The sequence below is a fragment of the Cellulomonas sp. ES6 genome, from assembly GCF_030053835.1.
Lineage (GTDB): Bacteria > Actinomycetota > Actinomycetes > Actinomycetales > Cellulomonadaceae > Cellulomonas.
In genome coordinates this window covers 680,539-735,892 of record NZ_CP125655.1, presented here as the reverse complement: position 1 = coordinate 735,892, position 55,354 = coordinate 680,539, and the positions used below count along the sequence as shown (strand labels likewise).

The window sequence follows — 55,354 nt, the reverse complement described above, 5'->3', positions numbered from 1 at the left end:
CGGGACCACGACGCCACCCAGCTCGTCATCGGTCTCAGCCGCCGCAGCTGGCTCAAGGCGGCGCTCACCGGACCCGGCACCGGGTCGACGGTCATCCGGAGAGCCGGTGCGATCGACGTGCACCTGGTCAACCACGCCGCCGCCGGGCGCCGGCTGCCGCTGCCGCGCGTCGCGGGGGCGTTCTCGGGGGCGCTGACCGCGCGACGCCGGGTGCTCGGCTTCGCGCTCTCGGTGGTGCTCGGGCCGCTGCTCACGGCCGTCCTGGTGGCGGGCCGCAGCGACGCGTCGCTGGCGAGCGACGTCCTGGCCTACCAGCTGCTCGTCGTGGTGACGGCACTGGTCGGTGGGCTGTGGCCCGCCCTGCTGACCGCGCTGCTGTCCGGGCTGACGCTGAACTACCTGTTCGTCGAGCCGACGCACACGGTGACGGTCAGCGAGCCGGTGCACGCGCTCGCGCTGGCGCTCTACGTCGCGAACGGCCTCCTGGTCAGCTCGGTCGTGGACCTCGCCGCGCGCCGCACCCGTGCCGCGCAGCGCGCCCGCGCGGAGTCCGAGCTCATCGCGACGGTCGCCGGGGGCGTGCTGCGCGGGCAGGACACCCTGCGGGCCCTGGTCGAGCGCGCGCAGGAGGCTTTCGGGCTGGCCGGGGTGCGCCTCCGGTCCGGGGACGACGTGCTCGCGCAGTCCGGCACGGTGCGTCCCGGGTCGCCGCACCTCCCCGTGGACGAGCACACCGTCCTGGACCTCGACCCCGGCGAGCCGCGCGACCCGCGCGGAGGGTCCACCCCCGGCGAGGTCCCGTCCGCGCCCGCCCCCGCCGCGGGCGGCTCCGCGGCCCCGGCCCGGACCCCAGCAGCCGTCCCCGACGTCGACGGCTCCGGCAACCGCCTGCTGGGCGTCGTCGTCACGCAGATCGCGGCGGCCCTCGAGCACCAGCGGCTCAGCCGCACGGCCGACGCGATCGGCCCGCTGCGCGAGACGGACCAGGTGCGCAGCGCCCTGCTCTCGGCCGTGAGCCACGACCTGCGCCGCCCCCTCACGGCCGCCACGACCGCCGTGAGCAGCCTGCGCGCGCGGGACGTCGACTGGTCGCCGGCCGACCGGGAGGAGCTGCTCGCGACCGCGGAGGAGAGCCTGGCGACGCTGACCGGGCTGGTGACCGACCTGCTGGACGCGAGCCGGCTGCAGGCGGGCGCGCTGGGCGTCGAGTGCCGGCCGACTGACGTGGACGACGTGGTGCTGGCCGCCCTGGACGAGCTCGCGCTGGGCCCGGACGTCGTGCACCTCGAGCTCGACCCCGCGCTGCCCGCCGTGTCGGCGGACCCGGCGCTGCTGCGGCGGGTGCTGGTGAACGTGCTGGCGAACGCGGTGCACGCCAGCCCGCCGCGCACGCCGGTCCGCGTGCAGACGAGCGCGTTCGCCGACCGGGTCGAGGTCCGGGTCGTCGACCACGGCCCGGGTGTGCCGCCCGACCGGCGGGCCGACCTGTTCGTGCCCTTCCAGCGCCTGGGGGACACCGACAACACGACCGGCCTGGGCCTGGGCCTCGCGCTGTCGCGGGGCTTCGCCGAGGGGATGGGCGGCACGCTCGTCCCGGAGGACACACCGGGCGGCGGTCTCACCATGGTGGTCGCGCTGCGGCAGGTCGCCGCGTCCGACGCCCGCACCGCGCAGGAGGGCACCGCGTGAAGATCCTCATCGCCGACGACGACCCGCAGATCCTGCGCGCACTGCGCATCACGTTGCGCGCCCGGGGCTACGAGATCCTCACGGCCACGGACGGCACGAGCGCCCTGAACCAGGCGATCGAGCACAAGCCGGACCTGTACCTGCTGGACCTGGGCATGCCGCGCCTGGACGGCGTGGAGGTGATCGCGGGGCTGCGGGGCTGGACGAGCGCGCCGATCCTGGTGCTCTCCGGGCGCACCGGGTCGGCCGACAAGGTCGAGGCGCTGGACGCGGGCGCCGACGACTACGTGACCAAGCCCTTCGGCGTCGACGAGCTGCTGGCGCGCATCCGCGCCCTGACGCGGCGCGCCACGGCCCCGGCGGGAGGCGACGCGGAGCCGCTCGTGCGCCTCGGTGCGGTGACGATCGACCTGACGGCCACGACGGCCACCCGGGACGGCAGCCCGCCGGAGCCGGTGCGGCTGACGCCGACGGAGTGGCGGATCCTGGAGATCCTCGTGCGCCACGCGGGTCGCCTGGTGACGCGGCAGACCCTGCTGCGGGAGATCTGGGGCTCGGAGCACGTCACGGACACCGGGTACCTGCGCCTGTACCTGTCGCAGCTGCGCAAGAAGCTGGAGCCGGACCCCTCGGCGCCGCGGTACCTGCTCACGGAGCCGGGGATGGGCTACCGGTTCGACCCATCCGGCGGGGCCGCCTGACCGGTGAGGTGTCCAGCATGTGAGCGTGCACACGCGTGACCTGCTGCGACTGTCCGAACTCGGGCGGTACTTGCCGTTCTGTCCGGTTTCTGTATAGTTCTCCCCGTTGAGCGACAACGGCAAACCTGCTGCGAGGCAGGGACGCAAAGCCACGGGACCCCTGGGGTCAGCCGGGCTACCGAACCGACAAGGAGTCATCATGACGTACCCCCTCGAGGCCCAGCTCCCCACGCAGGCGACGTCCTCCCTGCTCACGCCGGGCGAGGTCGCGGTGATGTTCCGCGTGGACCCGAAGACGGTCACGCGCTGGGCGCAGGCGGGCAAGCTGTCCGCCGTCCGCACCCTCGGCGGCCACCGCCGGTTCCTCGAGTCCGAGGTGATGGAGCTGCTGGGCGCGGTCCCGCAGCAGGCCGGCCGCTTCTGAGCCGCCACCCCTGACACCGACGGGCCCCCGAGCAGCAGCTCGGGGGCCCGTCGCCGTTCGTGGCCCGCACGCCAGGCGAGCCGGGCGGCCGCGGCTACAGCGGGTCGAGCAGCGTGGCCAGCACGGCCCGCCGGACGTCCGCGACGGTGCGCTCGGGCTGGAACGCCAGCCACTCCAGCCCCGCGACGAGCGTCGCGCCGAACATGGCCGCCGCGGTCATCGAGGGGTCACGGTGCGGCCAGGACGCGGCCACGACCTCCGCGAACACCGCGAACGACTGGTCACGCACCTGCCGGACGGCGTCCTGCCAGTCGCGGCCGGTGCGGAACACCTCGGCCACCAGCAGCTTCGCGAAGTCGGGGTGGGCCTGGATCTGCGCGAGCAGCTCGTGCACGAGCGCGCCGACGGCGTCCCGGCCGGTGCGGCCATCCGCGGCGCCGCGCAGGTCGGCGGTCAGGCGCTCGACGCCCTCGACGATGACCGCCTCGAACAGCGCGGCCTTGGACCCGAAGTTGTAGTACACGCTGCCCTTGGCGACGCCGGCGTGAGCCGCGATGTCGTCGACCGACGTGGCGGAGAACCCGCGGTCGGCGATGAGGGCGACCGTCGAGTCGATGATGGCGTCGCGGGTGCCGCGGCGCGGGTCGTCGACGCGCCGCGGCCCGGCCGACGCTCGCGGGTCGGCCGGGCCGGGCGTGGTGCTCATGGTGCCCAGCCTGTCAGATCGACAGTGCGGGGTGCAGGCGGGAGAGCGTCCACGTCCGCAGCCGCCCGGCGCGCCACGAGGTGATCGCGAGCGACCCGACGAGCACGGCCCCCAGCACCGCGACGGACAGCCACAGCCGCCCGTCGGCGCCGCCGGTGATCGTCTGGCGCAGGCCGGTCACCGCGTAGCTCATGGGCAGCAGCGGGTGGATGGCCCGGAAGAACGCCGGCGTGGTCTCCACCGGGTACGTGCCGCCGGACGACGCGAGCTGCAGCATGAGCAGGGCCAGCACCGCGACCTTGCCGGCGGCCGGGCCGAGCACCGCCATGAGCATCTGCTGCAGGGCGAGGAACGTCGCGGCGACGAGCACGGTGAACCCGATCGTGCCGACCGCGGTGTCGAGCTGGAGGCCGACGCCCCAGTGGATGACGCCGAGCATGACGGCGACCTGGGCGACGCCGATGGCGAGCGCCGGCAGGAACCCGGCGGCCGCGGTGCGCCACCCGGCGACGGGCGTCCCGAGGGCGCGCGTGGGCACGGGCCGCAGCAGCAGCCACGTGATGAGCGCGCCGACGAACAGGGCGAGCGGGATGAAGAACGGCGCGAAGCCCTCGCCGAAGCCCTCCGCGCGGGCCACGTCCGAGGAGTCCAGCGCGACCGGGGCGGCCAGCACCTCGGCCCGGTCGGTGCGGGTGGCGTCGGAGTCGTCGGGGATCTGCGAGGCCCCGTCCTCCAGTCCGTCGGCGAGCTGCTGCGCGCCGTCGCCGACCTGGTCGGTGCCGTCGGCGACCTGCCCGGCGCCCTGGGCGAGCGTGCTGGTCCCGCCGGCGAGCTCCGCGGCGCCGTCCGCGAGGTCGTGCGACCCGCTCTGCAGCTGCGTGGCGCCCCCGGCCAGCGTGCCCGCGCCGGCCGCGAGCTGGGACGCCCCGGCGGAGACCTGCTGCGTGCCGTCGGCCACCTGGGAGGCGCCCGACGCGAGCTCGCCCGCCTTGCCGGCGAGCGTGCCGAGGCCCGCGTGCAGGTCGGAGGCGCCGGCGCTGAGGTCGTGCGCGCCCTGCTCGAGCGGCGCGAGGCGGGCGAGGGCGGCCTGCTGCTCCGCGGCCGTGGGGAGGTCGAGCCCCTCCGCGGTGGTGCCCAGCGCGGTCAGTGCCTGCTGGATCCCTCCGGCGGTGGCCATGTCGCCGTCAGCCACGTTCTGCTGGGCGACGGCGGTGAGTGACTCCTGGAGGGTCTTGATCGCGGCCGTCAGCGTCTGCGACGCGGCGGCGCTCGTCCGGGTCGACGCGGCGAGCTCGTCGACGCCGTCGCTGACGGCCTTCGCCCCGTCCACGAGCGGGACGGTCGAGGTGACCGCGTCCTGCGCGCCCTGCGCGAGCCGCCCGGCGCCGTCCGCGAGCGAGGCCGCCCCGGTGGCGGCCTGACCCGCGCCGTCCGACAGCGTGGCCGCCCCGGAGGCGAGCTGCGTGGCGCCGCCGGCCAGCGAGTCCGTCCCGGCGGCGAGGGTCTGCGAGCCGTCCGCGAGGCGGGAGGCGCCGTCGGCGGCGGAGACCGCGCCGTCGGCCACCTGGTGGGCGCCGCTGGACAGGTCGCCGCTGGCCGCGCGCAGCGTCAGGGCGCCGTCCGCGGCGGTGGCGAACCCGTCGCGGGCGGACCCCAGCCCGACGAGCACCCGGTCGACGGCCTGCTCCCCGATGGAGGTCGACACCGCGGACTGCACCTGCGCCATGGCGGTGCGGCCGAGCGTCGAGGCGAGGAACGAGTTCGCGTCGTTGTAGGTGACCTCGATGCGCGCGTCGGTCGGGTCGTCGCCCCCGGCGGACGCGATGTCCGCGGAGAAGTCCGACGGGATCGTCACGGCGAAGTAGTAGGTGCCGTCGGCGACCCCGGCGGCGGCCGCGTCGGCGTCGGTGACCCGCCAGTCCAGGTCGTCCGAGTCGAGCAGCTCGTCGGTGACCTGCGCACCGGCGTGCAGCGGCTCGTCCCCGAGGGTCGACCCCTCGTCGGCGTCGACCAGCGCGACCGGCAGGCGGTCGAGGTTGCCGGTCGGGTCCCAGAACGCCCAGAGGTAGAGGGCGCCGTAGAGCAGCGGCACGAGGACCATCGCGCCGACGGCGAGGCGGGGCAGCAGCCCGCGGCGGAACCGGCGCAGCTCGGTGCCGGTGGAGGTGAACGAGAGCATGGGGTGACGTCCTGCTTCAGGCGGCGGGCACCGCGTGGGGCCCGGTGGCGAGGGTGATCTGCTGGGGGAGGGTGGCCCACTGCATGCGGGCGACCTCGTCGAGGGAGGCGACCGAGGCCACGACGGTGGTGCCGGCGGCGGCGAGCGCCTCGAGCCGGGTCCACACGGTCTGCCGGCGCCGGGAGTCGTGCACCTGGTCCACGTCGTCCACGACGAGCAGGTCCGGGTGCTGGGCGGTCGCGAGGGTGACCCGCAGCAGCATCGCGTCGACCTCGTCGAGGTCCCAGACGAGCGTGCCGGTGCGCGGCAGCGGCCGCTCGCCGAACACCGGGCCGGCGAGGCGCGCGAACGTCCGCTGGTCGACGCGCGGCGTCCGGCGGTACCACGGGCTCAGCCACGCGAGGCGCTCGCGCACGACGTCGCCGACGGTGACGGACTCGTCGAGGTCGTCGATGCCCGCGAACCCGGCCAGCGCGGCGCGCCGCTGCACGGCCGTCCGGCGGCGGGGGAGCGGCTCGCCGAGCACGGTCAGGCGGGAGCCCTCGTCGGGCACCATCCGGCCGGCCAGCGTGAGCAGCAGGCTGGAGCGGCCGCCGCCCTGCGGGCCCTGCACGACCGCGAGCGTGCCGGTCGGCACCTCGAGGTCGACCGGCCCGTAGACGACGCCGCGCCGCCCGTGCAGCCGCAGCTGCTCGGCGTGCACCGCCAGGACGGTGGTCGCGTGGTCCGCGCCGGGGGCGCCGGCGGGGGTCGCGTCCACGGCGGTGGCCGTCGCGGCGGGCGCGGGCGCCGGACCGGGCGCCGGGGTGGGCGCGGTGGTCGGCGACGGCGGCGTCGTGCGGTGGCGCCGCGGTGCGCCGGCTGCGCGCTGCGGGTGGTCGTGCGGGGTGGTCACGGGTCCTCCGGTCGGTCGTGCCGCGCGGTCGGTGTCGTTTGCACTGACCGGTCAGTGCAAAGATAGGACGACAGGGTGGCCCGTGTCACGGCGGCCGCCTGTTCCGCGGATCACAGCGCGGGCATGGAAGAATCGCGGCATGGCGATGAGAGAGATCCGCGTGGTGGGCGACCCGGTGCTGCGCACCCCGTGCGAGCCGGTGACCACGATCGACGCCCGGGTGAAGGGCCTGGTCGAGGACCTCCTCGAGACCGTCGACCACGACGGCCGCGCCGGGCTCGCCGCCAACCAGATCGGCGTCGGCCTGCGCGCGTTCTCCTGGAACATCGACGACGAGCTCGGCTACGTGCTCAACCCGACGATCGTCGAGCTCTCCGAGGACTACCAGGACGGCGACGAGGGCTGCCTGTCCGTGCCGGACCTGTGGTTCCCGACGCGCCGCGCCTGGTACGCCCGCGTCGTCGGCACCGACCTGGACGGCAAGGAGGTCGTCGTCGAGGGCGTCGAGCTCATGGCCCGCTGCCTGCAGCACGAGGTCGACCACCTGGACGGGCACCTCTACATCGACCGGCTCGACCGGTCCGTCCGCAAGAAGGCCATGCGGGCCATCCGCGAGACGCTCTGACACTCCCGGGGCGGGGCGGATGCTGGTGCGGGCGCCCCGCATCGGGCATGCTGGGCACTGCACGCCGCGAGAGCCGTGCACCGAACCGTGCGTCACCGGGCGGGACGAGGTCGTTGGGGAAGGCGAACCTCGAGCCGATCCGGGAGGGATGACATGGCAGGTGCGATCACCCGCGGTGTTCTTTTCGTGCACTCAGCGCCGCGCGCGCTCTGCCCGCACCTCGAGTGGGCGGCGGGCAACGTGCTGGGCTCGCGCGTGTCCATGGACTGGACGGAGCAGCCGGCTGCTCCGGGCATGTTCCGCGCCGAGCACTCGTGGCAGGGCGCCCAGGGCACGGGCGCGCGCCTCGCCTCGGCGCTGCGCGGCTGGACGCACCTGCGCTACGAGGTGACCGAGGACGCCAGCCACGGCAGCGACGGCGCCCGCTGGAGCCACACGCCGGAGCTCGGCATCTTCCACGCGCAGACCGACGTGCACGGCAACGTCGTCGTCCCGGAGGACCGGATCCGCGCCGCGCTCGACCAGGGCGACGCCCGGCTGCTGCGCGAGGAGCTCGCGCTCGCCCTCGGGCAGTCGTGGGACGACGAGCTGGAGCCGTTCCGGTACGCCGGGGCCGGCGCGCCCGTGCGCTGGCTGCACCGCGTCGGCTGAGACCTGCTCGGTTCGGGGCCGACGGCGTGGCGCGTCCTCCCGTCGAACGCCGTGCCCGTTCCCAGGCGGTTCGCAGGAACCGTGCCTAGCGTCGGACGTCCTCGCCGATCCGTTCGGTTTCAACCAGCCCGGGGGACCGGGCCCGCTCCAGGAGGTCACGACCATGGCGCCTTCCGTCCGACGCCGCACGCTCGGCCTGCTGTCCGGACTCTCCGTCGTCGTGGCGCTCGCCGCGTGCGGTGACGCCGACGCCGCCACCGAGGACGACGCCCCCGCCGCCGACGCGAGCGCGGGCACGGGAGCGGGCGGCTCGTCCACCGCCTCCGGCGACCTCGCCGACGGCACCTACGACGCCGAGGGCTCGTACAGCACCCCCGGCGGTCAGGAGTCGATCCAGGTCGAGCTCACCGTCGCGGACGGCGTCGTCACCGACGTCAGCGTCACGCCGGAGGCCACCGGCGGCAACGCCGCGCGGTTCCAGGAGGAGTTCGCCTCGGGGATCGCGGACGTCGTCGTCGGCCAGGAGCTCGCCGGCCTGTCGGTCGACAAGGTCTCGGGCTCGTCGCTGACCGGCGACGGCTTCAACGCGGCGCTCGACGAGATCCGCGCCGATGCCGCGGCCTAGCGTCGCCTTCCAGGCGATCGGGACGCACTGGCAGCTCGACACCCCGGAGCCGCTCGGGGCGGACGTCCTCGCGGCGGTGCACGCGCGGATCGCGCGGTTCGACTGCGACTGGTCCCGGTTCCGCGACGACTCCTGGGTCAGCGAGGTCGCGCGGGGCGGCGCGGGGACGTACCGGCTGCCCGACGACGCGGGTCCGCTGCTCGACGCGTACGACGTCGCCGAGCGCTGCACCGCCGGGGCCGTCGACCCGCTGGTCGGCCGCTCGCTCGAGGAGCTCGGCTACGACGCGTCGTACTCGCTGCGGCCGCGCCGGGACGCCGAGGGCGCGCTGCTCACCACGCCCGCCCCGCCGTGGCGGAGCACCGCCCGCCGCGACGGCAGCACCCTCACGCTCGGGGCGCCCGCGCTGATCGACGTGGGCGCGGGCGGCAAGGGCTACCTCGTCGACCTCGTCGCCGGCGTGCTCGCCGAGCACGGAGTCACCGAGCACGTCGTCGACGCCGGCGGTGACCTGCGGGCGGCCGTCCCCGAGGCGCTGACCGTCGCGCTGGAGGACCCCCGCGACCCGACGCGGGCGATCGGGGTGGTGCGGCTCGCCGACGGCGCGCTGTGCGGTTCCGCCACCAACCGCCGGGCGTGGGGCGAGGGCGTGCACCACGTCGTCGACGCCCGGACCGGCGCCCCGACCTCGGACGTCCGCGCCACGTGGGCGCTCGGACCGACCGCGCTGGCCGCCGACCTGGCCGCCACCGCGCTGTTCTTCGCCGAGCCCGACCTGGTCGCCTCGCGCTTCGGCGTGCGCTACGTCGTGCTGCGCGGCGACGGGAGCGTGCGGTGGTCGCTCGACCTGGACGGGGAGGTGTTCGCGTGATCGGCGTCGTGGAGGAGCGGCTCGGCCGCGTGACGATGTACCGGCTCCTGACGCTCGGCCTGACGGCGCTGGCCGTCTGCGCGCTCGTGCTCTCCCTCACCGGCCGGCTGTTCGTCGAGCCGCTGCCGATCCTCGTCAGCGCCGTCGTCGCCGTCGCGGTGTCCGTGGCGAGCGCCTGGGGGCTGGCGGCGGCGTTCCGGACCCGCCCGCACACCGAGTCGGCGGTCATCACCGGGCTGATCCTGCTGTTCCTGTTCTGGCCGGCGCTCGAGGCCCGCTCGCTCGGGACGCTCGCGCTCGCAGCCCTGCTGGCGAACGCCTCCAAGTACCTGCTCGCCTGGCGCGGCCGGCACGTGCTGAACCCCGCCGCCGCGGGCGCGCTGCTCGCCGGGCTCACCGGCTGGGACGCGACGACGTGGTGGGTCGCGGACCGGTGGCTGCTGGTGCCCGTCCTGCTGCTGACGCTCGTCGTCGTCGTGCGGACGCGTCGCTACGCCCTCGTCGGGACCTTCGTGGTCGTCGCCGTCCTCGCCGTCACCCTGCGCCAGGTCGTGGAGGGCGCCGCGGTCACCGACGCGCTGAGCACCGCGTTCGTGTCCTACCCGATCCTGTTCCTCGGCGGCGTGATGCTGACCGAGCCGCTCACGCTGCCGCCGCGGCGCTGGCAGCAGCTCGTGGAGGCCGGCGTCGTCGGGGCGCTGCTGGCGGTGTCGTACCACGTCGGGCCGCTGTACTCGACGCCCGAGGCCGCCCTCGTGGTCGGCAACCTGCTGGCGTTCGCGTGGGGGCAGCGCGGCGCCGTGCGGCTCACGCTGACCCGGCAGACACGGCTGACCCCGCGCACCGTCGAGCTCGCGTTCCGCGCGGACCGGCCGGTGCGGTACGTGCCGGGCCAGTACGTGGAGCTGACCGTCCCGCACCCCCGCCCGGACGCCCGCGGCAGCCGCCGGGTGTTCAGCGTGTCGTCCGCGCCGGCCGCCGGCGAGCTGACCGTGGCCCTCACCGTCCCCGAGCGCGCCAGCACGTTCAAGCGCGCGCTCGTCGCCCTCCCCGTCGGTTCCCGGGTCCGCGCGACCGGCCTGGGGGGCGACTTCGTCCTGCCGGCCGACCCGACGCGGCCGCTGCTGCTCGTCGCCGGGGGCATCGGCATCACCCCGTTCGCCGCGCAGCTCGCCGCTGCCGCCGCCGCGGGCGAGCGCCGCGACGTCGTGCTGCTCTACTCCGTGTCCGACCACGCCGACCTCGCGTACGCGGACGCCGCCCGCGCCGCCGGTGCGCGCGTCCTCGTGCTGTCCCCGACGCCGGAGCTCGACGGGCTGCCCGACGGCTGGCGGCACCTCGGAGAGCGCCGGCTCTCGGCCGACGTGCTCACCGAGGCGGTACCCGACCTCGACCAGCGCGACGCCTACGTCTCCGGCCCGCCGGCGATGGTCGACGACACCCGCGCGCTGCTGCGCCGGGCCGGGGTGCGGCGCGTGCGGACGGACGCGTTCAGCGGGTACTGACGGCCGACGGCGGCACCCGGCCGCGTCATCTCCCGCGAGCGTCCCACCGCGAGTACGCGGCGACGCCGGCGAGCCACAGGGCAAGGGCGAGGCCGGCGGCCGGGGTGCTGCCCGGGTGGTGGCTCAGCACCGCCCACCACCGCGCGGTCCCGGCCAGGTCACGGGAGCCCGCGAGCCAGCTCACCATCGCGAACAGGGCGAGCGGCAGCCACGCGGCGGCCGGGGGGAGCAGCACGGCGCTGACGAGCATCGCCCCGAGCCCGAGCAGGCCACTGCGCAGCACGAGGACGGTGCTGTCGGGGTCCAGACCCCGGACCGCGCCCACCGCGGCTCCGGTGCCGAGGACGGCGACCGTCAGCGCGAGTGCCCACGATGCGCGGAGCCCGGCGAGCCGGCCGCGCGGCAGCGTCGCCTCCACGCCGCGTCCCGGTGGGACGAGCGAGCCGAGGCAGCAGAGGGCGGGAAGGACGGAGCAGACCCCGAGCGTCACGAGGGCGACGCCGTCGGCCAGCGGGACGTCCCGCAGGCCGAGCGGCACCCAGCCCACCACGAGCGCGGCGGTGGCGACCGCGGCGACGACCGGGCGCGCGCCGCCGCGGGACACCACGAACAGCGCCGGCAGCGACCTCTGCCGGGCGGTCACCAGGCGCCCCGGCACGACCTCAGCACGACGAGGGCGGCGCGGGCCTCCTCGAGGCCGGGCGACGTCCCGACGGGCGCCGCTCCGGCCCGGGCCGACGCGCCGACGAGGCCGGAGACGTCGACCGACGGCGAGAGCCACCGCGCGACGGTCACCTCGGCCTGCACCCGGACGGTCAGGTCGCCGTCCGTCCACGCGCGCCCGCCCTCGTCCGCGCAGCCCGATGCCCCGAGCACGACGTCCCACGTGAGGCCGTCGGGGCGGGCGGCGCCGCCGATCGGAGGACCGACCACGACGGCGCCGGGCCGGGGCGCGCCCGGGTCGCCCGGCTGGTACCGGAGCGCGCCGGTCGTCGGGTCCAGCTCGCGCAACCGGGCGTCGAGCAGGGCTACCTCGGCGGCGAGCCGGCGGAGGTCGCGCGACTGGTCCGGCGGCAGGCAGACGCGGGCGTCATCACCCGCCTCCGCGCACGGCCACCCGGCCGCGTCCGACCAGGCGTGGACACCGGCGTCGACCTGGTCGCGCCAGGCGCTCGCCGCGGGGACCGCCAGGAGCACGGCCGCCAGGGCCGCCGCCACCGCGGGGACCCCGCCGCCGCAGGACGCGACCACGGCGGCGATCGCGACGACGGCGCCGACGAGCAGCACGACCAGCTGGGCGACGAGCACGCTCGTGCGGACCTCGATCGCCGTGACCGACGCGTCCGTCGCCCCCGTGAACGCGACGAGGCGCGACGCGCCGCCGAGGTCGAGCGCGAGCGCGGCGTAGCCGATCGCGGCGACGAGCGGGGGTACCACCCACTGACCCCGCAGGCCCGGCGCGGAGCCCAGCGCGGTCCCGACCGCCGCCGCGGCTCCGACCCCCGCCAGGGCGAGGAGCACATCGCGCCACGCCGACCAGGGCGGCGGGGACCCGGCAGCCGCCAGCGAGGCCGCTCCCAGCACGCTCAGCAGCAGCCCGAGGCACGCCCACGCAGCGACCCCGGCGCTGCGTCCCAGCAGCAGCCGCGCGCGGGCGGCGACGGGTGCCGACCTCAGCAGCTCCTCGGCGCCGCTGCGGCGGAGCCGGATCGCGTCCGCCGCCGCGAGCCCGGCGACCACCGGCCACAGCACGATGACCTGCGTCAGGGCGGCGTCGACGGCCCACAGGGCGCTGTCGCGCACGGGGAAGCGGGAGGACAGGACGAGGACACCGGCCAGGCTGACCGGGAGGAGCGCGACCGCCCACCCGCGTCTCACGGCACCGCCCCGGCGTCGGGGTCGCCGGTCACCGGAGCGCCGTCGAGCAGCGCGAGCAGCGCGGCCTCCGCTGCTGACAGGATGCCGGTGGCACCACGGGCTCCGTCGCCTGCCACGCCTGCCGAGGAGCGCCCGACGAGGTCGTCCGGGGTGCCGGACCACACCCGACGGCCGGCGTCCAGCACCAGGACGGAGCCCGCGCACCGGACCACGTCCTCCACCAGGTGCGTCGACAGCAGCACCGTGCGGTGCTGCGCCAGCCTGACCACGAGCTGCCGCACGCGCAGCCGCTGCACGGGATCGAGGCCGGACGTCGGCTCGTCGAGGATCACCAGACCGGGGTCGTGCACGACGGCCTGGGCGAGGAATGCCCGGCGCCGCTCGCCCCCGGACAGCCGCCCGATCGGGACGCCGGCCTTCGCCGCCAGCCCCACCTCGTCGAGCACCTCGGCGGTGCGTTCCGCGGCTCGCCGACGCCCCAGGCCGCGCAGCCGGGCCACGTAGGACACGAGCTCGGAGGCCGTGAACTCTCCGGGCCATCCGGGCTCCTGCGGCAGGAGGCCCACGTCGCGCCGCAGCGCGGCTCTCAGCCGGGTCGTGCTCAGCTCCACGCCTCCGCGCGCCACGTATCCCGTGCTGGGTCGGACCGTGCCGGCGAGCATGCCGAGCAGCGTGCTCTTCCCGGCACCGTTCGGCCCGAGGACGCCATGCACGCCCGGTCCCCACTCGTGGTCGAGGGGCGCGAGCGCCGTCACCCCGCGGTACTCGCGCCCGAGGCCGCGGGCGGCGAGGGGCTGGCCGCCGGACATCAGAACGTCGTGCCCGTGCAGGCGTCCGGAGCCCATGCGATGTCGACGCAGATCTTCGCGTGCGTGGACCAGATGCCCGTGTTGTTCGCCGACGCCCGGACCGACACGCCCCCGGTCAGTGTCGACGTGGTCCGCGATGTCTGCGCGGACCCGTCCGCGACCGTCGTCATCACCAGGAGCGACTTCCCACCCGGGTAGGCCCGCCAGACCTGCTGCTGGTGCGACCCCGTGATCTGCCCGTACGCGGCCCGACCGTCCGACGCCGACCGGTCCCGCACGGTGAAGGACGCCGAGTGCAGGTTGCTTCCCGCCGCGGCGGACCAGCCCCGGAACACGGTCGCGCTCCCCGAGGCCACGACCGAGCTCCCGGACCGCACCTCCAGCGTCCCCGTGCTCAGCGCCGCCGCGCCCGCGGCCGAGCCGAGGACGAGCGCGATGACCCCCGTCGCCACGGCCGACGCCGCGCGGTACCGGGCGACTCGTGCGAGTGAGCGGTGTGCCATGGTGACCTCCCCGTCCGTCCCGGGCCGGTCGCCGTCAACCGGCCGTGCCGCAGTGCGGGCACTGACCCCACGCTGTGGTGCGTGGCTGGGCGGGGCAACGACCGACGGCAGGTCAGGGTGGTCGCCGGGCAGGATCAGGGGCGGCGACGGCCCGGATCGAGGGTCCGCGGCCACGGACGGGGTGCCGGAGGGTCGGTCGGTGAGTACCGGGCCGCCGCGTCCGTGGCGCGGCGGCCCGGCGGGAGCCTGCCGGGCTCAGGCGTTCGTGACCACCAGGGCCACGTTGTGGCCCCCGAAGCCGAACGAGTTGTTCACCACCGCGATGTCGCCGGCGGGCAGGGCCCGGGGGGTGTCGCGCACCAGGTCGAGCACGAGCTCCGGGTCGGGCTGCTCGACGTTGATCGTCGGGGGCGCCTGGCGGTCGCGCACGGCCAGCACGGAGAACACCGTCTCCAGGGCGCCGGCGCCGCCGAGCAGGTGGCCGGTCATCGACTTCGTCGCCGACAGGGCGACGGCGTCCGCGTCCGCGCCGAGCGTCTCGCGGACGCCGCGGGCCTCGATGAGGTCGCCGACGACGGTCGAGGTCGCGTGGGCGTTGACGTGCTTGACGTCGGACGTCGCGACGCCGGCGTCCGACAGCGCCATCCGCATGGCGGCGATCTGGCCGCGGCCGGTCGGCTCGGGGGAGGTGATGTGGTAGCCGTCGGAGGACAGGCCGACGCCCGCGACCTCCGCGTAGACGGTGGCGCCGCGGGCGGCCGCGTGCTCCGCGGACTCCAGCACGACGATGCCGGAGCCCTCGCCGATGACGAAGCCGTCGCGGTCCACGTCGTACGGGCGCGAGGCGCGGGCCGGGTCGTCGGTGCGGGTCGACAGGGTGCGCGACGCGGCGAACGCCGCCATCGGCATCGGGTGGATCGTCGCCTCGGTGCCGCCGGCGATCACGACGTCGGCGCGGCCGCTGCGGATCATCTCGACGCCGTAGCCGATCGCCTCCGCGCCGGACGCGCAGGCCGACACCAGCGCGTGCGCGCCGGCGCGGGCACCGAACTCCAGCTCGACGTACGCGGACGGCGAGTTCGGCATGAGCATAGGGACGGTCATCGGCAGGACGCGGCGGGCGCCCTTCTCGCGCAGCGTGTCCCACGCGTCGAGGGTCGTCCAGATGCCGCCGATGCCGGACGACACCACGACGCCGAGGCGCTCGGGCTCGACCTCCGGGGCGCCGGCGTCGGCCCACGCCTCACGCGACGCGATGATCGCGTACTGCGCGGACGGGTCCATCTTCTTGATCTCGGGCCGAGGGAGGACCTCCTCCGGGCGCACCGCGAGGGTCGCGGCGAAGTCGACCGGCAGCCCGTACGTCTCGGCCCAGTCGTTGTCGAGGGTCCGCGCGCCCGACGTGCCCGCCAGGGCGGCCTGCCAGGTGCTCGGGACGTCCCCGCCGAGCGGGGTCGTGGCGCCGAGTCCGGTGACGACGACTCGCGTGCTGCTCGGAGAGCTCATCGGGTGCTCCTGTGGGTGTCGGGTGACGGGGGTGACGGGTGTGCCGGGACGCGACCGGGGTCCGCGCCGCGGGTGCCTGGACGGCTCCCACGACGCCGGCGCGTGGCCGGCGCGCGGCGCGGACCCCGGTCGGTGAGCCTCAGGCCTGGGCGTTCGAGATGAACGACACCGCGTCGCCGACGGTCGCGAGGTTCTTGACCTCGTCGTCGGGGATGCGGACCTCGAACTTCTCCTCGGCCAGCGTGACGATCGTCATCATCGACAGCGAGTCGATGTCGAGGTCGTCCGTGAACGACTTCTCGGGCAGGACCGAGTCGGTCGGCAGGCCGGTCTCCTCGCTGACGATCTCGGCCAGACCGGCCAGGATCTCCTGCTCGCTGTGCGCCATCGGTGTCTCCTTGGGTGTGTGCTGCGCCGCACCGGGGGTGCGGCGACGGTCGTGCGGTCGATGAACGGTACTGCGGCCGGGCGCCCGCTCAGGGCAGCACGACCACCTGGGCGGCGTAGACGAGGCCCGCGCCGAAGCCGATCTGCAGGGCGAGCGCGCCGCTCGACACCTGGCCCTCGCGCAGGAGGCGCTCCGTCGCGAGGGGGATCGACGCCGCCGAGGTGTTGCCGGTGTCCGCGATGTCGCGGGCCACGGCCACGGTCTCGGGGAGCTTGAGCTGCTTGATCATCTGGTCGATGATCCGCATGTTCGCCTGGTGCGGGATGAACGCGTCGATCTGGTCGGCGGTCACGCCGGCGGCGTCCAGGGCCTTCTGCGCGACGGGGGCCATCTGCCACACCGCCCACTTGAAGACGCTCGGGCCCTCCTGGCGCAGCGTCGGCCAGCCGGCGCCGTTGTCCCGGACGTCGATCCAGGAGTGCGTCTGGCGGATGGCCTGCGCCTGCGCGCCGTCGGAGCCCCACACGGTCGGGCCGATGCCGGGGGTGTCGGACGGGCCGATCACGACCGCGCCGGCGCCGTCGCCCAGCAGGAACGAGATGCTGCGGTCGGTCGGGTCGATGAAGTCGCTCATCTTCTCCGCGCCGATGACGAGCACGTGGCGGGCCGCGCCCGCGCGCACGAGGGCGTCAGCCTGGCCGATGCCGTAGCAGTAGCCGGCGCAGGCGGCCGAGACGTCGAACGCCGCGGCGGGCGTCGCGCCCAGCCGGTCCGCGAGGATCGCGGCGCCCGACGGGGTCTGGTGGAAGTACGTGACCGTCGCCAGGATGACGGCGTCGATGTCGGAGCCCTGCAGGCCGGCGTTCTCGATGGCCTGCCGGCCGGCGCGCTCCGCGAGGTCCAGCACGTCGGTGTCGGCGCCCGCGCGGGTCCGCGTGACGATGCCGGTGCGCTGCCGGATCCACTCGTCGGAGGAGTCGATCGGGCCGACGAGGTCGTCGTTCGGCACGACGTTCTCGCCGCGCGCGGCGCCCAGGCCGAGGATCCGCGTGTGGGCGGGGCCGGTGGCCTGGGTCAGGGTGGGGCGGGTCACTGGGCGTTCTCCCGGGAGTCGTCGGACGGTGCGGGCTGGTCGGGCACCGGGCCACCGGCGGCCGTCAGGTGGCGGGCCACGAGGTCGCGGGCGGCGGGCAGGTCGGCCGGCGACGTGATCGCGACCGTCTCCACCCCGGGCAGGCTACGCCGGGCCAGGCCCTTGAGCACACCTCCCGGGGCGAGCTCCAGCAGGCCGGTGACCCCGAGCTCCGCGAGCGTCGCCTGGCACAGGTCCCAGCGGACCGGCGAGGCGATCTGCGACACCAGGCGCGCCACGACGTCGGCGCCCGTGGCGTCCGGGCCGTACGCCGTGCCGTCGGCGTTGCTCAGCAGGGCGGTGCGGGGCGCCGCGCTCGTCCAGCCGGCGGCGACCGCGCCGAACGCGTCGAGCGCGCTCTGCATGTAGGGGGTGTGGAACGCGCCGGCGACCTGCAGCGGCACGACGCGTGCCCGGGCCGGCGGGTTCTCCTGGAACCGGGCGATGGCCTCGAGCGACCCCGCGGCGACCGTCTGGCCGCCGCCGTTGACGTTCGCCGGCCACAGGCCCGCGGCCTCGATCGCCGCGGCGACCTCGTCCGGGTCGCCGCCCAGCACCGCGGTCATGCCCGTCCGCTCGGCGGCCGCGGCCTCCGCCATGAACCGCGCGCGGTGCGACACCAGGCCCACGGCGCCGGCGTCGTCGAACACGCCCGCCACGGCCGCGGCGGCGAACTCGCCGACGGAGTGGCCGGCGGTCGCGTCCGGCAGCACCGGGGCGCCCGCCTCGTCCTCCAGCGCCCGCAGCGCGAGCAGCGAGGCGGAGACGATCAGCGGCTGGGCGACCGCCGTGTCCCGGATGGTGTCGGCGTCCGACGTCGTGCCGTGGGACGCCAGGTCGACGTCGGCGGCCTCCGACAGGACCGCGAGGCGGTCGGCGGTGCCGGGCAGCTCGAGCCAGGGGGCGAGCATGCCGGGGGTCTGGGCGCCCTGTCCGGGGCAGACGATCGCGAGCACCCGACCACTCTGCCGGGTGCGGCCGGGCCTGCCCGCCCACGACCCGCACCAGGATGCCGACCCGGGCTTGTACCCCTCCCACAACTCCGCGGCGCCGCCCCCCGGCGCCGAGTTCGGCACTTCCTGTGCGAGTTCGGCAGCTGGGACTGCCGAGCTCGCCTGGGACTGCCGAACTCGGCGGGCGCCGGGGTGGGGGTGGGTCAGGGGTGGTCGAGGCGGCCGACCGCCAGGGCCTGCTGCAGGACGTACGCCTCGCGGGGGTCGAGCGGGTCCCATCCGGTGACCTCCGCGACGCGACGGAGGCGGTACCGGACCGTGTTGGGGTGCACGTAGAGGGTGCGCGCGGCGGCCTCCAGCGACCGGCCGGCCGCCAGGTACGCCGTCAGCGTCTCCAGCAGCGACCCGGTGCTGGCGAGCAGCGGGACGTACGCCTGCCGCACCAGCACCTCCCGCGCGGACGCGTCCCCGACGAGCACCCGCTCCGGCAGCAGGTCGTCGGCGAGCACCGGACGCGGCGCCTGCGGCCAGGCGGCGACCGCGGCGAGGCCGGCGAGCGCGGCCCGGGCGGAGCGCGCGGCGTCGGCCAGGTCGTCGCCCGTGGGCCCGAGCACCACGGGACCGGGGCCGAACCGCGGGATGAGCGACGTCGCGGCCTCCCGCAGGTCGCCCGTGCCGCCGAGGAACACCACGAGCCGGTCGCCCTGGATGCCGACCAGCGCGTCGTCGGCGGCCCGCCGGGTGGCGCGCCGCAGGTCCGAGGTCCGGACGTCGTCCAGCGGGGACGCCGTGGTCCCGACGACGACCAGGGTGCGACCGCGGCCGCTCCAGCCGAGCGCCGCGACGCGGGAGCGCAGCGAGTCGTCCACGTCCCCGCGCAGCAGCGCGTCCACGACCAGCGCCTCGAGCCGGGCGTCCCACGCCCCGCGCATCTCGGCGGCCCGGGCGTAGACCTCCGCCGCGGAGAACGCGACCTCGCGGGAGTACCGCAGCACCGCCTCCAGCAGGTCGCGCTCGCCGCCGGGTGCCGCCAGCCGGTTCGCGTGCTCCTCGACGACGTCCACGACGACGCGCACGAGCTGGAGGGTGTGCTGCAGGGAGATGGAGCGGGTCAGCTCCGGCGGGGCGGTCGCGAAGATCTCGCCGACGCCGTGCGGCGGCTTGGAGGGATCGGCGAACCACGTCACGAACGCCGTGATGCCGGCCTGCGCGACGAGCCCGACCCACGACCGGTCGTCGGCCGGCAGCGCCCGGTACCAGTCCAGGTCCTCGTCGAGCCGCCGCATCGCCGCCGCCGCGAGCACGCCGCCGCCCTCGCGCACGCGACGCAGCGTCTCGCCGTTGGTGGCGTCGGGCGCCGTGGCGATGCGGCCGGCGCGCGTGCGGGTGCGGGCGGGGGAGAGCCCCTCCGGCGCGGGTGCCGGCGCGGGCGCCGGCGCGGGTGCGGCGTCGGCGGGGGCGCCCTTGCCGGCTGGTGCGTCCTGCGGTCGTGTCGCGGTCGTCGTCGAGGAGGTCGTCGCGGGTGCCGCGGACGTCCGGCGGGGCTCGGCCATCCCCCGAGCATACGGGGACGGCTTGTGGGGACCCGACAAAGCGTGCGCACGCGTCGCAGCCGCCGGCCGACCGTTCGACCAGTGCGTCGCGGGCCTAGCGGATAGTGTCGCGTCATGGCTCTGCTGTCCCGACTGCGCCGCCTGCTGGGCCGGCCCGCGCCCGCATCCCGTGTCGGCGCCCGTCGTCCGTCCACCACCCAGCGGCACGGCGACGTGCCCCAGGAGGACGCCCTGCGCTCGCGCCTGGGGGACGACCCCAACGACGAGCGCGCGTTCGCCGCGCTGGCCGAGATCGTCCGCCGCCACGCGGTGACGGGCTCCGACGACGACCCCCTGACGGCCGAGGCCGACGACGCCGAGAAGCAGCGTGCGGCCGACCTGGCCGTCTGGTCCCTCGGCGAGGAGCTCGCCGGCAACCCGCGCGCCTGGTACCCGCTGGTCGAGGTCGCCCGGCTGTCCGTGCGCGACGACCTGGAGGGCACGATCCGCCGGCTCACGACCGCCGCGGAGCGCGACCCCTCCGGTCAGGCGCTCGTGGCCGGCCTGCGGCTCCTGCGCGAGGCGGGGCTGCCGGTCGACGCCCTCTCGCTCGGGACGGGCCACTGGCACCCGCGCGAGCACGACCCCGAGGTGGGTCGCGAGCTGGTGCTCGCCGCCGTCGAGGCCGGTCGTCCGATGGACGCCAAGCAGCACCTGGCCTCGCTGGACCTCTACCCGAAGCAGGACGAGATCGCGCACCTGCGGCGCGAGCTGACGCGGCTGGTGGAGCAGGCGGAGCGCAGCGCTGGCGCCTGACCCGCGCGGCGGCGTCCGCCCGACCGCAGCGCCGGCGCCCGACCCGCGCGGCGGCGTCGGCCCGGCCGGAGTGCCGGCGCCCGAACCGCGCGGCGGCGTCGACCCCGGACCTGCCGGGGCACCGCACCTCACCGGTCCCGCACGCACGAGGGGCCCCGCACCGGATCCGGTGCGGGGCCCCTCGTGCGTGTGCCGGGCGGCTCGGTCAGGACTCGCCGCCCGCGTTGCCGGACGTGCCGGCGGTGACGTCGTACAGCCGGTACCGCTCGATGGCCTGCGCCGGGGCCTCCGGCGCGACCTTCCCCTCGCGGACGAGCTGCTGCAGGACGCGGACCACGGTCGACGGGCCGTCGATCTTGAAGTGCCGGCGGGCGGCAGCGCGGGTGTCGGAGAACCCGAACCCGTCGGCGCCGAGCGTGGCGTACCGGCCCGGGACCCACTGCCGCACCTGGTCGGCCACGAGGTGGTCGTAGTCCGTGGTCGCGACGAACGGGCCCTCGGCGCCCTGGAGCTTCGCCGTGAGGTACGGCACCGGCTCCTCCTCGCCCGGGTGCAGGAACGCGTGCTCCTCGGCAGCGAGCGCGTCGCGACGCAGCTCGTTCCAGGAGGTCACGGACCACACCGCGGCCTGGACGCCCCAGTCCTCCGCGAGCAGCTTCTTCGCCTCGAGTGCCCACGGCACCGCCACGCCGGACGCGAGGATCTGGGCGCGCGGCCCGTCGCCCTCCGCCGGGGACAGCAGGTAGATGCCCTTGAGGATCCCCTCGACGTCGACGTCCTCCGGCTCGGCCGGCTGGACGATCGGCTCGTTGTAGACCGTCAGGTAGTAGATGACGTCGGGGTCGCGGCCGTCCTCGCCGTACATCCGCTGGATGCCGTCCTTGACGATGTGCCGGATCTCGTACCCGTACGCCGGGTCGTAGTGCACGACGTGCGGCATGGTCCCGGCGAGCAGCGGGGAGTGGCCGTCGGCGTGCTGCAGGCCCTCGCCGGTCAGCGTCGTGCGACCGGCGGTGGCGCCGACCAGGAACCCGCGGGTCATCTGGTCGCCGGCCGCCCAGAACTGGTCGCCCGTCCGCTGGAACCCGAACATCGAGTAGTAGAAGTAGAACGGGATCAGCGGCTCGCCGTGCGTGGCGTAGGACGTGCCGACCGCCTGGAACGCGGACGCCGACCCGGCCTCGTTGATGCCGGTGTGCATGATCTGGCCGGCCTCGGACTCCTTGTAGGAGAGCATGAGGTCGCGGTCGACGGCGAGGTAGTTCTGCCCGTTGGTGTTGAAGATCTTCGCGCTCGGGAAGATCGAGTCCAGGCCGAACGTGCGGGCCTCGTCGGGGATGATCGGGACCAGGCGCGGCCCGATCTCCTTGTCCTTGATGAGGTCCTTGAACAGCCGCACGAGGGCCATCGTCGTGGCGACCTCCTGGTGCCCCGAGCCCTTCTTCAGCAGCTCGTAGGACTTCTCACCGGGGAGGGTCAGCGGCTTGTGCGTGGTGCGGCGCTCCGGCACGTACCCGCCGAGCGCTCGGCGGCGCTCCTGCAGGTACTGGATCGCCGGGTCGTCCTGGCCGGGGTGGTAGTACGGCGGCAGGTACGGGTTCGCGTCGATCTGCTCGTCCGTGATCGGGATGTGCAGCGAGTCGCGCAGCGTCTTGAGCTCGTCGGCCTTGAGCTTCTTCATCTGGTGCGTGGCGTTGCGCCCGGCGAAGCCCGAGCCCAGGCCGTAGCCCTTGATGGTGTGCGCGAGGATGACGGTCGGCTGGCCGGTGTGCTCCCGCGCCGCCTTGTAGGCCGCGAAGATCTTGCGGTAGTCGTGGCCGCCGCGCTTGAGCGCCCAGATCTCGTCGTCCGTCATGCGCTCGACGAGGGCCTTGGTGCGCGGGTCGCGCCCGAAGAAGTTCTCCCGGATGAACGCGCCGTTCTCGGCCCGGTACGTCTGGAAGTCGCCGTCCGGCGTCGTGTTCATCAGGTGCACCAGGGCGCGGTCCTTGTCCGCGTTGAGCAGGGCGTCCCACTCGCGGCCCCAGATGACCTTGATGACGTTCCAGCCGGCGCCGCGGAACTGCGCCTCGAGCTCCTGGATGATCTTGCCGTTGCCGCGCACCGGGCCGTCGAGCCGCTGCAGGTTGCAGTTGACGACGAACGTCAGGTTGTCGAGGCCCTGCTGCGCCGCGTGCTGCAGCATGCCGCGGGACTCCGGCTCGTCCATCTCGCCGTCGCCGAGGAACGCCCAGACGTCCTGCTGGCTGGTGTCCTTGATGCCCCGCAGGTGCAGGTACTTGTTGGTCCACGCCTGGTAGATCGCCGAGGACGGGCCGAGGCCCATCGACACGGTCGGGAACTCCCAGAAGTCCGGCATCAGCCGCGGGTGCGGGTACGACGGCAGGCCGCCACCCGGGTGCGACACCTCCTGGCGGAAGCCGTCGAGCTGGTGCTCGGTCAGCCGGCCCTCGAGGAACGCGCGGGAGTAGACGCCGGGGGAGGCGTGACCCTGGAAGTAGACCTGGTCGCCGCCGCCCGGGTGGTCCTTGCCGCGGAAGAAGTGGTTGAGGCCCACCTCGTACAGCGTCGCCACCGACGCGTAGGAGGAGATGTGCCCGCCGACCGCCACGCCCGGCCGCTGCGCGCGCGTCACCATGACGGCGGCGTTCCAGCGGTTCCAGGACCGGAACTTGCGCTCCAGCACCTCGTCACCGGGGAAGTACGGCTCCTCGTGCACGCCGATGGTGTTGACGTACGGGGTGTTGAGGTCGGCCGGGATGGCCACGTTCCGCTCGCGCGCCCGCTTCAGCATGCTGAGCAGGACGTACCGCGCCCGGGGACCGCCCTTGTCGTCGATGAGCCCGTCGATGGACTCGACCCACTCGGAGGTCTCCTCGGGGTCCACGTCCGGTACCTGGCTCAGCAGGCCGTTGATGAGCGGCCCGCGCTCGTCCTTCGAAGCCACCAGTGCTCCTCGCCTCTCCACGCGGGGGCCGGTCGGCCCCGGTGCGCATCTCGGCCCGCCGGTGTGCGCGCGACGTTCGGTGCGCCTCGCCACCGGGCGGGTAGTAGGACCATTGTCCGCCCCCCGGGAGGTGAAAGTCTCCCCGTCCACACCCCGGGTTGCGTGACGTCCGTGACAATCGTGCCTGACCAGGCCCGCCGACGTGGCGCCGGTCACCTCACGTCGTCCCCAGGGCGGCGCGCCGGGGTTGCCAGGCGCGGCGGCGGTGCGGTGGGCTACCGTTCGGTGATCGAACGGCAGGCCGCCGCTCCCACGGGACGGCGGCCCGGACGGAAGGAACGGGTCGGGACGTGGCATCCAGCACGGACGACGCCTCCCAGGGGGCGGGTCGTCTCGGGTTCACCTCGGGGCAGGTGGTCCAGGAGTTCGGGTACGACGACGACGTCGACGAGGACCTGCGCTCCGGACTGGAGGACATCACCGGCGCCGAGCTGGTCGACGAGGACTACGACGACGTGGTCGACGGCGTGGTCATCTGGTTCCGCGACGAGGACGGCGACCTGGCCGACACCCTCATGGACGCCATGACCGTCCTGGACGACGGCGGCGTCATGTGGGTGCTCACGCCGAAGCCCGGGCGCGGCGGCCACGTCGGCCACGACGACATCGAGGAGGCCGCCACCACGGCCGGCCTGCACGCGACCAGCACGTTCTCCATCGCGGGGGACTGGTCCGCCACCCGGCTGGGCAGCCGCGGCCGCGGTCGCTGACGTCGTGACCGGCGGTCCGCTCCCCGAGGGCGCGGTCGCGCCGGTCGTCACGCTGCCCGACACCCACGGCGCGTCCGTGACCGTGGGCGGGCCGGCTGCGTCGGCGACTCTGCTGGTCTTCGTGCCGTTCGCGTTCTCGCGCACCTGCACGGCGGAGCTGACGGAGCTGCAGGACGGGCTCGAGGAACTGCGCGGCGCGGGCGTGCGCGTGCTCGCGGCGTCCTGCGACCCGGTGTTCGCGCTGCGCGCCTGGGCCGAGCAGGACGGGTACCGGTTCGACCTGCTGTCGGACTTCTGGCCGCACGGCGCCGCCGCCCGCGCGTACGGGGTGTTCGACGACGCGCAGGGCTTCGCGCGGCGCGGGTCGTTCCTGCTCGACGCCGACGGGGTGGTGCGGTGGACGCTCGTGCACCCCGGGGGGCAGGCGCGGCCGTTCGCGGCGTACCGCGAGGCGGTCGCGGGGCTCTGACCCGCGCCGGGGGCGTGCGGCGGGCGGGCGCGCCGGAGGCGCGCGGCGAGAGGCCACCTCCCGGGGTGCCCGGTCGCGCGCGACGCCCGGCTGCTGGCCTCTCGGCGCCGTCGGCCGCTGGGGCGGCCGCCGGGGAGGGTCGTCGAGGACGGCACCGGTAGGCTGACGCACCGCACACGAGGGGCCTGTAGCTCAGTTGGTCAGAGCGCCGCGCTTACACCGCGGAGGTCGCCGGTTCGAGACCGGCCGGGCCCACCGACCGACCGACCTACCGCCCGCCCCCTCCCACCCGATCCCGGACGGCTCGCTCGTCACGACCCGGCGTCGGCTCACTCGTGCACGTCGATCCCCCAGGTCAGGGCAAGGGACGCACGTCCCGGTTCGGGATCGTCCCGTCTTGTCCCGAATTGCCCCGGCGGGTCGCGTGGCAATCGGGTGATGTCCCAGGGCGTTGCCTGGTTTGTCCCTGAAGTGTGCCTGTGGCAACCCTGTACGACGCTAGCGTCTGAGCCGCCCGCAGCGCCGTGACCTGCGCGGGCGTCCCTCCGCGCTTCCTCAGGAGCCTCTCCATGTCCTCCTCCGGACCCCAGTACCCCGTCGTCGAGCCCGCCCCCGACCCGGCCGCACCTGCGGCACCGGCGGCGCAACCCGTTCCCGGCCCCACCGCCCCGGGACCCCTGCCCACCGCCCTCCGCGCGCTGCGCGCCGTCCTCGCCGGCATCTGGCAGGGCGACCCGGTCACCTCGCTGCGGATCGCCGCGCACCACAGCGCCCGCAGCCTCCTGCTGTGGTGGCTGGTCCTGCTCGCCAACGGGGTCCTCGCGGGGATGCTCGTCGCGTCGTTCGTCGCGAAGTCCGCCCAGGGCGCCGCGTCGGTGACGAACAGCCTGCTCGACCCCTTCACCGGCGGGTACACCTCGTCGTACGTCGACGACGCGTTCTCCGTCCCGGTCTCCACGCTGCTCGGCGTGATCGTGACGGTCGCGCTCCTGGTCGTCGCGGTCCTCGTGCTGCGGACGGTGACGGTGTTCTGGACGTTCGGGGTGCGCGGTGCCCGGGGCCGCTTCCGGGACGCGGCGGCCGTGGTCGCGACCTCCGCGTCGGCCACGCCCGTGCTCCTGGCCGTCGCCTGGGTGCTCTCGCTGATCCCCGGGGCCGGTGGCGCCCTGCTCGCGCTGGCCGTGCTCGCGGTCGGCGGACTGGGGCTGGCCGTGGTCTCCGAGGCCCTCGTGTACGTCGGGCTGAACCGCACGGTGCGGTTCACGAAGAGCCCGCTCGTCCCGCACGCGTCGCTGACCGTCGCCCACGTGGCGCTGTGCATGACGCTGTTCGGGATCGCCAACGTCGTCGCGCTCGCGTCGCTGCTCGGATGAGCGCCCTCCCGGCGACGGCGCGCGCCCGTTCGCGCCGCAGGACGCCTGTGCTGGCGGTGCTGGTCGTCGCGCTGGTCGCGGTCCTGTCCGCGTGCGGCGCACGGGTCGACACCGTGTTCACGCTCGACGACGGCCCGTCGGGGTCGCGCGTGATGACCCTGACGCTGTCGCGGTCCGACCTGGACCAGTACGTCAGCGGCGGGGTGGCGGCGCTCGAGGCCAGCATCCAGAACCACAAGCCGGCGGAGCTCGACTACGCGGGCACCACCGTGACCGAGGAGGCCGCGACCGCGACGTTCACCCTGACCTTCGACTCGGCGGACGCCTACCGTGAGAAGGTCGCCGCGGTGCTCGCGGCCGGCGGGCGGACCGAGCCGCCGACCATCGGCCTGACCACCGAGGACTCGCTGTTCCTGCGGGGTGCGGCGATCGAGGAGGACTTCACGTCGCTCGAGCTGCTGCAGTGGCTGGCCGACGGGTTGGTCGCGGACGGGACCGTGTCCGCGGACAACGAGGGCAACATCCTGGAGTCCGGCGACACCCAGGTCGTGTACCGCGGCGAGACCACGTCCGCCTACCAGCCGATCTCGTTCGCGGACATCACCGACAACGGCGTGACGCAGGTGCAGCTCACCACGTGGCTCGGCGGTGACGGCGGGTACCGGCGGGCGGTGGACATCCGGATGCCGGAAGCCGCGTACGCGTCGGACCCCGAGGCGTTCGACGCGTACGTCGCCGGGGTCGTCCCGGACGGCGGGGAGCTGACTGTCGCCGACTCCGACGGCTCGTCGTACGGCTGGGTCGTGACGTTCGCCGCGGACGACGCCGCCACGCTCGCGACCATGACCGACCAGGTGCTCGGGTCGGACGGGACCGAGTTCTCGGTCACCGAGGAGCAGGACGCCCAGAACCCCACCCGGCGGCACACCGAGGTCGTCGACGTCGTCAGCTGCGACGCGATCTGCTCGCCCGAGGCGGCCCCGGTGGTGAGCACCCTCGTCGCCCCGTCCGGGTGGGAGGTCGGCAGCACCTCCGCGGACGCGACGGTCGAGGTGACCGACGAGGGCGTGGCGGTCACGCACCGGCCGACGTCGACGCCGGTGGCGTTCGACCACGCGATCCCGTTCGAGTCGATCCACGTCTCGACCACGATCGGGTTCGACCGGTCCGTCGAGCAGACGCTCACGTTCGACGTCTCCGACGAGGACGTCGCGGCGGCGGGCGACGGGTTCGAGCGTCTGCTCACCCCCGCGGACGGCGCCGGCGAGCTCACGACCAGCAGCGCGGACGGCACGACGAGCTACGTGCTGGTGTTCAGCGCGCAGGACGTGGACGACTACAACACCCAGATCGCGTCGCTCTCGCCAGGGGCCTCTCTCGACCTGTCCCCGGCCGAGGGCGACGGGTTCTGGTGGTCGCGGTACCGGGTGCACCTCGACCTGGATCTCGCGGGGTCGGTGGCCTCCGGAGGGGTCGCGAGCCCGATCAGCTACGAGACCCGGGTGCCGTTCGGCTACACGATCTCCGAGCAGGACTCCGCGGTCGGGGACGCGGGCACCGTCGACGGCCGCGTCGCGACCGCCGTCGGGCTGGGCGCCTCGGACCCGGTCTCCTCGATCGCCGTCTCCGGTCCGACGCTCGCGGTGCTGATCCTGGTCGGCGTGCTGCTGGTGCTGGGGCTCGTGGTCGTGGTGGCGCTCGTGGTCTTCCGGCAGCGCGTCGGTGCGTGGATCGACGTGCGGGTCGCGCGGCGTGCGGAGAAGGCCGCCGCACGCGCGGCCGCCGCACCGGCGGCGGAGCTGCCGGTCCTCGGCGGTGGTCCGCGCGGCGACACTGCGGGGCAGCCCGGCACGGGCGAGCAGCACGCGGGGCCGCCGGTGCTGGTGGGCCCGGCGGCGGAGCAGTTCAGCGAGGCCGACCTGGTGTAGGGCGCCCGAGCGCGCGTGCGGCGGGTCCCGGTGCATGGCCGGGGCCCGCCGCACGGACGTCCGGCGCCCGACCGGCGGGAGCCGGTGCGAGACTCTCCGGGCCACCGTCACCGGCGGGGCACCCCGTCACCCCGGGTGCTCGCCGCGGGCGCGGGCGTCCACGCCTGTCGCGGTCCCGTGGTGGGCGTGCTGCTGCTCGCACGGCGGGCGTGGCGCTCCCGGTCCTGACGCGTTCGCCACGGCCGATCCCCACCGGGGCCGGGTGCGTGTCATGACGTCGTGACGCGCACCTCCGCCCAGGTCCGGCCGAGCAGCCGCGCGAGACGCCCGGCCTCCGCGGTCAGCTCGTCGTGCGGCGGCGACCCCGCCTCCGCGAACCACGTCACGTCGAGCACGTCCGGCCGGGCGGCCCAGGTGCCGGTGACGACGCCGCCGCGGAGCACCAGCGCCGCCCCGCGGGTCACGCCCGCCCGGCGCTCCGGCGGGACGACCCGGGTGTCCGAGGTCCCGGGGCCCAGCACCCACTGGTCGTGCCCCGCCAGCAGCGTCACGGTGTCCGACGGCTCGGCCGCCTCGACCTCGGCGACGTGCTCGCGCAGCAGCAGCGCGGGCCCGCCGTCCAGGTCGACCTCCGTGGCGGCGTCGCGCAGCACGTCGTCCGTCCAGCGCTCCACCCGAGCGCGTCCCGCGCTGAGACCGTCCGCGAGCCAGTAGCGCAGGTTCGCCCGCGTGGCCGGGCCGTACGCCCCGAGGTACGCGACCACCGCGCGGCGGCCGGCGTCGTCCAGCTCGGGCAGCCCGCCCCACGCCGGGCTCGCCGACGGGGACGCGATCGTCGGTGTCCCGTCCACGACCGGCCCGAAGCACAGCTCGCCGTGCCACGCGATCGGCTTGAGCAGGGTCATGCTCGGGTGCAGCAGCGGCCCCCGCAGGTGTGCGAACCGCGGGGCGGCGGCGACGGCGTCCGCGAACGCCTCCCGGGTGAGGGGGCCGTCGACGAGCGCCGCGTGCACGGCGTCGAGCAGCGCCGGCCAGTCCTCCGGTGCGAGGTCGTAGTGCTCCTGCCAGGACCGCAGCGCCCACTGCCGGCTCGCGGTGCGCACGCGCAGGGACACGCCGGCGTCGGCGGCCGCGAGCAGGTGCGACGAGCCCCGGAAGGCGAACGTGCGCAGGAGGTCGCCGTCGCGCACCGCGTCCGCGACGGCGCCGGGCACCGGGTCGGCGAGCCGCCGACGGACGGCGAGCTCGGCGTCGCCGGACCACGCAGGGACGGCGCCCAGCCGGCGCACGACGTCCACGGCGGACGCCGCACCGGACACCAGGTGCTGCCGGTGCAGGCGCCACGCCAGCGCCTGCGCGGACGTGATCGTCATGCGCAGCACCGTAGGCGCGGGGTCCGACACCGCGAGGACCGTGAGCGCACGCCCGGGGCGACGCGGGAACGCGACGACACAGGCCCCGGAACCGCCGGACCCGCCACCCCCTGCGTCGCTACGGTGGGGCCATGTCGCGACGTTCCGGTGGTCAGGTCCTCGTCGGTGCCCTGCTCGTGCTCGCCGGCGCGGTGCTGCTGCTCGACCGGCTCGACGTCCTGCGGGCGTCGAACGTGTGGTCGGTGCTCGTGCCGACGGCCGTGGTCGCGGTCGGCGCCGCCGCCCTGGCGCTCGTGCCGCGGGCGTGGTTCGGGCCGGTGATCGTCATCGCCGCCGGTGGGCTCTGGCTGCTCGACGCCCTGGACGTCGTGCAGGAGAGCCCGTGGACCTTCGCGCTCCCGGTGGCGGTCGCCGTCCTGGGGCTGTCGATCCTGCTGGCGTCGACCGCCGGGGGCGACGACGCGGACCGGGTGCGGCTGTTCGTGTTCTTCTGGGGCGGGGACCGTCGGTCGCTGTCCCAGCAGTTCCGGTCGGCGTCGCTCACGGCGGTGTTCGGCGGCATCGACCTCGACCTGCGGGCCGCGGCCGTCCAGGGCCGGGCGCGCGTCGACATCTTCACCATGTTCGGCGGCGTCGAGATCAAGGTGCCGCCGACCTGGCGGGTGCAGATGGTGACGCTGCCCGTCTTCGGCGGCACGGACGACAAGACCGTGGCGCCGCTCGCGCCCGACGCGCCGGTGCTGGAGGTGCACGCGGTCACGATCTTCGGCGGCGCGACCCTCAAGCACGGCAAGCCGCTCGCGCAGCAGCCGTTCGACGCCGCGACGCAGCCGCCGTACGGCACCCCGGGGGTGCCGCCCTCGGACCGGCCGGGCCAGCCGTACGCCTGACGCGCGCCGCGGGGGCACCGGGCGGTCCGACACGTGCCCGGCGGCGTGGCCGACCACGATCCTGGCGGCGCCACGGCCGGGCGCCCGCCGGGCTCAGCTCGGCCCGCGCATCATCCCCGTGGCCATCCACGTCCCGGACGTCGGCTCGTACACCCGCCGGTCCGCGCCGCAGCGCGCGCACACCTCGGTGACCGCCTCCGGCCCGCCCTGGTCGGGGTTGCGCTCGACGAGCCACGCATGCCGTCCGAACCGGCACCTCAGAGATCGCATGGCTGCCCCCTTCACGTCGTCGTGGTCCGGCCAGCGTCCCGCGTGGCGTCGGCGCCGGTCAAGGGCCCGTCACCCGGCCGCGCGGGCCGGGACCGAGGCGGCGATCCCGGCGGCCCAGCCCGGGGCGCGCCGTCCGCGCGGCGGGACGAGCGGGGCGGGGTCCACGCCGGCGGCCGCGAGCAGCCACGCGACGACGGAGTTCGAGTTCCACATGTCGCCGCAGCGCAGGGCGTCGCGACCCCACACGTGCCGCGGCACCGCCGGGGCGGCGGCGAGCAGGGCGCGGACGGGCACCTCCCCGGACGCGACGGTGCGGCGCTCCACGGCCCACGCGAGGTCGGGCACCGTGCCGCCGCGCCAGCACCGGACCTCGTAGCGGAACCACCTGCTGCGGCCCAGGACCCGCGCGCCGACCGGCCCCTGCGCCACGACACCGCGGTCGCCGGGCGGCTGGCCCCAGACGGGGGTCACCTCCACGACGGTGGTGCCGCCGTCGTGCGTCAGCAGCAGCGCTGCGTGCACCAGCGCGCACGGCGCCCGGTGGTCCCGGCGCGCGAGCAGCGCCTCGTACGCGCGACCGCTCGCGCGGACGACGGGGGAGCCGCCCGCGCCGAGCGGGATCCACGCGAGCTCGATGGCGAGGTCGTCCACCCGTCCATCCCGCCACACGCCGCCCTGCGCGCGCCACGGACCCAGGGCCCAGGGTGCCGCCGGCGGCCCGGGTGCCCCGGGCGACCAGGCGCTGCCGGCGGCCCGGTGCGCTCACTCCCCGGGGTGCACGGGCTCCACCAGCTCCGGGCCGTCGTTCGCGACGTTCCCCACCGCGCGCCCGACCTCGCGCGGCGTCAGGTGCGGCTCGGGGACGTGGACGAGCATCGCGCCGACCTCGTCCGCCGCGGTGGTCGACGGGTCCAGCCAGTCGTCCCACAGCGGGCGGGGGAGCAGCACGGGGCAGCGGTCGTGGATGTGCCCGAGGGTGTCGGCCGCGGGCCGCGTGATGATGGTGACGGACCACAGCCAGCGGTCGGGGTCGTCGTCCGCCTTGGTGTGGTCCCGCCACAGCTCGTACAGCCCGGCGGCCGCGAGCGGCTCGGCCCCGTGCAGGAAGTACGGCGTCTTCGGGCCGCGCTCATGCGCCTGCCACTCGTAGTACCCGTCCATCGGCACGAGCGCCCGCCGGCGCGCGGCGGCCTTCCGGAACGCCGGCTTCTCCAGGACCGTCTCGGAGCGCGCGTTGATCATGCGGGAGCCGATCGACACGTCCTTCGCCCACGACGGCACCAGGCCCCAGCGGGCGGTGCGCAGCTGGCGCTGCGGCCGGTCGTCCTCGACGCGCTCGAGCACCACGGGGACGTCCTGCGTCGGCGCGACGTTCCAGGACGGGCCGCGGTGCTCGCCGAGGATCCTGTCGACGGCGAGGTCGCGCTCGAGCTGGTCGGCGGCGCGGGTCTGCGCGTAGCGGCCACACATGGGGCCAGTGTGCGGCCCGCCACCGACACGCGGCCACCGCACCGGTCGTAGGCTGCGCTCGTGCGCGCGACCCTCATCCACGGCCCCCACGACGTCCGCCTCGAGCAGGTCCCCGACCCGACGCTGCAGCGCCCCACCGACGCCCTCGTGCGCGTCGTCGCGGCCTGCGTGTGCGGCTCCGACCTGTGGCCCTACCGGGGCGTCCGCCCGACGCGCGAGCCGCGCCGCATCGGGCACGAGTTCGTCGGCGTGGTCGAGGAGGTCGGCGCGGACGTCCGGACCCTGCGGCCCGGGCAGTTCGTGGTCGCGCCGTTCATGGTCTCGGACAACACCTGCGTGCACTGCCGCAACGGCGTGCACACGTCGTGCGAGCGGTCGAGCGGCTGGGGCGGGCCGGACGCCGAGGGCGTGTTCACGGACGCGGGCCAGGGCGAGTACGTCCGCGTGCCGCTCGCCGACGGCACCCTCGTCGCGATGCCCGACCACCCGGACGACGACCTGCTGCCCAGCGTCCTGGCGCTGACCGACGTGATGGGCACGGGGCACCACGCGGCCCTGTCGGCGGGCGTGCGGCCGGGCTCGACGGTCGCGGTGGTCGGGGACGGCGCGGTCGGTCTGTGCGCCGTGCTCGCGGCGCGCCGGCTCGGTGCGGAGCGGGTGGTCGCGATGTCCCGGCACGCCCCGCGGCAGGCGCTGGCGCGCGAGTTCGGCGCGACCGACGTGGTCGCGGAGCGCGGCGACGAGGGCGCGGCGGCGGTCCTGGACCTGCTCGGCGGCGTGGGCCCGGACCAGGTGCTCGAGTGCGTCGGGACCAAGGAGTCCATGCAGCAGGCGCTCGACACGGCGCGGCCGGGCGGGCGAGTCGGGTTCGTCGGCGTCCCCGCCGGCGGACCGGAGCTGCCCGTGCAGCAGATGTTCGGGACCAACGTCGGCGTCTGCGGCGGTGTCGCCCCGGTGCGTGCGCACCTGGAGGAGCTCGCGCGCGACGTCTGGTCCGGGGCGATCACGCCGGGGAGGGTCTTCGACCTGGTGCTCCCGCTGGACCAGGTGGCCGAGGGCTACGCGGCGATGGACGAGCGGCGCGCGATCAAGTCGATGCTGCTGCCCTGACCCGCCCTGGGGACCACGCGCCGCGGGCCCGCGTCCGCGGGTAGGTTCGGCGACGTGGACCAGCCCGAGCACGACAGCCCTCCCACCCCGACCTCCGGCGCCGCGAGCGCGCCCGTCGCGACGCTCGCCGACGTCGTGCGGCTGCTGGAGCGCCGGTACCCGCCGGGCTCCGCCGAGTCCTGGGACCGCGTCGGCCTCGTCACCGGCGACCCCGACCAGCCGGTGCGCAAGGTGCTGCTGGCGGTCGACCCGGTCGCGGCGGTCGTCGACGAGGCCGTCGCGTGGGGTGCGGACCTCGTCGTCGTGCACCACCCGCTGCTGCTGCGCGGCGTGCACTCCGTCGCGGCGACCACCGCGAAGGGCGCGCTGCTGCACCGGCTGATCCGCGCCGGCATCGCGCTGTACGCCGCGCACACCAACGCGGACGCGGCGGTCGGCGGGGTCGCGGACGAGCTCGCCCGGCTGCTGGGCCTCCAGGACGCGCGCCCGCTGGTCCCCGCGCCGGCGCAGGCGCTGGACAAGCACGTCGTCTTCGTCCCCGCGGCCGACGCGGAGCGGCTCGTGGACGCGCTGGCCGCCGCGGGCGCCGGCGCGCTGGGGGAGTACCGCCGGTGCGCGTGGACCGCCACCGGCGAGGGGACGTTCACGCCGACCGAGGGGGCGTCGCCCGCGATCGGCCGGGCGGGCGAGGTCGCGCACGTCGTCGAGGCGCGCGTCGAGATGGTCGCCCCGCGCCGGTCGCGGGCGGCCGTCGTGGCGGCGATGCGGGCCGCCCACCCGTACGAGGAGCCGGCGTTCGACGTGCTGGAGCTCGCGCGCCGGGACGGTGCCACCGGCACGGGGCGCGTCGGGCACCTCCCCGAGCCGCTCACGCTGCACCGGTTCGCCGAGCGCGTCGCCGCGGCGCTGCCCGCCACCGTCCAGGGCATCCGGTACGCCGGGCCGCGCGACGCGACGGTCCGCACGGTCGCCGTCGTCGGCGGCGCGGGCGACTCGCTGTTCGACGCGGTGCGCGCGTCCGGCGCCGACGTCTACGTCACCGCCGACCTGCGCCACCACCCCGCGTCCGAGCTGCGCGAGCAGGCCGAGTTCGCCGCCCGCGGCGCCGCCGCCAGCCCGCCGTACCTCGTCGACGCCGCGCACTTCGCGTCGGAGTGGCCGTGGCTGCCCGGGGCGGAGCGTGACCTGCGCGCCGACCTGGCCGCGCACGGCACTACGGTGGACACGCGCGTCAGCACCGTGCGCACCGACCCGTGGACCGGCCGCGTCCCGGCGGACCCCCGCAGCACCGACCCGTCGGAAGGACACCACCCGTGACCAAGGCGACCCCGCAGGACCAGAAGCGGCTGCTCGACCTCCAGGCGCTCGACACCCGGCTCGACCAGATCGCGCACAAGCGGGCCGCGCTGATGAAGCACGCGAGGATCGCCGAGCTCGACGCCCAGCTCGCCGACCTGGACACCGCCATCGCCGCCTCCCGCACCGCCGTCGGCGACATCCGCCGCGAGGTCACCAAGGCCGAGGCGGACGTCCAGCAGGTGCGCGACCGCGCCGCACGGGACCAGGCCCGGCTCGACTCCGGCGCGGGCTCCGCGAAGGACCTCCAGGCGCTGCAGAGCGAGCTGGCGTCGCTGGCCCGCCGTCAGGGCGACCTGGAGGACGTCGAGCTGGAGGCGATGGAGCGGCTCGAGGCCCACGAGGCGGCGCTCGGCGAGCTCACCACCGCCCACGCCGCGCTGCTCAACGAGCGGGCCGGGGTCGCCGCCGAGCGGGACGCCGAGGTCGAGGTGCTCGACCAGCAGGCCGTGCAGGTGCGGGCCGAGCGCGACGCGATGGCCGCGCCCCTGGAGGAGCGGCTGATCCAGCTGTACGACCGGCTGCGCTCGCGGCTCGGCGGGGTCGCCGTGGCCGCGCTGCGCCGGGGCCGGTCCGAGGGCAGCGGCCTGCCGGTCCCCGCCACCGAGCTGGCCAAGATCAAGGCCACCCCCGAGGACGAGATCGTGTACTGCGAGGACTCCGGCCGCATCCTCGTGCGCGGCGAGGACGCGTACTGATGGCGGCCGACGGACCGGGCCCGGGCAGCACGTCCGCGCCGCTGGAGCCCGGGGCCGGCAGCCCCGCGCCGTCGCGGCGGCCCGTCCGGCCGTCCGGCGCCGGCGTGCGGTTCGACGACGCGCTGCCGACGACGGTCATCCTCGTCCGGCACGGCGAGACCGAGATGACGGTCTCGCGCGGGTACTCCGGCTCGTCGGAGCCCGGCCCGTCGCTGACGGACCGCGGCCGGGAGCAGGCTGCGGCGGCGGGGGAGCTGGTCTGCCGCGTCGGTCACGACCTGTGGGGCGACATCCCGTTCCCCACCGAGCTGATCGCCTCGCCGATGGTCCGGACGCAGGAGACGGCGGCCGTGATCGGGCAGAAGCTCGGCCTCACGCCGCGGGTCGACGCCGCGTTCCAGGAGGCCGACTTCGGCGCCTGGCAGGGGCTCACCGCCGAGCAGATCGAGGAGCGCTGGCCCGGGCAGCTCGAGCCGTGGCACACCCGCGCGGACGTGCGGCCCGAGGGCGGCGAGTCCATCGCGGACGTCGGGCGGCGCATCGGCGCGGGGCTCGACGGGCTGCTCGCCGCGGGCACCGACCGGACCGTCGTGGTCGTCTCGCACGCCGTGGCGATCCGCGCGGCGCTCGGTCGCACCATGGGCGCGCAGCCCGGCTCGTGGAGCCAGCTCCGCGTCGCCCCGGCGTCGGTCAGCATCATCCGGCTGTTCGAGGACAAGCGGGACGAGGTCGCCGTGGCCGGTGCGCCGAGCGAGGGGTGGACCGGGCGGGGCTGAGCCGGGCGCTCCCTGCGCGCCGCGTCAGGCGACGACGAGCGACAGCGTCGCCGCGCCCGTCGCCGGCGCGTCCAGCTCCACCGCGAGCAGCTCGGTCCCGACCAGCTCGGACGCCGCCCGGGCGAGCTCCTGGGCCGTCCGTGGCTCGCGCCCGCGGCGCGTCACCAGGTGGCGGGTCAGCACCCCGCGGGTGTGCTTCGCGTGGTGCGACACCACCGAGCGGTGCCCCGCGACCTCACGCAGCACCCGCACCTGCACCCACGTCCGGTGCACGTCCCGTGCCGGCCGCCATGCCGCGAGGTAGGTCGCCGACCGGCAGTCCACGACCAGCTCCCCGGACGCCGCGCGCGGGTCCAGCACCCCCCGAAGCGGCTCCCGCCAGGTCGCCGCGAGCGGCCCGGCACCGGGCAGGTCGACGCCCATCGACAACCGGTACGCCGGGATCGGGTCCTCCGGGCCGACCAGCCCCCACAGCCCCGACACCACCCCGACCGACGCGGCCGCGCGCCGCCGCGCCGCCGGCGTCAGCCGGTCCAGCCCCGCCGCCGCGTACAGCACGCCGGTGTACACCCGCTTCGCCGCCGCCGTCGGAGCCTCCCGCAGGGCGGTGTTGCGGGCGACCTCGTCCGCGATCCCCGCACCCACGCCCAGCACCTCCGCCGCGTCCGGCCGCGCGCTCACCGCGACCAGCGCGTCCAGCACCCGCTCCCGCACCGGCGTGAGCACCGGCTCCGACAGGGCGGACAGGTCCAGGCGGTCGCCCCGCACGGGAGCGGTCTTGCCCTCGGAGGGCGGCAGGAGGATCAGCACGCCCCGCACTGTAGGCGGCGCTCGGCGGGTCCGCGGACCGGGTAGGCTGGGGCCGCGGATGAGCTGGCCAGGCGGCCGCGTCGAGCCGGAAGGCTCGCCGAGGAACGTCCGGGCTCCACAGGGCAGGGTGGTGGGTAACACCCACCCGGGGTGACCCGCGGGACAGTGCCACAGAGAACAGACCGCCCCCGCACGACCTCCGGGCCGTGAGGGGGTAAGGGTGAAACGGTGGTGTAAGAGACCACCAGCGTGCCGGGTGACCGGCACGGCTCGGTAAACCCCACCCGGAGCAAGGCCAGACAGGGAGCGTTCGAGGGCTGCCCGCCCGAGCTCCCGGGTAGGCCGCTGGAGGCGCACGGCGACGTGCGTCGTAGATGGATGGCCGCCACCCGTGCGGGGGCAACCGCGCACGGGGACAGAACCCGGCGTACCGGCCAGCTCATCCGCACCGTCCGGTCGCCGACCCGCGCGGCGACCGTGGCAGCCGTCGGGTCGGCGCTCAACCCGACCGGACGCGCCGGAACACGCACGCCCACGTGACGACTCTGCGACGATGGCGGGATGGAGCGGCGAGGCACGGGACGACCGTGGGCGATCACCCTCGTGGTCGTGCTGCTGCTCGCGATCGGGTGGGCGGTGGCCCCGACGATCACGCTCGTCGTCGGCCTTGTGGCAGCGGCGCTCGCGGTTCCCGTCGGCATCGTCCTGGTCGCGACGGCGGCGTTGTCGCGGCGCTGACCGGCCGACCGTCCGCGGCGCTGCGCGGGCGGCCCCCCGTCCCAGGGAGCGCCGTCGTCGCCTCGCACGTCCGCCCGCGCCCGGGCGCGGGCGCGGGCGGCGACGGCGCGGGAGGGCGTGGTGTCGCCGCGTCGCCGCCGACCGTGTCATCCGGCCCTCCGCAGCCGTGGGAGACTCCTCTCCCCGACTGGAGGTGCCCCGTGCCCGAGATGGACGACCGCGACGAGACGTTCGCGTTCCTGGACGCGTTCGCCCGCCAGGCCGCGGAGCGTGTCGGGGTGCCGACCGAGTGCAGCATCATCCTGCGCCAGCGCGACCTGCTGCAGTACGTCGCGAGCAGCGGCGAGCGGGCCGCGGAGTGTGACCGGGTGGAGGTCGAGGAGGCCGACGGGCCCTGCGTGTCGGCCCTGCAGCAGCTGCGCGGGGAGCTGGTGCTGGACATCGCCGCGGACGAGCGCTGGCCGGCGTGGCGGACGGTCGCGCTCGAGCGGGGCTTCCGGTCGGCGGCGGCGCTGCCGGCGCAGGTCGACGCCGACTCGACGCTCGCGCTGAACCTGTACGCGGACGTCGTCGACCCGTGGGACCGGGACACGCTGGTCGCGATGGACCGGTTCGCCCAGGAGATCGCGGAGGCCGTGCGGACCCGGGGCCTCGTGCTCCCGGTGCAGGAGCCCGACCGCCTGCCCTGACCGGGACGCCCGGGGACGCCCGGTGCGGCGTCCCGGACGGCGGCGACGTCAGTACGCCCCGAACACCTGCACGCCGTAGTACCGGTTGCCGACCTTCACCGCGCCGATGCCGATGCGGTTGTACGACGCGTTGAGCATGTTCGCGCGGTGCGGTGCGGAGTTCTTCCACTGCGTGTAGAGGGTGACGCCGCTCGTGGAGTTCATCGCGATGTTCTCGCCCGCCATGCGCCAGCCGGACGGGATCTGCCGGGAGAAGCTCGGGTTGTGGCGGAAGTCGCCCGTGGTCGCCATGCGGGTGGCCCACGCGGCGGCCACGGCGTCCATCTTCGCGCTGCGGACCAGCGGGCGCTTGCCGGCTCCGGAGCGCAGCGCGTTGGTGCGCTGGAGGATGGTCTTCTCGGACGCGTCGGCGTTGGTGACGGGGGGCTTCGTCGCGGCGGGCACGGCCGTCACCGCCGGGGCCGTGGCGGCGACCGCGGGCAGGGCGGCCGCGGGGCCGGTGGCCGCGAGCAGGCCCGCGAGGGCGAGGGTGCTGGTGAGCCGCAGGCGCTGGCGCAACGGGGGTCCTCCCGGGACGGCGGTCGCACGACCGGGCGGTCGCCGGCGGTCGGGGTCTGCTGGGGCGGTGCGGTGGGACGTGCCGGTGTGGTGCGCCCGGCGGGGGCTGCCACCGAGCGGCCGGCCCGCCCGGATCGTAGCCTGGGCTGACCGGCCCGACGAAGGAGCTGTGATGACCGACACACTCTTCCGGATGACCCGGATCGCGGCGGACGAGGCGGCGGACGCCCGTGGCGTCGCGGAGCTCGCGGAGCGGCTCGCCCACGACCCGAGCGCGCGCTACGAGGGCGCCGTGCCGGACACCGTGGGAGCCGTCGAGCGCGGGGTGCTGTCGTGGGGCGCCCGTCCGGGCTCGCCGCGCGAGCACCACGCGGCCGTGACGCTGGAACGCCTGTCCTGAGCGGGGCCGACGCCCGGCCGGCGCGCTGAGCAGTGGCCGCGGCCGGCCCGCGCGTGAGCCGCACCCATGCGCCTCGGCCGGTGCGTGAGCCGCGCCCGCCGGCCTGGGCCCGCGCGTGAGCCGCACCCGCCGGCCTCAGCCCGCGCGTGAGCCGCGCCCTCCCGCGCACGCCCGCCGCCGCACGTCCGAGGCCGGCACCCACACCGCCCCCGTCATCACGCGCAGGTCGGCGATCCGCACCCGCACCAGCGTCCGCGTCCACTCCACGGCGACCGTGTCGAGCCGCTCTGCCCCGGTCGCCCAGCGCAGCGTCACGGTCACGGGGACGGGCCGGTCGACGTCGTGGTGCTCGCCGGGAGGCACGGGCAGCGCGTTCAGCAGGGGGACGGCGGCGCGGAGCAGGGACAGCCCGCCCGGCACGGTCTGCGCGAGGTCCACGGCGGCAGTGTCCGGCACGCGGTCCGGGGCGGCACGGCGGGGCGCCGTCGGCGTGCGGGTGAACTCCGGTGGCACCATGGGGACGCGCCACGACCACGACCGGAGGACCGCATGGGCAACGCCACCCACCTCGCTGCGACCGTGCACGTCGAGCCGATGACCGGCGACCACGCCGACGCCGTGCTGGCGGTGTTCGCCGAGGGGATTGCGACGGGTCACGCGACGTTCCAGGCGGAGCCCCCGACGTGGGAGGAGTTCGACACGGGCCACCGGGAGGACCTCCGCCTGGTCGCCGTCGACGACTCCGGGTCCGTCCTGGGCTGGGTGGCCGCGAGCCCCGTGTCCGGGCGGTGCGTCTACGCGGGAGTCGTGGAGGTCTCGCTGTACGTCGCGTCGGCGGCCCGCGGGCGCGGCGTCGGGAGGCTGCTGATGGACGCGCTGCTGCAGGCCGCGGCGGCGGCCGGGGTCTGGACCGCGCAGTCCGGCGTGTTCCCCGAGAACGCCGCGAGCCTCGCTCTCCACGAGGCCGCCGGGTTCCGCGTCGTCGGGCGGCGCGAGCGGCTCGGGCTGATGTCCCACGGGCCGCTGGCGGGGCAGTGGCGGGACGTGCTGCTGCTCGAGAAGCGGCTGTAGCGCGAGGTCGGCGCCCGCCCACCCACCCGTCCGGCGGGTGCACCAGGGACGGAGGTCCCGGCGGCGCGCCGCAGCGGGACCCACCCTGGACCGGGCTGGAGAATCCCGGGCCTCGAGCGAGCAGGGGGCACCGATGACGACCGGACGGCGGCTGCCGCGCATCGCGGCACTGAGCGGACCCGAGGCGGGCCGCGCACGGCACCTGCTGGTGCACTCGCCCGTGCACGCCGGCGCGGACGCCGTGACGTGGACCCTGACGCTGCTCGCGGAGGACGACGTGCCGCTCGCGGAGAGCCGCACCTCGGCGCCGAACTACCCGCTCCCGCTGGAGGACATCGCCCAGGTGCACCTCGACGTCGTCGGGCTCAGCGCGACGGGGCGGTGGACGCCGGAGCCGAGCGAGGACGGCGCCCCGCGGTTCCGCACGCCGGTGCGCCCCGCCGCTCTGCGCGACGACCCGGTCTGAGTCCCGGGCCGCGGGCCGGGTACGACGGTGCCCCGCGCCCGGGGACCGGGGCGGGGCACCTGTCACGGCGCGGGGGTCAGTGCTTGAAGGCGTCCTTGACCTTCTCGCCGGCGTCCTTGAGGTCCGCCTTCGACTGGTCGGTCCGGCCCTCGGCCTCGAGACGCTCGTCGTCGCTCGCGCGGCCGGCGGCCTCCTTGGCCTTGCCGGACACCTTCTCCGCGGCGTTCGCGATCTTGTCGTCGAGTCCCATGAGATCCTCCTTGCGCTGCGGTGACCTGGCCCTTCGACGTTAAGCCGGGTCCGCTCCGCCCGCATCCCGAGCGGCGTCCTCCGCGGCGAGCAGCGCGGCGAGCTGTGACGGCGTGCTGCGCAGCAGGCAGAACTCGTTGCCCTCCGGGTCGGCGAGCACGTGCCAGGTGACGTCGGGGCCCTGACCGACGTCGACCGGGACGGCACCGAGGCGCAGCAGGCGGTCCAGCTCGGTGGCCTGGTCGGAGCCGTCCGGCGGCCGCAGGTCGACGTGCAGCCGGTTCTTGACCTGCTTGTCCTCGGGGACGCGGAGGAACAGCCACGCCGGGGTGGCGGCGTCCGGCGGCTCCAGCGCCACCTCGTCCTCGTCCTCGTCGACGCGCCAGCCCAGCACCTGCTGCCACCAGCGGGCGAGGGCGACCGGGTCGCGCGCGTCGATGCAGAGCTGGCTCACCACGAGTCCCATGCGGGGACGGTACGGCCGGGCCCCGGCCCGCGCACGTGGTGCGGGGGCCGGGGCGGGTGGCTCAGGAGGCGGCGGCGCCGGCCGCGGCCCGGGCGGCGCGGGAGGCGAGCGCCGCGGCACCGACGATGCCGGCGGCGTTGCGCAGCTGCGCGGGCACGATCGGGGCGCGCAGGTGCAGCAGCGGCAGGAACTTCTCGTGGTGCTTGCTGACGCCGCCGCCGACGACGATGAGGTCCGGCCAGAACAGGTCCTCGATGACGCCGAAGTAGCGCTGCAGCCGCTCGGCCCACTGCTCGAAGTCGAGGCCCTCGCGGTCGCGCGCCGCGTCCGAGGCGCGGGTCTCGGCGTCGTGCCCGTCGATCTCGAGGTGCCCCAGCTCGAGGTTCGGCACGAGCACCCCGTCCACGACCATCGCGGTCCCGATGCCGGTGCCGAGCGTGCAGATGAACGTCACGCCGGACGTGGACCGCGCGGCGCCGTACAGCGTCTCGGCGTACCCGGCGGCGTCGGCGTCGTTCACGGCGAGCACCGGGCGGCCGACGGCCTCGCCGAGCACGTGCTCGATGTTCGTGCCGATCCACGAGACGTCGACGTTGGCGGCGGACCGCGCGACGCCGTGCTGCACGACGGCCGGGAACGTCACGCCGACCGGGGTGTCGTCCGGCAGGTCGAACCGGCCGACCAGCTCGGCGACCGTCTCCGCCACGGCGGCGGGGGTCGCGGGCTGCGGGGTGGGGATGCGGACCCGGTCGGCGGCGAACTCGCCGGTCGTCAGGTCGACGGGGGCGCCCTTGATCCCCGAGCCGCCGATGTCGATGCCGAACGCCCTCGGGGCGTGGGAGGAGGTGTGCGCGCTCATGGGAGTGTGAGGATCTCCGCTCCGGTGTCGGTGACCAGCAGGGTGTGCTCGAACTGGGCGCTGCGGCGCAGGTCGGCGGTGACCACCGTCCACCCGTCGTCCCACGTCGTCCAGTCGGGGGTGCCGAGGTTGAGCATCGGCTCGATGGTGAAGACCATCCCGGGCTCGATGACCCGGTCGTACTGCGGGGCGGCGTCGTAGTGCGGGATGACCAGCCCGGAGTGGAACGCCTCGCCGACGCCGTGCCCGGTGTAGTCGCGCACCACCCCGTACCCGAAGCGGGCCGCGTACTTCTCGATGACGCGGCCGATGACGTTGACCTCGCGCCCGGGGCGGACGGCCTTGATCGCCCGGGCCAGGGCCTCCTGCGTGCGCTCGACCAGCAGCCGCGACTCCTCGTCGACGTCCCCGACCAGGAACGTCGCGTTGTTGTCCCCGTGCACCCCGCCGGTGTACGCGGTGATGTCGACGTTGACGATGTCGCCGTCCTCGAGGACGGTCGAGTCGGGGATGCCGTGGCAGATGACCTCGTTCACCGAGGTGCACAGCGACTTCGGGAAGCCGCGGTAGCCGAGCGTCGACGGGTAGGCGTGGTGGTCGAGCAGGAACTCGTGCCCGACGCGGTCGAGCTCGTCCGTCGTGACGCCGGGGGCGACGTGCCGGCCGACCTCGGCGAGCGCCTGCGCCGCGATGCGGGCGGCCACCCGGATCCTCTCGACGACCTCCGGGGCGACGACGTCGCTGCCCGTGTAGGGCTCGGGGGCCGGGCGGTCGACGTACTCGGGGCGCGGGAGGGACGCGGGGACCGGGCGCCGCGGGCCGACGCGGCCCGGGACGAGCGCCGGCCTCGGCGCGTGGACGGACGTCATGCCTGGCAGTCTACGAAGCGACGGCCCGCACGCCGACCGCGGGCCCGCGCACCGAGGGAGGCCGCCGTGGCCGACGAGTTCTACTACAACACCCAGACCGGCCAGGTCGAGCAGGGCAAGCAGTCGACGTGGGCGCACCTCATGGGCCCCTACCCGACGCGCGACGCCGCGCAGCACGCGCTCGAGAAGGCGCGCGCCCGCTCCGAGGCGTGGGACGAGGAGGACCGCCGCGAGCGGTCCTGACCCGGCAGCGGGGACGCCGACGGGTCGCGCGCGTCCCGCCGGCGGCTCAGCCCTCCGGGGCCGCGCCGGTCAGCCGCGCGGCCACCTCGGCGACCGCCTCGGCGTCGCCCACGATCTCGAAGTGCATCTCGTCGACCCGCCCGTCGAAGTCCCCGCCCCACGCGACGACGGGCGCGACCTCCGCGAGGATCGACCGGATCGCCTCGACCTGCTCCGCGGTGAACGTGCCGGTGGCGCCGAGCGGGTGCTCCGTGGCGTTCAGGTCGATGGACGTCCCGGAGGCGTGGTTCGACAGCCGGTCCTCCTCGCCGTCCTCGCCCCGCACGGGCCGGTAGGCCCAGCCCCACGAGCTCGCCACGTCGACGGGTTCCACCTCGGCGTCGAACCGCTGCGCGACGTGGTCCAGGACGGTCCGCACGTCGCCCGCCAGCAGGCGGCCGGTCACCCAGGGCGAGACCTCCAGGCTCGGGTCGTCGCCCTCGTCGACGGCCGGCCAGCAGTTGAGCGACTCGGTCTGGTCCGGCACGCACGACGGCGCGACCACCGCGGCCGGCGGGGCGGGCTCGCTGCCGCCCGCGATCCGCACGACCGCGACCACGAGGGCGACCACCAGGCCGACGACCGCCAGCGCCAGCACGCCCAGCACGACGAGGCCGCGGCGCGTGAGGCGCAGCGGCGGCGGCCCCGGGGGCCGGCGGCCCGGGGCGGGTGCGCCGGGCCCCCGCTGGGCCGAGGGTGCGCCCGGGCGGTCGGCGGTCCGTGCGCCCGCGGGGGAGCGAGCCGCCCCCGAGGGGTCGACGGCGGTGTCGCGGCGCATGCGGACGAGGCTAGAGGGCGGGACGCGTCCCCGGCGTGAACCCCGGGGCCCCGGTGCGGCGTGCCGCGGCGTCCGACGCCCCCGGGGGCCCGCGCCCGGGACCTCCGACCTGGTACCCCGGCGCCCCGCGGCGGGTGCCGGGCTCAGCGCCGCGCGAGGTGCGCGACGACCGGGCGGTGGTCGCTCGTGCCGGTGCGCGGCAGCACGCCGAACCCGGTGACGCGCCAGACGCGGGCGTCGACGAGCACGTGGTCGATCGGCGCGCCGAGCACCCGGGGCACGTCGGCGGGCCAGGTGCCGAGCCCGGCGGCGCCCGTCGCCGCGGCCGCGTCCACGCACGGGCCCAGGTCGGCCAGGCCGGGGTGGTCGAGCGTGGCGTTGAGGTCGCCCGCGACGACCGCGCCGGGGGTGCTGCGGCAGACGTCGGCGACTCCCTGGACGTGCGCGACCCACTGCGGCATCGAGCCCCGGGCCGACGGTGCGCGGGTGTGGACGGCCACGACGACCCCGGGTGCGGGCGGGACGCGGCGAGCCTCGGTGCCTGTGCCCGCGTCGGCACCGGAGCCCGTGCCGGAGCCCGCGCCCGCTCCGGAGCCCGCGCCCGTGCCCGTCGCGACGGCCGCGAACGTGCCGAGGTCCGTCGCGGCAGCCCCTGCGTCGCGCTGCGGTACCCGCCCAGCGCGTCCCGCAGCAGCACGGCGACCCCGTCGGCCCGCGAGCCCACCGCGTCCTCGGCGAGGGCGGTGGTGGGCCGCCCCGCGTCGGTGAGCAGGCGCGCGGCCTCACGCGCGGTCCGCCCGGACGTCTCGGCGAGCACGGCCACGTCGGCGTCCTGCTCCTGCACCAGGGCGGCCAGCTCGTCGGCCGTCACAGTGCCGAACGTGTTGAACGACAGCACGACCAGCTCGTCCGCACGCGCGGTGCCGGGCCCGCCGCCCTCGAGGCCGCGTCCGGCCAGCACCGCGCCCTGACCCACGGCGCCCGCGACCATCAGGGCGGCCAGCACGAGCGGCAGCCGCCTGCCGGGCGGGCGCAGCCCCGTCCTCTCGGCGACCCGGGCCCAGCCCGCGACCGCGGCGAGCAGCACCGCCGCGGCCAGCACGAGCGCGACCGCGACCAGCCCGCGCAGGGCCACGAGCTGCACCCACGGCGACCGGCCGGCGATCCCGAGCCGGTCCGGGGCGAGGAGCGCGACGACGAGGCCCGCGACCAGGACGCAGGCCACCGCACCGAGCACCCGCCGGAGCGCCCGCGGGGCGCCTGCCGGGTCCGGGCGCCCGCCCGCCGCCGGGGCGTCCGACGCGTCGACGTCGTCCCGCGGTCGCCGGGGTGCGCTTCCGGGCGCGGTCCCGCTCAGCTGAGGAACGAGTGGTCGGCGTCGGGGAACTGCCCGCCGCGCACCTCGGCGGCGTACGCGCGGGCCGCCTGCCCGAGCAGCTCGCCGACCGGCGCGAACACCTTCGCGAACCGGGGCGACCAGTCGGACATGCCGGCCATGTCGGTCCAGACCAGGACCTGCCCGTCGCAGTCCGGCCCGGCGCCGATGCCGATGGTCGGGATCGTGAGCACCTCGGTGATCCGGGCGGCGACCGGCGCGGGCACCATCTCGAGCACCACGGCGACGGCCCCGGCCTCCTGCACGGCGACGGCGTCCTCGGCGAGCCGCTCGGCCGCCTCGTCGCCGCGGCCCTGCACCCGGTGCCCGCCGAGGGTGTTCTCGGACTGCGGGGTGAAGCCGAGGTGCGCGACCACCGGGACGCCCGCCTCGGTGAGCGCGCGGATCTGCGGCGCGACGCGCGTGCCGCCCTCGAACTTCACCGCGTGCGCGCCGGCCTCCTTGAGGTACCGGGTGGCCGTGGCGAGCGCCTGGGCCGGGCCGGACTCGTAGGACCCGAACGGCAGGTCGGCGACCACGAGGGCGCGCTGCGTGGCCCGCACGACGGCACGCGTCGGCGGGATCATCTCGTCGACGGTCACCGGGATGGGCGAGGCGTGCCCGAGCATCGTGTTGCCGATGGAGTCGCCCACCAGCAGCACGTCGATGCCGGCGTCGTCGAAGATCCGCGCGGTCGCGAAGTCGTAGGCCGTCAGCATCGTCAGCTTCTCGCCGCGCTGCTTGGCCTCCGCGAGGTGGTGCACCCGCACGCGGCGGACCGGTGAGGGGGCGGGGTGCTGGGACATCAGTGCTGCTCCACGGGGTCGCTGGTGGTGCCGGTGGTGCGCGCGGCGGCCTCCGGGGAGGCGGTCTCGTCGACCGGCTCGCGCCAGCGCGTCGTGATCGGCAGCCTACGGTCCCGCCCGAACGCCAGGGCCGTGACCTTCGGTCCGAGCGGGTACTGCCGCCGCTTCCACTCGGCCCGGTCCACCAGCGAGAGCACCTTGTCGACGATCGCCGGGTCGAACCCGCGTTCCAGCAGCTCGGCGCGGCCCTCGGCGTGCTCCACGTACGCGTCGAGCACCTGGTCCAGGAGGTCGTACGGCGGCAGCGAGTCCTGGTCGACCTGGCCGGGCCGCAGCTCCGCGGACGGCGGCTTGGTGATGGAGCTCTCCGGGATCGGGGGGAGCTCGCCGCGGTCGACGGCGTGGTGGTTGCGCCACCTGGCCAGCGCCCAGACGCGCGACTTGTCGACGTCCTTCAGCGGGGCGTAGCCGCCGACGGCGTCGCCGTAGATGGTCGAGTAGCCGACCGCCAGCTCCGTCTTGTTGCCGGTCGCCAGCACCAGGTGGCCCTCCGCGTTCGACAGGGCCATGAGGATCACGCCGCGGACCCGGGCCTGGAGGTTCTCGGCCGCGACGCCGTCCAGGGCCATCTCGCCCTCGAACGCGTCGACCATCGGCTTGATGGGCTGCACGCGGTAGTCCGCGCCGATCCGCTGCGCCAGGTCGGCGGCGTCGTCCTTCGAGTGGTCCGAGGACCAGCGCGACGGCATCGACACGCCCACCACCCGGTCGCCGCCCAGCGCGTCCGCGGCGACGGCCGCCACGAGCGCCGAGTCGATACCGCCGGACATGCCGAGCACGACGGACCGGAAGCCGTTCTTGCGGACGTAGCCGGCCAGCCCGGTCTCCAGGGCGCGGTAGATCTCCTCGTCCGGGTGCAGCGGGGCAGCGACCTCGCCCCGCGACGGCGCGGTGCCGGGCGCCGGGACGTCCCACACCAGCAGGTGCTCGACGAACTGCGGCGCCGACGCCAGCAGCTGCCCGTCGGGCGCGACGACGAACGAGCCGCCGTCGAACACCAGGTCGTCCTGCCCGCCCACCATGTTGACGTAGGCGACCGGCGCGGCGACCTCGGCGGCGCGGCGGGCGGCGAGCTCGGCGCGGATGTGGCCCTTGCCCTCCTCGAACGGCGAGCCGTTGATGACGACGAGCAGGTCCAGGTCGTCGTCGGACAGCTCCGCGACCGGCCCGTCCTGCCAGATGTCCTCGCAGATCAGCAGGCCCACGCGGCGCCCCGCGACGTCCACGACGGACGGCTCGCCGCCCGGCGCGAAGATGCGGAACTCGTCGAACACGCCGTAGTTCGGGAGGTGGTGCTTGTCGTAGCGCTGCAGCACGGCCCCGCCGCGCAGGACGACGGCCTGGTTGGTCGGGCGGGCCGGGGCGCCGTCGTGCTCGCGCGTCGTGCGCTCGCCGACCGTGCCCACGACCACCGTCAGCTCGCCCAGGCCGGCGTCCGCGAGGGACGCCGCGAGCCCGGCCAGCGCCCGCTCCGCGCCCCGCCGGAACGACGCGCGCAGCGCCAGGTCCTCGATGGGGTAGCCCGTCACGGTCATCTCCGGGAACGCGACGAGGTCGGCCCCGGCGTCGGCCGCGCGGCGCGCCCACGTGAGGACCGCGTCGACGTTGCCGGCGAGGTCGCCGACGCAGGTGTCGATCTGGGCGAGGGCGACGCGCAGCGCGCGGGTGTCGTGCTGGTCGGGCATGCCGCGAGCCTATTCGGGTGGACCGGGCGCAGCCAGCGGCCCCCGGCGGCGTGGTGCGGCGGCCACGGCGGCCCCGGATCAGGCAGGATGTACCGCATGGACAGGCAGCAGGAGTTCGTCCTCCGCACGGTGGAGGAGCGCGACATCCGATTCATCCGGCTCTGGTTCACCGACGTGCTCGGGACCCTCAAGTCGGTGGCCGTCGCGCCCGCGGAGCTGGAGGCGGCGTTCTCGGAGGGCATCGGGTTCGACGGCTCCTCGATCGAGGGCCTGACCCGGGTGTACGAGGCGGACATGATCGCCAAGCCCGACCCGACGACGTTCCAGGTGCTGCCCTGGCGCGGGGAGCGGCACGGCACCGCGCGGATGTTCTGCGACATCCTCACGCCCGAGGGCGAGCCGTCGCTGGCCGACTCCCGTAACGTGCTCAAGCGCGCGCTGGCCCGGGCGAGCGAGAAGGGCTTCACCTTCTACACGCACCCCGAGGTCGAGTTCTACCTGTTCGAGGCGCCCGCCGACCCGGCGCAGCCGCTGGTCCCCGTCGACCAGGGCGGCTACTTCGACCACGTGCCGCGCGGCACCGCGCACGACTTCCGGCGCGCCGCGATCACGATGCTCGAGTCGATGGGCATCTCGGTGGAGTTCTCCCACCACGAGGCCGGCCCGGGCCAGAACGAGATCGACCTGCGGTACGCCGACGCGCTGACCACGGCCGACAACATCATGACGTTCCGGACGGTCGTGAAGGAGGTCGCCCTGGAGCAGGGCGTCTTCGCGTCCTTCATGCCGAAGCCGCTGGCCGACCAGCCGGGCTCCGGGATGCACACGCACCTGTCGCTCTTCGAGGGCGACCGCAACGCGTTCCACGAGCCCGGCGCGCACCTGGACCTGTCCAAGACGGCCCGCTCGTTCATCGCGGGCCTGCTGCGGCACGCCGCCGAGATCACGGCCGTGACGAACCAGTTCACGAACTCCTACAAGCGGCTGTGGGGCGGCTCCGAGGCGCCGTCGTACATCTGCTGGGGCCACAACAACCGGTCCGCGCTGGTGCGGGTGCCGATGTACAAGCCCGGCAAGTCCAACTCCTCGCGCATCGAGTACCGCGGCGTGGACTCGGCGACCAACCCGTACCTGGCGTTCGCGCTGCTGCTCGCCGCCGGCCTCAAGGGCGTCGAGGAGGGCTACGAGCTGCCCGAGGGCGCCGACGACGACGTGTGGGAGCTGACCGACTCCGAGCGCCGCGCGCTGGGCATCGAGCCCCTGCCCGCCTCGCTCGAGGCCGCGATCGCCGTGATGGAGAAGTCCGAGCTGGTGGCCGAGGCGCTGGGCGAGCACGTCTTCGACTACGTCCTGCGCAACAAGCGCCAGGAGTGGGAGGAGTACCGCGCGCAGGTCACGCCGTACGAGCTGCGCCGCTTCCTGCCGATGCTCTGACCCGCGGGTACGCGGGCGGGCCGTGGACGGTCGGCGCGCGGGGGCGCTGCCGCTGGGTAGCGTGAGCGCGTGAGCAGCACGTCGGTCGGTCGGGGCAGCACGCTGGCGGGTCGCCTGACCCGCGCCGGGTTCGCGGACGCCGCGCGCGCGGAGCGGCTGCTCGCCGACGCCGCGCTCGTGCGGCTGCTGGGCGGCGACCCGGACGCCGGCGCGGACGACCCCGCGCGGGACGCGGACGCCGGGGAGGCCGGCGCGCGGGAGACGTCCCCGTCGGCGTCGTCCGGCCCGGGTGCCGCGCCCGACGGCCCGGTCGAGCCCGCCGCGCTGGTGCCGGCGCTCGCCGAGGCCGCGGACCCCGACCAGGCGCTGCTGTCGCTGGCGAAGATCGCGGGCGCCGTGCTCGACGACGCCGCGCGCCGCGAGCGGCTCCGTGCCGTGCTCACCGAGGACGGCGCGCCGCGAGCCCGCCTGCTCGCCGTGCTCGGCGCCTCGGTGGCGCTCGGGGACGACCTGTGCGCGCACCCCGAGCACCTGGACGTGGTGCTGGACGAGGAGCCCGGGACCGGCGTCCCGGCGGCCGAGGTGCGCGCGGAGCTGCTGCTCGCCGTCGGCGCGGACCCCGACGCGGACGTCCCGGTCGCGGACCCGGGCGGCCCCGGGGGCGTCGACGCGATGCGCCGGGCGTACCGGGCGCGGCTGCAGCGCATCGCCGCGACCGACCTGACGAGCGGGGAGCCGCTCACCCGGCTGCCGGGCGTCGCGGCCGCGCTCGCGGACCTGGCGGCGGCCGCGCTCGAGGCCGCCCTGGCGCTGGCGCGCGCCGAGCTCGACGACCACGGCCGGTCGGTCCGGCTCGCGGTGATCGGCATGGGCAAGACGGGCGGCCGGGAGCTCAACTACGTCAGCGACGTGGACGTCGTATACGTCGCGGAGCCCGTCGCGGGGGTCGACGAGGCCGAGGCCCTGGCCGCCGGCACCCGCCTGGCGACCGCGCTGGCGCGCGCGTGCGCCGGGCCGTCGGGGGAGCCGGAGCTGTGGCCGGTGGACGCGGCGCTGCGGCCGGAGGGCAAGGACGGGCCGCTGGTCCGCACGCTCGACTCCCACGTGTCCTACTACGGGCGCTGGGCGAAGACCTGGGAGTTCCAGGCGCTGCTCAAGGCGCGCCCCCTCGCGGGGGACCGGGAGCTGGGGGACGCCTACGTCGCGGCGCTGAACCCGCTGGTCTGGCAGGCGGTGCGGCGGGAGAACTTCGTCGAGGACTCGCAGGCCATGCGGCGGCGCGTCGAGCGGCACGTGCCCGCGGCGGAGGCGGACCGGCAGATCAAGCTCGGCGTCGGCGGCCTGCGGGACGTGGAGTTCACGGTGCAGCTGCTGCAGCTCGTCCACGGGCGGTCCGACCCGGAGATCCGCAGCGGCAACACGCTCACCGCCCTCGCCGCCCTGTCCGCCGGTGGCTACGTCGGCCGGGAGCACGCCGCGCAGCTCGCGGTCTGCTACCGGTTCCTGCGCGCGGTCGAGCACCGCATCCAGCTGCACCGGCTGCGGCGCACCCACCTGATGCCGACCGCGGAGGCGGACCTGCGCCGCCTCGCCCGGTCGGTGGGGATGCGCACGGAGGGGGCCGCGGGCCTGCTCGAGCGGTGGCGGCAGGTGCGCCGCGACGTGCGGCACCTGCACGAGGCGCTGTTCTACCGCCCGCTGCTGCCGGCCACCGCGCAGCTCTCGACGGAGGAGGCCGCGCTCGCCCCGGAGGCCGCGCGGGAGCGGCTCGCGGCGATCGGCTACCGCGACCCGGCGGGCGCCCTGCGGCACATCGCGGCGCTCACGGAGGGGGTGTCCCGGCGGGCGGCGATCCAGCGCCAGCTGCTGCCGGTGATGATCGGCTGGTTCGCCGACGGGCCGGACCCCGACGGCGGGCTGCTGGCGTTCCGCCGCCTCTCCGAGACGCTCGGCGGCACGCACTGGTACCTCAAGCTGCTGCGCGACTCCGGCACGGCCGCCGAGCGGCTCGCGCGGGCGCTCTCGACGTCGCGCTACGTGGCCGACGCGCTCGGCCGGTCGCCCGAGTCCGTCGTGTGGCTGGACGAGGACGCCGAGCTGGAGCCGCGCAGCCACGAGCGCCTCGTGGCGGAGGCGGACGCGATCCTCACCCGCGCGGACGAGCCGGTGCAGGCCGTCGGCGCGCTGCGGGCGATGCGGCGCCGCGAGCTGGCGCGCACCGCGGTCGCCGACGTGCTCGGCGTCGTGACGGGCACGCGCGCCTCGCGCAGCCTGACCGTCACGGCGGAGGTGCTGCTCGCCGGCGCGCTGCGGGTGGCGGCGTGGGAGGAGCGCGCCGCGCGGCACCTGGACGCGGACCCGACGGCGCTGCTGGTGGTCGCGATGGGGCGGCTCGGCGGGCGCGAGATGGGCTACACGTCCGACGCGGACGTGCTGTTCGTGCACGACCCCGTGCCGGACGCGGACCCGCAGCTCGCGCAGGCGTTCGCGACCGGGGTGGCGACGCGGCTGCGGGCGCTGCTCGGGGCGGTCGGCCCGGAGCCGGCGCTCGAGGTCGACGCGGACCTGCGGCCCGAGGGGCGCAACGGTCCGCTGGTGCGCTCGTTCGACGCCTACGCCGAGTACTACGCGCGCTGGTCGCTGGTCTGGGAGAGCCAGGCGCTGCTGCGCGCGCGGCCGGTGGCGGGCGACGCGGCGCTCGGGGAGCGCTTCGTGGCCCTCGTCGACCCGCTGCGGTACCCCGAGGGCGGGCTGGACCCGGCCGGCGTCCGCGAGGTGCGGCGCATCAAGGCCCGCGTCGAGTCCGAGCGGCTGCCGCGCGGCGTCGACCCCACGCGGCACCTCAAGCTCGGGCGGGGCGGCATCGCGGACGTCGAGTGGACGGCACAGCTGCTGCAGCTCCGCCACGCGCACGAGCACCCCGCCCTGCGCACGCCGTCGACGCTCGAGGCGCTGGCGGCCGCGCGCGACGCGGGGCTGCTCGGCGAGGACGACACCGCGGTGCTCGTCGAGGCGTGGGAGCTGGCGTCCCGGCTGCGGGACGCGCTGGTGCTGTGGACCGGGCGGACGGGCGGCGCGCACGCCGACGTGCTGCCGCACGACCGGCGCGTGATGACGGGGCTCGCGGCGGTGGTCGGCTACCCGTCGGGCTCCGCGCAGGAGCTGGAGGACGCGTGGCTGCGGGCGTCGCGCCGCGCCCGGGCGGTGGTCGAGGCCGTGTTCTACGCCTGACGGCCTGGGGGCGTCGGGTCGCGCCCGAGGGGGCCCGGCCCCGTCAGCCCGTCAGTCCGGGGGCTCGACCGGGTCCGGGACCGGGCTGCGGCCGAGCGCGCCGTCCTCGAGGTTCTCCTGGAGGTCCTGCGCGACGTCGTCGCCGCGGTCCACCCCGCCGAGGTCGGGGGCGTCGGGGCCGTCGACCGCGTCCGGGTCGTCGGCGGGGGAGTCGGGGATCCAGTCGTCGGTGCCGTCGGTCATGCCTCGACGCTAGGCCGGGTCGGAGGGCGGCGCGACCGGGGGCCGCAGCTCCGCCTCCGGGGCCCGGGTGCGGCCGGGCTGCTCGTCCTGGAGCAGCGCGGAGTCCACGAGCTCGTGCCGACGCACGTACGTCGAGGCGACGGCCTGCACGGTCGCGACCACCGGCAGCGACAGGAACGCCCCGAGCGGCCCGAAGACCGCCCCGAACGCGATCACCGACAGGAACGCCACGGCGGGGTTCAGCGCGAGCGAGCGCTGCGAGACCTTCGGGGTGAGGAACAGGTTCTCGACCTGCTGGTAGGCGATGATGAACGCCAGCACGGCGAGCGACCGCAGCGGGGACACCGACAGCGCCACGAGCACCGGCAGGGCGCCGCCGATGTACGTGCCGACCGTCGGGACGAACTGCGAGACGAGCCCGGTGAACGTCGCCAGGGGCAGCGCGTACGGGATGCCGAGCACGGCGAGGAACACCCAGGTCGCGGCGGTCGAGATGGCCGCGAGGGCGATCCGCGAGGTGATGAAGCCGGCGACCTTGTCCTGCGAGACCTCCCAGAGCCGCAGCACCTCGCGCTGCCGGTCGGGCGCCAGGTAGCGGCACACGGACGCGCGGAACCGGGGGCCGGCGCTGGCCATGTAGTACACGACGAGCAGCACGGCGGTGGCGGTGAACAGGCCGCCGGCGATGGACGTGCCGACGCCGATGACGCCCGGGGCGATGTCGTCCACGTAGTCGCCGGCGTTGGTGAGCAGCTCGTCGGTGCGCGGCAGCGTGACCTCGAACCGGTCGTCGAGGAACCCGCGCAGGTCGGCGTAGTAGCCGGGGATGGACTGGACGAGCGCGACGAGCTGGTTGACGAACAGGCCGCCCAGCAGCGCGAGCACGCCGATCCCTACCACCAGGGAGCCGAGCATCGTGATGCCGGTGGCGAGCGGGCGCTTCACGCCGCGCCGGCCGAGCCACAGGATCATCGGCTCCATCGCCAGGGCGAGGAACCAGGAGATCACCAGGATCGTGAAGACGTTGCCGAGCATCGAGGCGGCGCGCCAGACGAGGATGCCGGCGAACACGGCGGCGACCGCCATGACCAGCGCGCGCGGCAGCCACCGCGGCGGCCGGCGGGGGTCCGCCGGGACCGCCGTGGCCGCTGTGGCCGCCGTGGCGGGGGGTGCCGCGGCGGAGTCCGTCGAGACCGGTGCGGGGTCCTCGTGGTCGGTCATGCGGGGCTCCGGTGGTCGGCCGAGTGGGGGCGCCGTCAGGGTACTCGCGGACGGCTCCGTGCAGGTCAGCGCCTCGCGTGAGTCGTGAGCGGGGCCGGCTCGCCGCGGCACGCAGGACCGTCTCGCCTATGCTGGGCGAGGACGCGACCGGATGGAGGGACCCGTGCCCGAGCATCCGCCACGGCCGCTGCCGCCGCGGGGGCAGGACGCCGACGCGAGCACGCCTGCCGGTCCGCACGCCGGGCCCGAGGCGTCCCGGGACCTGTTCCTCGCGCGCCTGGAACGGCTGGCCGCCCGGCTGCTCTCCGCGCCGTCCGCCCGCGCCACGCTGCTCGACGAGGTCCCGGCGCCGTCCGACGGCACGGCCGCCACGGACGGCACGTCGCCCGCCGCGCCCGAGGCGCTGGCCGAGGTGGTCGCGCGGCTGGGCGGGCCGCTGGTGGTGGCCGACGCCCGCGACGACGTCCGGCTGCGCGGGCTCGCCGAGGTCGAGGCGGGCCTGTGGTGCGCGTACCTGGGCGTCCCCCTGGTGACGTCGGGGGGCCGCGTCGTCGGCGCGCTCGGTGTCCACGACTCCCGTGTCCGGTCGTGGACCCCCGACGAGGTCGCGGCGCTGGTGGACCTGGCCGCGTCGGCGGTCGCGGAGCTCGAGCTGTCCGCGCTGGCCGTCGACTACGAGGCGGACCGCGTGCGCTGGCACCTCGCCGTCACGGCGGGCGGGGTGGGGAGCTTCGACTGGGACCTGCGCACGGGCGCGCTCGTGTGGGACGACCAGCTCCACCTGCTGTTCGGCCTGGAGCCGGGCACGTTCGGCGGGACGATCGAGGCGTTCACCGCGTGCGTGCACCCGGACGACCGGCCGCGGGTGCACGCGGCGCTCCGGGAGGCGGTGGACGGCGTCGCCCGCTACACCGCCGAGTACCGGGTGGTGCACCCGGACGGGGCGGTCCGCTGGGTGAAGGCGCAGGGCCTGGCGCTCGCCGGACCGGACGGCGCGGCGGAGCGGGTGCTGGGCGCGGCGTACGACACGACCGCCGAGCGTGACGCGGACGCCCGGATCGCGCGCGTGCTCGAGACGATGTCCACGGCGTTCTTCCTGCTGGACGGCGCGTGGCGGTTCGCGTACGTGAACGCCGAGGCGGAGCGGCTCCTGGGCCGCGGTCGCGGCGAGCTGCTCGGCGAGGTGGTCTGGGACGTCTTCCCGTCCGCCCCGGGCTCGGCGTTCGAGGAGCACTACCGCGGCGCG

56 protein-coding genes, 1 tRNA gene, 1 other RNA gene, 1 pseudogene and 1 riboswitch (2 of these 60 running past the window's edge) are annotated in these 55,354 nt (G+C 76.0%); of the genes and pseudogenes, 29 read left to right on the top strand and 30 right to left on the bottom strand.

Annotated elements, in window-relative coordinates; translation table 11 throughout:
• The 3 genes from P9841_RS03490 to P9841_RS03480 form a co-directional block, all read left to right on the top strand.
• On the top strand, nt 1-1,689 hold the 3' portion of the coding sequence (locus P9841_RS03490; protein ID WP_283320716.1) for a DUF4118 domain-containing protein. It extends 936 nt beyond the left edge of the window; the window shows 1,689 of its 2,625 coding nt (coding positions 937-2,625); the start codon falls outside the window, past its left edge; it ends in the stop codon at nt 1,687-1,689.
• A complete protein-coding gene (locus P9841_RS03485) occupies nt 1,686-2,390 on the top strand; it encodes a response regulator (RefSeq protein WP_283320715.1) in 705 nt (234 codons plus the stop codon). The genes P9841_RS03490 and P9841_RS03485 overlap by 4 nt, the downstream gene beginning before the upstream one ends.
• A 108-nt stretch (nt 2,391-2,498) precedes the next feature.
• Nucleotides 2,499-2,573: riboswitch (cyclic di-GMP riboswitch) on the top strand.
• 16 nt (nt 2,574-2,589) lie between these two features.
• Nucleotides 2,590-2,814 carry a BldC family transcriptional regulator gene (locus P9841_RS03480; protein ID WP_283320714.1) on the top strand — a complete coding sequence of 75 codons (225 nt, stop codon included), beginning with the start codon at nt 2,590-2,592 and terminating at the stop codon, nt 2,812-2,814.
• Between the two features lie 94 nt (nt 2,815-2,908).
• On the opposite strand, the gene P9841_RS03475 is transcribed toward P9841_RS03480, so the two are convergent.
• The 3 genes from P9841_RS03475 to P9841_RS03465 are packed head-to-tail and all read right to left on the bottom strand — an operon-like array spanning nt 2,909 to nt 6,594.
• A complete protein-coding gene (locus P9841_RS03475; protein ID WP_283320713.1) occupies nt 2,909-3,520 on the bottom strand; it encodes a TetR/AcrR family transcriptional regulator in 612 nt (203 codons plus the stop codon).
• A gap of 13 nt (nt 3,521-3,533) precedes the next feature.
• Nucleotides 3,534-5,699, bottom strand: coding sequence for a YhgE/Pip domain-containing protein (locus tag P9841_RS03470; RefSeq protein WP_283320712.1), 2,166 nt, complete (start codon nt 5,697-5,699; stop codon nt 3,534-3,536).
• Between the two features lie 16 nt (nt 5,700-5,715).
• On the bottom strand, nt 5,716-6,594 hold the full coding sequence (locus tag P9841_RS03465) for an AAA family ATPase (protein WP_283320711.1): 879 nt from the start codon (nt 6,592-6,594) through the stop codon (nt 5,716-5,718).
• Nucleotides 6,595-6,733: 139 nt separating this feature from the next.
• On the opposite strand from P9841_RS03465, the gene def reads away from it, so the two are divergent.
• The 5 genes from def (at nt 6,734) to P9841_RS03440 (ending at nt 10,871) form a co-directional block, all read left to right on the top strand.
• A complete protein-coding gene (def, locus tag P9841_RS03460; RefSeq protein ID WP_203668872.1) occupies nt 6,734-7,219 on the top strand; it encodes a peptide deformylase in 486 nt (161 codons plus the stop codon).
• A gap of 153 nt (nt 7,220-7,372) precedes the next feature.
• On the top strand, nt 7,373-7,870 hold the full coding sequence (locus tag P9841_RS03455) for a DUF3145 domain-containing protein (protein ID WP_222172023.1): 498 nt from the start codon (nt 7,373-7,375) through the stop codon (nt 7,868-7,870).
• Between the two features lie 163 nt (nt 7,871-8,033).
• Complete coding sequence (locus P9841_RS03450) at nt 8,034-8,495, top strand: FMN-binding protein (protein ID WP_283320710.1); 462 nt, start codon at nt 8,034-8,036, stop codon at nt 8,493-8,495.
• Entirely contained in the window at nt 8,482-9,366 is an 885-nt protein-coding gene (locus P9841_RS03445) for an FAD:protein FMN transferase (RefSeq protein ID WP_283320709.1), read from the top strand. The genes P9841_RS03450 and P9841_RS03445 overlap by 14 nt, the downstream gene beginning before the upstream one ends.
• Nucleotides 9,363-10,871: an FAD-dependent oxidoreductase gene (locus tag P9841_RS03440; RefSeq protein ID WP_283320708.1), complete on the top strand. Its 1,509-nt coding sequence runs from the start codon at nt 9,363-9,365 to the stop codon at nt 10,869-10,871. Before P9841_RS03445 ends, P9841_RS03440 begins: the two co-directional genes overlap by 4 nt.
• Nucleotides 10,872-10,896: 25 nt before the next feature.
• On the opposite strand, the gene P9841_RS03435 is transcribed toward P9841_RS03440, so the two are convergent.
• The 9 genes from P9841_RS03435 to P9841_RS03395 form a co-directional block, all read right to left on the bottom strand.
• Nucleotides 10,897-11,529, bottom strand: a complete 633-nt coding sequence (locus P9841_RS03435) for a hypothetical protein (protein ID WP_283320707.1) — start codon at nt 11,527-11,529, stop codon at nt 10,897-10,899.
• Nucleotides 11,511-12,749: a hypothetical protein gene (locus P9841_RS03430; RefSeq protein WP_283320706.1), complete on the bottom strand. Its 1,239-nt coding sequence runs from the start codon at nt 12,747-12,749 to the stop codon at nt 11,511-11,513. The genes P9841_RS03435 and P9841_RS03430 overlap by 19 nt, the downstream gene beginning before the upstream one ends.
• On the bottom strand, nt 12,746-13,558 hold the full coding sequence (locus tag P9841_RS03425; RefSeq protein ID WP_283320705.1) for an ABC transporter ATP-binding protein: 813 nt from the start codon (nt 13,556-13,558) through the stop codon (nt 12,746-12,748). The genes P9841_RS03430 and P9841_RS03425 overlap by 4 nt, the downstream gene beginning before the upstream one ends.
• Entirely contained in the window at nt 13,558-14,061 is a 504-nt protein-coding gene (locus tag P9841_RS03420; protein WP_283320704.1) for a hypothetical protein, read from the bottom strand. Before P9841_RS03420 ends, P9841_RS03425 begins: the two co-directional genes overlap by 1 nt.
• 255 nt (nt 14,062-14,316) lie before the next feature.
• Nucleotides 14,317-15,567: a beta-ketoacyl-[acyl-carrier-protein] synthase family protein gene (locus P9841_RS03415; RefSeq protein ID WP_283320703.1), complete on the bottom strand. Its 1,251-nt coding sequence runs from the start codon at nt 15,565-15,567 to the stop codon at nt 14,317-14,319.
• A gap of 139 nt (nt 15,568-15,706) precedes the next feature.
• Nucleotides 15,707-15,955 carry an acyl carrier protein gene (locus P9841_RS03410; RefSeq protein WP_146838928.1) on the bottom strand — a complete coding sequence of 83 codons (249 nt, stop codon included), beginning with the start codon at nt 15,953-15,955 and terminating at the stop codon, nt 15,707-15,709.
• An 88-nt stretch (nt 15,956-16,043) separates the two neighbouring features.
• On the bottom strand, nt 16,044-17,048 hold the full coding sequence (locus tag P9841_RS03405) for a beta-ketoacyl-ACP synthase III (protein WP_283320702.1): 1,005 nt from the start codon (nt 17,046-17,048) through the stop codon (nt 16,044-16,046).
• Nucleotides 17,045-18,043, bottom strand: a complete 999-nt coding sequence (locus P9841_RS03400) for an ACP S-malonyltransferase (RefSeq protein ID WP_283320701.1) — start codon at nt 18,041-18,043, stop codon at nt 17,045-17,047. The genes P9841_RS03405 and P9841_RS03400 overlap by 4 nt, the downstream gene beginning before the upstream one ends.
• A gap of 200 nt (nt 18,044-18,243) precedes the next feature.
• Nucleotides 18,244-19,593 (bottom strand): PucR family transcriptional regulator, encoded by a 1,350-nt coding sequence (locus P9841_RS03395; protein ID WP_283320700.1) that lies wholly within the window; start codon nt 19,591-19,593, stop codon nt 18,244-18,246.
• Nucleotides 19,594-19,707: 114 nt separating this feature from the next.
• Here P9841_RS03395 and P9841_RS03390 point away from each other — a divergent pair, with 114 nt between their 5' ends.
• Complete coding sequence (locus P9841_RS03390; protein WP_283320699.1) at nt 19,708-20,388, top strand: hypothetical protein; 681 nt, start codon at nt 19,708-19,710, stop codon at nt 20,386-20,388.
• A 205-nt stretch (nt 20,389-20,593) separates the two neighbouring features.
• Here the strand turns inward: P9841_RS03390 and aceE are convergent, their stop codons facing one another.
• A complete protein-coding gene (aceE, locus tag P9841_RS03385) occupies nt 20,594-23,335 on the bottom strand; it encodes a pyruvate dehydrogenase (acetyl-transferring), homodimeric type (protein WP_283320698.1) in 2,742 nt (913 codons plus the stop codon).
• 350 nt (nt 23,336-23,685) lie between these two features.
• On the opposite strand from aceE, the gene P9841_RS03380 reads away from it, so the two are divergent.
• The 5 genes from P9841_RS03380 (at nt 23,686) to P9841_RS03360 (ending at nt 27,875) form a co-directional block, all read left to right on the top strand.
• Nucleotides 23,686-24,105, top strand: coding sequence for a DUF3052 domain-containing protein (locus P9841_RS03380; RefSeq protein ID WP_222172034.1), 420 nt, complete (start codon nt 23,686-23,688; stop codon nt 24,103-24,105).
• Nucleotides 24,106-24,109: 4 nt separating this feature from the next.
• Nucleotides 24,110-24,574, top strand: a complete 465-nt coding sequence (locus tag P9841_RS03375; RefSeq protein WP_283320697.1) for a redoxin domain-containing protein — start codon at nt 24,110-24,112, stop codon at nt 24,572-24,574.
• A 181-nt stretch (nt 24,575-24,755) separates the two neighbouring features.
• Nucleotides 24,756-24,829, top strand: a tRNA-Val gene (locus P9841_RS03370).
• 314 nt (nt 24,830-25,143) lie between these two features.
• Nucleotides 25,144-25,947: a hypothetical protein gene (locus P9841_RS03365; RefSeq protein ID WP_283320696.1), complete on the top strand. Its 804-nt coding sequence runs from the start codon at nt 25,144-25,146 to the stop codon at nt 25,945-25,947.
• On the top strand, nt 25,944-27,875 hold the full coding sequence (locus tag P9841_RS03360) for a hypothetical protein (protein ID WP_283320695.1): 1,932 nt from the start codon (nt 25,944-25,946) through the stop codon (nt 27,873-27,875). Before P9841_RS03365 ends, P9841_RS03360 begins: the two co-directional genes overlap by 4 nt.
• Nucleotides 27,876-28,144: 269 nt before the next feature.
• Here the strand turns inward: P9841_RS03360 and P9841_RS03355 are convergent, their stop codons facing one another.
• Nucleotides 28,145-29,248 carry a DNA glycosylase AlkZ-like family protein gene (locus P9841_RS03355; protein ID WP_283320694.1) on the bottom strand — a complete coding sequence of 368 codons (1,104 nt, stop codon included), beginning with the start codon at nt 29,246-29,248 and terminating at the stop codon, nt 28,145-28,147.
• A gap of 131 nt (nt 29,249-29,379) precedes the next feature.
• Here P9841_RS03355 and P9841_RS03350 point away from each other — a divergent pair, with 131 nt between their 5' ends.
• Nucleotides 29,380-30,138 carry a LiaF transmembrane domain-containing protein gene (locus P9841_RS03350; RefSeq protein ID WP_283320693.1) on the top strand — a complete coding sequence of 253 codons (759 nt, stop codon included), beginning with the start codon at nt 29,380-29,382 and terminating at the stop codon, nt 30,136-30,138.
• Nucleotides 30,139-30,231: 93 nt separating this feature from the next.
• Here P9841_RS03350 and P9841_RS03345 read toward each other — a convergent pair whose 3' ends face one another.
• From P9841_RS03345 to P9841_RS03335, 3 genes are all read right to left on the bottom strand, one after another.
• Nucleotides 30,232-30,408 carry a hypothetical protein gene (locus P9841_RS03345; RefSeq protein WP_283320692.1) on the bottom strand — a complete coding sequence of 59 codons (177 nt, stop codon included), beginning with the start codon at nt 30,406-30,408 and terminating at the stop codon, nt 30,232-30,234.
• Between the two features lie 69 nt (nt 30,409-30,477).
• Entirely contained in the window at nt 30,478-31,059 is a 582-nt protein-coding gene (locus P9841_RS03340; protein WP_283320691.1) for a hypothetical protein, read from the bottom strand.
• A gap of 111 nt (nt 31,060-31,170) precedes the next feature.
• Nucleotides 31,171-31,878 carry an SOS response-associated peptidase gene (locus tag P9841_RS03335; protein ID WP_283320690.1) on the bottom strand — a complete coding sequence of 236 codons (708 nt, stop codon included), beginning with the start codon at nt 31,876-31,878 and terminating at the stop codon, nt 31,171-31,173.
• Between the two features lie 60 nt (nt 31,879-31,938).
• Here P9841_RS03335 and P9841_RS03330 point away from each other — a divergent pair, with 60 nt between their 5' ends.
• From P9841_RS03330 to P9841_RS03315, 4 genes are all read left to right on the top strand, one after another.
• Nucleotides 31,939-32,988, top strand: coding sequence for a zinc-dependent alcohol dehydrogenase family protein (locus tag P9841_RS03330; RefSeq protein ID WP_283320689.1), 1,050 nt, complete (start codon nt 31,939-31,941; stop codon nt 32,986-32,988).
• Between the two features lie 135 nt (nt 32,989-33,123).
• Nucleotides 33,124-34,305 (top strand): Nif3-like dinuclear metal center hexameric protein, encoded by a 1,182-nt coding sequence (locus P9841_RS03325; protein ID WP_283321843.1) that lies wholly within the window; start codon nt 33,124-33,126, stop codon nt 34,303-34,305.
• Nucleotides 34,302-35,042, top strand: coding sequence for a zinc ribbon domain-containing protein (locus tag P9841_RS03320; RefSeq protein ID WP_283320688.1), 741 nt, complete (start codon nt 34,302-34,304; stop codon nt 35,040-35,042). The genes P9841_RS03325 and P9841_RS03320 overlap by 4 nt, the downstream gene beginning before the upstream one ends.
• Nucleotides 35,042-35,818, top strand: coding sequence for a histidine phosphatase family protein (locus P9841_RS03315; protein ID WP_283320687.1), 777 nt, complete (start codon nt 35,042-35,044; stop codon nt 35,816-35,818). Before P9841_RS03320 ends, P9841_RS03315 begins: the two co-directional genes overlap by 1 nt.
• A 24-nt stretch (nt 35,819-35,842) precedes the next feature.
• Here the strand turns inward: P9841_RS03315 and P9841_RS03310 are convergent, their stop codons facing one another.
• Nucleotides 35,843-36,628, bottom strand: a complete 786-nt coding sequence (locus P9841_RS03310; protein WP_283320686.1) for a YaaA family protein — start codon at nt 36,626-36,628, stop codon at nt 35,843-35,845.
• Between the two features lie 59 nt (nt 36,629-36,687).
• On the opposite strand from P9841_RS03310, the gene rnpB reads away from it, so the two are divergent.
• The 3 genes from rnpB (at nt 36,688) to P9841_RS03295 (ending at nt 38,055) form a co-directional block, all read left to right on the top strand.
• An RNA gene (gene rnpB / locus P9841_RS03305) (RNase P RNA component class A) lies at nt 36,688-37,074 on the top strand.
• A gap of 115 nt (nt 37,075-37,189) precedes the next feature.
• Entirely contained in the window at nt 37,190-37,366 is a 177-nt protein-coding gene (locus P9841_RS03300) for a hypothetical protein (protein WP_283320685.1), read from the top strand.
• A 209-nt stretch (nt 37,367-37,575) separates the two neighbouring features.
• Entirely contained in the window at nt 37,576-38,055 is a 480-nt protein-coding gene (locus P9841_RS03295; RefSeq protein ID WP_349306951.1) for a GAF domain-containing protein, read from the top strand.
• Between the two features lie 48 nt (nt 38,056-38,103).
• On the opposite strand, the gene P9841_RS03290 is transcribed toward P9841_RS03295, so the two are convergent.
• A complete protein-coding gene (locus tag P9841_RS03290) occupies nt 38,104-38,613 on the bottom strand; it encodes a CAP domain-containing protein (RefSeq protein WP_283320683.1) in 510 nt (169 codons plus the stop codon).
• Between the two features lie 172 nt (nt 38,614-38,785).
• Here P9841_RS03290 and P9841_RS03285 point away from each other — a divergent pair, with 172 nt between their 5' ends.
• Entirely contained in the window at nt 38,786-39,013 is a 228-nt protein-coding gene (locus P9841_RS03285) for a hypothetical protein (RefSeq protein ID WP_283320682.1), read from the top strand.
• A 135-nt stretch (nt 39,014-39,148) separates the two neighbouring features.
• On the opposite strand, the gene P9841_RS03280 is transcribed toward P9841_RS03285, so the two are convergent.
• Nucleotides 39,149-39,451, bottom strand: a complete 303-nt coding sequence (locus tag P9841_RS03280) for a hypothetical protein (RefSeq protein ID WP_283320681.1) — start codon at nt 39,449-39,451, stop codon at nt 39,149-39,151.
• Nucleotides 39,452-39,562: 111 nt separating this feature from the next.
• Between P9841_RS03280 and P9841_RS03275 the strand changes: the two genes are divergently transcribed.
• Both P9841_RS03275 and P9841_RS03270 read left to right on the top strand, forming a co-directional pair.
• A complete protein-coding gene (locus P9841_RS03275) occupies nt 39,563-40,084 on the top strand; it encodes a GNAT family N-acetyltransferase (RefSeq protein ID WP_502848371.1) in 522 nt (173 codons plus the stop codon).
• Between the two features lie 133 nt (nt 40,085-40,217).
• Entirely contained in the window at nt 40,218-40,550 is a 333-nt protein-coding gene (locus tag P9841_RS03270) for a hypothetical protein (protein ID WP_283320680.1), read from the top strand.
• A gap of 76 nt (nt 40,551-40,626) precedes the next feature.
• Here P9841_RS03270 and P9841_RS03265 read toward each other — a convergent pair whose 3' ends face one another.
• The 4 genes from P9841_RS03265 to map form a co-directional block, all read right to left on the bottom strand.
• Nucleotides 40,627-40,800: a CsbD family protein gene (locus P9841_RS03265; protein WP_283320679.1), complete on the bottom strand. Its 174-nt coding sequence runs from the start codon at nt 40,798-40,800 to the stop codon at nt 40,627-40,629.
• A gap of 39 nt (nt 40,801-40,839) precedes the next feature.
• Nucleotides 40,840-41,265 (bottom strand): VOC family protein, encoded by a 426-nt coding sequence (locus P9841_RS03260; protein WP_283320678.1) that lies wholly within the window; start codon nt 41,263-41,265, stop codon nt 40,840-40,842.
• A gap of 61 nt (nt 41,266-41,326) precedes the next feature.
• Entirely contained in the window at nt 41,327-42,124 is a 798-nt protein-coding gene (gene ppgK, locus P9841_RS03255; RefSeq protein ID WP_283320677.1) for a polyphosphate--glucose phosphotransferase, read from the bottom strand.
• On the bottom strand, nt 42,121-42,993 hold the full coding sequence (gene map / locus P9841_RS03250) for a type I methionyl aminopeptidase (RefSeq protein WP_459349086.1): 873 nt from the start codon (nt 42,991-42,993) through the stop codon (nt 42,121-42,123). Before map ends, ppgK begins: the two co-directional genes overlap by 4 nt.
• Nucleotides 42,994-43,059: 66 nt before the next feature.
• Here map and P9841_RS03245 point away from each other — a divergent pair, with 66 nt between their 5' ends.
• Nucleotides 43,060-43,236, top strand: a complete 177-nt coding sequence (locus P9841_RS03245) for an SPOR domain-containing protein (protein ID WP_283320676.1) — start codon at nt 43,060-43,062, stop codon at nt 43,234-43,236.
• Between the two features lie 46 nt (nt 43,237-43,282).
• Here the strand turns inward: P9841_RS03245 and P9841_RS03240 are convergent, their stop codons facing one another.
• The 4 genes and pseudogenes from P9841_RS03240 to P9841_RS03225 all read right to left on the bottom strand — a co-directional run bounded on the left by P9841_RS03240 (nt 43,283) and on the right by P9841_RS03225 (nt 47,979).
• Entirely contained in the window at nt 43,283-44,053 is a 771-nt protein-coding gene (locus P9841_RS03240; RefSeq protein WP_283320675.1) for a M15 family metallopeptidase, read from the bottom strand.
• A 143-nt stretch (nt 44,054-44,196) separates the two neighbouring features.
• Nucleotides 44,197-44,559, bottom strand: a pseudogene (locus tag P9841_RS03235) (endonuclease/exonuclease/phosphatase family protein); the annotation flags it as partial.
• 847 nt (nt 44,560-45,406) lie between these two features.
• Complete coding sequence (gene panB, locus P9841_RS03230; protein ID WP_283320674.1) at nt 45,407-46,234, bottom strand: 3-methyl-2-oxobutanoate hydroxymethyltransferase; 828 nt, start codon at nt 46,232-46,234, stop codon at nt 45,407-45,409.
• Nucleotides 46,234-47,979, bottom strand: coding sequence for an NAD+ synthase (locus P9841_RS03225; RefSeq protein ID WP_283320673.1), 1,746 nt, complete (start codon nt 47,977-47,979; stop codon nt 46,234-46,236). Before P9841_RS03225 ends, panB begins: the two co-directional genes overlap by 1 nt.
• Nucleotides 47,980-48,075: 96 nt before the next feature.
• Here P9841_RS03225 and P9841_RS03220 point away from each other — a divergent pair, with 96 nt between their 5' ends.
• Nucleotides 48,076-49,413: a glutamine synthetase family protein gene (locus P9841_RS03220; protein WP_283320672.1), complete on the top strand. Its 1,338-nt coding sequence runs from the start codon at nt 48,076-48,078 to the stop codon at nt 49,411-49,413.
• Between the two features lie 69 nt (nt 49,414-49,482).
• Nucleotides 49,483-52,644, top strand: a complete 3,162-nt coding sequence (locus P9841_RS03215) for a bifunctional [glutamine synthetase] adenylyltransferase/[glutamine synthetase]-adenylyl-L-tyrosine phosphorylase (protein WP_283320671.1) — start codon at nt 49,483-49,485, stop codon at nt 52,642-52,644.
• 51 nt (nt 52,645-52,695) lie between these two features.
• Here P9841_RS03215 and P9841_RS03210 read toward each other — a convergent pair whose 3' ends face one another.
• Both P9841_RS03210 and P9841_RS03205 read right to left on the bottom strand, forming a co-directional pair.
• On the bottom strand, nt 52,696-52,887 hold the full coding sequence (locus P9841_RS03210; protein ID WP_283320670.1) for a hypothetical protein: 192 nt from the start codon (nt 52,885-52,887) through the stop codon (nt 52,696-52,698).
• A 9-nt stretch (nt 52,888-52,896) separates the two neighbouring features.
• Nucleotides 52,897-54,108 carry an AI-2E family transporter gene (locus P9841_RS03205; protein WP_283320669.1) on the bottom strand — a complete coding sequence of 404 codons (1,212 nt, stop codon included), beginning with the start codon at nt 54,106-54,108 and terminating at the stop codon, nt 52,897-52,899.
• 163 nt (nt 54,109-54,271) lie between these two features.
• On the opposite strand from P9841_RS03205, the gene P9841_RS03200 reads away from it, so the two are divergent.
• Nucleotides 54,272-55,354, top strand: partial view of a SpoIIE family protein phosphatase gene (locus P9841_RS03200; RefSeq protein WP_283320668.1) — the 5' end (the start) only. The gene runs 1,536 nt beyond the window's last position; 1,083 of the gene's 2,619 nt are visible here — the first part of the coding sequence; the start codon lies at nt 54,272-54,274; the stop codon falls past the right edge of the window.

Coding starts and splice junctions, on each gene's coding strand:
- P9841_RS03205 (WP_283320669.1), bottom strand. CDS start 54,108: ATGACCGACCACGAGGACCCCGCACCGGTCTCGACGGACTCCGCCGCG.
- ppgK (WP_283320677.1), bottom strand. CDS start 42,124: ATGAGCGCGCACACCTCCTCCCACGCCCCGAGGGCGTTCGGCATCGAC.
- P9841_RS03295 (WP_349306951.1), top strand. CDS start 37,576: ATGGACGACCGCGACGAGACGTTCGCGTTCCTGGACGCGTTCGCCCGC.
- P9841_RS03415 (WP_283320703.1), bottom strand. CDS start 15,567: ATGAGCTCTCCGAGCAGCACGCGAGTCGTCGTCACCGGACTCGGCGCC.
- P9841_RS03425 (WP_283320705.1), bottom strand. CDS start 13,558: ATGTCCGGCGGCCAGCCCCTCGCCGCCCGCGGCCTCGGGCGCGAGTAC.
- P9841_RS03390 (WP_283320699.1), top strand. CDS start 19,708: ATGGCTCTGCTGTCCCGACTGCGCCGCCTGCTGGGCCGGCCCGCGCCC.
- P9841_RS03275 (WP_502848371.1), top strand. CDS start 39,563: ATGGGCAACGCCACCCACCTCGCTGCGACCGTGCACGTCGAGCCGATG.
- P9841_RS03395 (WP_283320700.1), bottom strand. CDS start 19,593: ATGGCCGAGCCCCGCCGGACGTCCGCGGCACCCGCGACGACCTCCTCG.
- P9841_RS03450 (WP_283320710.1), top strand. CDS start 8,034: ATGGCGCCTTCCGTCCGACGCCGCACGCTCGGCCTGCTGTCCGGACTC.
- P9841_RS03260 (WP_283320678.1), bottom strand. CDS start 41,265: ATGGGACTCGTGGTGAGCCAGCTCTGCATCGACGCGCGCGACCCGGTC.
- P9841_RS03470 (WP_283320712.1), bottom strand. CDS start 5,699: ATGCTCTCGTTCACCTCCACCGGCACCGAGCTGCGCCGGTTCCGCCGC.
- P9841_RS03220 (WP_283320672.1), top strand. CDS start 48,076: ATGGACAGGCAGCAGGAGTTCGTCCTCCGCACGGTGGAGGAGCGCGAC.
- P9841_RS03445 (WP_283320709.1), top strand. CDS start 8,482: ATGCCGCGGCCTAGCGTCGCCTTCCAGGCGATCGGGACGCACTGGCAG.
- P9841_RS03355 (WP_283320694.1), bottom strand. CDS start 29,248: ATGACGATCACGTCCGCGCAGGCGCTGGCGTGGCGCCTGCACCGGCAG.
- P9841_RS03300 (WP_283320685.1), top strand. CDS start 37,190: ATGGAGCGGCGAGGCACGGGACGACCGTGGGCGATCACCCTCGTGGTC.
- P9841_RS03270 (WP_283320680.1), top strand. CDS start 40,218: ATGACGACCGGACGGCGGCTGCCGCGCATCGCGGCACTGAGCGGACCC.
- P9841_RS03410 (WP_146838928.1), bottom strand. CDS start 15,955: ATGGCGCACAGCGAGCAGGAGATCCTGGCCGGTCTGGCCGAGATCGTC.
- P9841_RS03475 (WP_283320713.1), bottom strand. CDS start 3,520: ATGAGCACCACGCCCGGCCCGGCCGACCCGCGAGCGTCGGCCGGGCCG.
- P9841_RS03210 (WP_283320670.1), bottom strand. CDS start 52,887: ATGACCGACGGCACCGACGACTGGATCCCCGACTCCCCCGCCGACGAC.
- P9841_RS03285 (WP_283320682.1), top strand. CDS start 38,786: ATGACCGACACACTCTTCCGGATGACCCGGATCGCGGCGGACGAGGCG.
- P9841_RS03265 (WP_283320679.1), bottom strand. CDS start 40,800: ATGGGACTCGACGACAAGATCGCGAACGCCGCGGAGAAGGTGTCCGGC.
- def (WP_203668872.1), top strand. CDS start 6,734: ATGGCGATGAGAGAGATCCGCGTGGTGGGCGACCCGGTGCTGCGCACC.
- P9841_RS03480 (WP_283320714.1), top strand. CDS start 2,590: ATGACGTACCCCCTCGAGGCCCAGCTCCCCACGCAGGCGACGTCCTCC.
- P9841_RS03240 (WP_283320675.1), bottom strand. CDS start 44,053: ATGCGCCGCGACACCGCCGTCGACCCCTCGGGGGCGGCTCGCTCCCCC.
- map (WP_459349086.1), bottom strand. CDS start 42,993: ATGACGTCCGTCCACGCGCCGAGGCCGGCGCTCGTCCCGGGCCGCGTC.
- P9841_RS03455 (WP_222172023.1), top strand. CDS start 7,373: ATGGCAGGTGCGATCACCCGCGGTGTTCTTTTCGTGCACTCAGCGCCG.
- P9841_RS03335 (WP_283320690.1), bottom strand. CDS start 31,878: ATGTGTGGCCGCTACGCGCAGACCCGCGCCGCCGACCAGCTCGAGCGC.
- P9841_RS03350 (WP_283320693.1), top strand. CDS start 29,380: ATGTCGCGACGTTCCGGTGGTCAGGTCCTCGTCGGTGCCCTGCTCGTG.
- P9841_RS03365 (WP_283320696.1), top strand. CDS start 25,144: ATGTCCTCCTCCGGACCCCAGTACCCCGTCGTCGAGCCCGCCCCCGAC.
- P9841_RS03315 (WP_283320687.1), top strand. CDS start 35,042: ATGGCGGCCGACGGACCGGGCCCGGGCAGCACGTCCGCGCCGCTGGAG.
- P9841_RS03225 (WP_283320673.1), bottom strand. CDS start 47,979: ATGCCCGACCAGCACGACACCCGCGCGCTGCGCGTCGCCCTCGCCCAG.
- panB (WP_283320674.1), bottom strand. CDS start 46,234: ATGTCCCAGCACCCCGCCCCCTCACCGGTCCGCCGCGTGCGGGTGCAC.
- P9841_RS03345 (WP_283320692.1), bottom strand. CDS start 30,408: ATGCGATCTCTGAGGTGCCGGTTCGGACGGCATGCGTGGCTCGTCGAG.
- P9841_RS03360 (WP_283320695.1), top strand. CDS start 25,944: ATGAGCGCCCTCCCGGCGACGGCGCGCGCCCGTTCGCGCCGCAGGACG.
- P9841_RS03420 (WP_283320704.1), bottom strand. CDS start 14,061: ATGGCACACCGCTCACTCGCACGAGTCGCCCGGTACCGCGCGGCGTCG.